At 73.4% G+C, this 56,579-nt stretch carries 50 protein-coding genes (1 of these 50 running past the window's edge); 15 read left to right on the top strand and 35 right to left on the bottom strand.

Translation table 11 applies throughout. From position 1 onward, the window contains the following. Positions 1-854 carry the 5' portion of a glycoside hydrolase family protein gene (locus IE182_RS07240; RefSeq protein ID WP_229844653.1) on the bottom strand. 535 nt of this gene lie to the left of the window's left edge, so 854 of the gene's 1,389 nt are visible here — the first part of the coding sequence; the start codon lies at positions 852-854; its stop codon lies beyond the left edge, outside the window. Positions 855-967: 113 nt separating this feature from the next. Between IE182_RS07240 and IE182_RS07235 the strand changes: the two genes are divergently transcribed. Continuing rightward, positions 968-2,074: a DUF5925 domain-containing protein gene (locus IE182_RS07235; RefSeq protein ID WP_308432085.1), complete on the top strand. Its 1,107-nt coding sequence runs from the start codon at positions 968-970 to the stop codon at positions 2,072-2,074. A gap of 22 nt (positions 2,075-2,096) precedes the next feature. Here the strand turns inward: IE182_RS07235 and IE182_RS07230 are convergent, their stop codons facing one another. The 5 genes from IE182_RS07230 to IE182_RS07210 are packed head-to-tail and all read right to left on the bottom strand — an operon-like array spanning position 2,097 to position 5,496. Next, on the bottom strand, positions 2,097-2,471 hold the full coding sequence (locus IE182_RS07230; RefSeq protein ID WP_190108831.1) for a GntR family transcriptional regulator: 375 nt from the start codon (positions 2,469-2,471) through the stop codon (positions 2,097-2,099). A gap of 43 nt (positions 2,472-2,514) precedes the next feature. Beyond that, positions 2,515-4,029: a carboxyl transferase domain-containing protein gene (locus tag IE182_RS07225; protein ID WP_190108830.1), complete on the bottom strand. Its 1,515-nt coding sequence runs from the start codon at positions 4,027-4,029 to the stop codon at positions 2,515-2,517. A gap of 12 nt (positions 4,030-4,041) precedes the next feature. Continuing rightward, positions 4,042-4,551, bottom strand: a complete 510-nt coding sequence (locus IE182_RS07220) for a ribonuclease FAU-1 family protein (protein WP_190108829.1) — start codon at positions 4,549-4,551, stop codon at positions 4,042-4,044. A 40-nt stretch (positions 4,552-4,591) separates the two neighbouring features. Continuing rightward, positions 4,592-4,783: a DUF397 domain-containing protein gene (locus tag IE182_RS07215; RefSeq protein ID WP_190108828.1), complete on the bottom strand. Its 192-nt coding sequence runs from the start codon at positions 4,781-4,783 to the stop codon at positions 4,592-4,594. Further along, a complete protein-coding gene (locus IE182_RS07210; protein WP_308432083.1) occupies positions 4,780-5,496 on the bottom strand; it encodes a DUF5753 domain-containing protein in 717 nt (238 codons plus the stop codon). The genes IE182_RS07215 and IE182_RS07210 overlap by 4 nt, the downstream gene beginning before the upstream one ends. Positions 5,497-5,717: 221 nt before the next feature. Between IE182_RS07210 and IE182_RS07205 the strand changes: the two genes are divergently transcribed. Continuing rightward, positions 5,718-5,885: a hypothetical protein gene (locus IE182_RS07205; RefSeq protein WP_190108827.1), complete on the top strand. Its 168-nt coding sequence runs from the start codon at positions 5,718-5,720 to the stop codon at positions 5,883-5,885. Then, positions 5,882-6,076, top strand: a complete 195-nt coding sequence (locus IE182_RS32720) for a DUF6255 family natural product biosynthesis protein (RefSeq protein WP_373303514.1) — start codon at positions 5,882-5,884, stop codon at positions 6,074-6,076. Before IE182_RS07205 ends, IE182_RS32720 begins: the two co-directional genes overlap by 4 nt. Positions 6,077-6,088: 12 nt before the next feature. On the opposite strand, the gene IE182_RS07200 is transcribed toward IE182_RS32720, so the two are convergent. Then, on the bottom strand, positions 6,089-7,072 hold the full coding sequence (locus IE182_RS07200; RefSeq protein ID WP_190108826.1) for an AraC-like ligand-binding domain-containing protein: 984 nt from the start codon (positions 7,070-7,072) through the stop codon (positions 6,089-6,091). A 376-nt stretch (positions 7,073-7,448) separates the two neighbouring features. On the opposite strand from IE182_RS07200, the gene IE182_RS07195 reads away from it, so the two are divergent. Beyond that, positions 7,449-7,898 (top strand): hypothetical protein, encoded by a 450-nt coding sequence (locus IE182_RS07195; protein WP_190108825.1) that lies wholly within the window; start codon positions 7,449-7,451, stop codon positions 7,896-7,898. A gap of 104 nt (positions 7,899-8,002) precedes the next feature. On the opposite strand, the gene IE182_RS07190 is transcribed toward IE182_RS07195, so the two are convergent. The 3 genes from IE182_RS07190 to IE182_RS07180 all read right to left on the bottom strand — a co-directional run bounded on the left by IE182_RS07190 (position 8,003) and on the right by IE182_RS07180 (position 13,617). Continuing rightward, complete coding sequence (locus tag IE182_RS07190; RefSeq protein ID WP_190108824.1) at positions 8,003-8,914, bottom strand: esterase/lipase family protein; 912 nt, start codon at positions 8,912-8,914, stop codon at positions 8,003-8,005. 123 nt (positions 8,915-9,037) lie between these two features. Next, a complete protein-coding gene (locus IE182_RS07185; RefSeq protein WP_190108823.1) occupies positions 9,038-10,150 on the bottom strand; it encodes a DNA polymerase Y family protein in 1,113 nt (370 codons plus the stop codon). Then, positions 10,147-13,617 (bottom strand): DNA polymerase III subunit alpha, encoded by a 3,471-nt coding sequence (locus IE182_RS07180; protein ID WP_190108822.1) that lies wholly within the window; start codon positions 13,615-13,617, stop codon positions 10,147-10,149. The genes IE182_RS07185 and IE182_RS07180 overlap by 4 nt, the downstream gene beginning before the upstream one ends. A gap of 156 nt (positions 13,618-13,773) precedes the next feature. Here IE182_RS07180 and IE182_RS07175 point away from each other — a divergent pair, with 156 nt between their 5' ends. Then, positions 13,774-14,814: a DUF3533 domain-containing protein gene (locus IE182_RS07175; RefSeq protein WP_190108821.1), complete on the top strand. Its 1,041-nt coding sequence runs from the start codon at positions 13,774-13,776 to the stop codon at positions 14,812-14,814. Between the two features lie 437 nt (positions 14,815-15,251). Further along, entirely contained in the window at positions 15,252-15,701 is a 450-nt protein-coding gene (locus tag IE182_RS07170) for a subtilase-type protease inhibitor (RefSeq protein ID WP_190108820.1), read from the top strand. Positions 15,702-15,783: 82 nt separating this feature from the next. Here the strand turns inward: IE182_RS07170 and IE182_RS07165 are convergent, their stop codons facing one another. From IE182_RS07165 to IE182_RS07140, 6 genes are all read right to left on the bottom strand, one after another. Beyond that, on the bottom strand, positions 15,784-16,680 hold the full coding sequence (locus IE182_RS07165; RefSeq protein WP_229844651.1) for a S1 family peptidase: 897 nt from the start codon (positions 16,678-16,680) through the stop codon (positions 15,784-15,786). Positions 16,681-16,918: 238 nt separating this feature from the next. Next, the gene (locus IE182_RS07160; RefSeq protein WP_229844650.1) at positions 16,919-17,944 is read right to left on the bottom strand and encodes a slipin family protein; all 1,026 of its coding nucleotides are present in this window, start codon (positions 17,942-17,944) and stop codon (positions 16,919-16,921) included. 170 nt (positions 17,945-18,114) lie between these two features. Continuing rightward, on the bottom strand, positions 18,115-19,026 hold the full coding sequence (locus IE182_RS07155; RefSeq protein WP_190108819.1) for a S1 family peptidase: 912 nt from the start codon (positions 19,024-19,026) through the stop codon (positions 18,115-18,117). A 252-nt stretch (positions 19,027-19,278) separates the two neighbouring features. Next, a complete protein-coding gene (locus IE182_RS07150; protein ID WP_190108818.1) occupies positions 19,279-20,076 on the bottom strand; it encodes a DUF1684 domain-containing protein in 798 nt (265 codons plus the stop codon). Between the two features lie 128 nt (positions 20,077-20,204). Then, positions 20,205-21,239 carry an LLM class flavin-dependent oxidoreductase gene (locus IE182_RS07145; RefSeq protein ID WP_190108817.1) on the bottom strand — a complete coding sequence of 345 codons (1,035 nt, stop codon included), beginning with the start codon at positions 21,237-21,239 and terminating at the stop codon, positions 20,205-20,207. Between the two features lie 378 nt (positions 21,240-21,617). Beyond that, positions 21,618-22,829: a DUF5685 family protein gene (locus IE182_RS07140; RefSeq protein ID WP_229844649.1), complete on the bottom strand. Its 1,212-nt coding sequence runs from the start codon at positions 22,827-22,829 to the stop codon at positions 21,618-21,620. Positions 22,830-23,149: 320 nt separating this feature from the next. Here IE182_RS07140 and IE182_RS07135 point away from each other — a divergent pair, with 320 nt between their 5' ends. Continuing rightward, a complete protein-coding gene (locus IE182_RS07135; protein ID WP_190108815.1) occupies positions 23,150-23,593 on the top strand; it encodes a cell division protein SepF in 444 nt (147 codons plus the stop codon). A gap of 40 nt (positions 23,594-23,633) precedes the next feature. Here the strand turns inward: IE182_RS07135 and IE182_RS07130 are convergent, their stop codons facing one another. Then, entirely contained in the window at positions 23,634-24,800 is a 1,167-nt protein-coding gene (locus tag IE182_RS07130) for an acyl-CoA dehydrogenase family protein (protein ID WP_229844648.1), read from the bottom strand. 104 nt (positions 24,801-24,904) lie between these two features. Continuing rightward, the gene (locus IE182_RS07125; RefSeq protein WP_190108814.1) at positions 24,905-26,494 is read right to left on the bottom strand and encodes an MFS transporter; all 1,590 of its coding nucleotides are present in this window, start codon (positions 26,492-26,494) and stop codon (positions 24,905-24,907) included. Positions 26,495-26,648: 154 nt separating this feature from the next. On the opposite strand from IE182_RS07125, the gene IE182_RS07120 reads away from it, so the two are divergent. Continuing rightward, entirely contained in the window at positions 26,649-27,842 is a 1,194-nt protein-coding gene (locus IE182_RS07120; protein ID WP_190108813.1) for a glycosyltransferase family 39 protein, read from the top strand. A 262-nt stretch (positions 27,843-28,104) separates the two neighbouring features. After that, positions 28,105-29,130 (top strand): phosphatase PAP2 family protein, encoded by a 1,026-nt coding sequence (locus IE182_RS07115; RefSeq protein WP_190108812.1) that lies wholly within the window; start codon positions 28,105-28,107, stop codon positions 29,128-29,130. A gap of 105 nt (positions 29,131-29,235) precedes the next feature. Here IE182_RS07115 and IE182_RS07110 read toward each other — a convergent pair whose 3' ends face one another. Continuing rightward, a complete protein-coding gene (locus IE182_RS07110) occupies positions 29,236-29,451 on the bottom strand; it encodes an I78 family peptidase inhibitor (RefSeq protein WP_190108811.1) in 216 nt (71 codons plus the stop codon). A gap of 503 nt (positions 29,452-29,954) precedes the next feature. On the opposite strand from IE182_RS07110, the gene ctaD reads away from it, so the two are divergent. Next, positions 29,955-31,637, top strand: coding sequence for an aa3-type cytochrome oxidase subunit I (ctaD, locus tag IE182_RS07105; protein ID WP_190108810.1), 1,683 nt, complete (start codon positions 29,955-29,957; stop codon positions 31,635-31,637). A 21-nt stretch (positions 31,638-31,658) separates the two neighbouring features. On the opposite strand, the gene IE182_RS07100 is transcribed toward ctaD, so the two are convergent. Together IE182_RS07100 and IE182_RS07095 are read right to left on the bottom strand one after the other, a co-directional pair. Then, positions 31,659-32,543, bottom strand: coding sequence for a hypothetical protein (locus tag IE182_RS07100; RefSeq protein ID WP_229844647.1), 885 nt, complete (start codon positions 32,541-32,543; stop codon positions 31,659-31,661). Positions 32,544-32,605: 62 nt separating this feature from the next. Continuing rightward, positions 32,606-33,856: a glycosyltransferase family 4 protein gene (locus IE182_RS07095; RefSeq protein ID WP_190108809.1), complete on the bottom strand. Its 1,251-nt coding sequence runs from the start codon at positions 33,854-33,856 to the stop codon at positions 32,606-32,608. 253 nt (positions 33,857-34,109) lie between these two features. Here IE182_RS07095 and IE182_RS07090 point away from each other — a divergent pair, with 253 nt between their 5' ends. After that, positions 34,110-34,877, top strand: a complete 768-nt coding sequence (locus tag IE182_RS07090) for a DUF8842 C-terminal domain-containing protein (protein ID WP_190108808.1) — start codon at positions 34,110-34,112, stop codon at positions 34,875-34,877. A 155-nt stretch (positions 34,878-35,032) separates the two neighbouring features. Next, positions 35,033-35,350 carry a hypothetical protein gene (locus tag IE182_RS07085; protein WP_190108807.1) on the top strand — a complete coding sequence of 106 codons (318 nt, stop codon included), beginning with the start codon at positions 35,033-35,035 and terminating at the stop codon, positions 35,348-35,350. 145 nt (positions 35,351-35,495) lie between these two features. Here the strand turns inward: IE182_RS07085 and der are convergent, their stop codons facing one another. From der to IE182_RS07065, 4 genes are all read right to left on the bottom strand, one after another. Beyond that, positions 35,496-36,956 (bottom strand): ribosome biogenesis GTPase Der, encoded by a 1,461-nt coding sequence (gene der, locus IE182_RS07080; protein ID WP_190108806.1) that lies wholly within the window; start codon positions 36,954-36,956, stop codon positions 35,496-35,498. 64 nt (positions 36,957-37,020) lie between these two features. Beyond that, positions 37,021-37,692, bottom strand: a complete 672-nt coding sequence (locus tag IE182_RS07075; RefSeq protein ID WP_373303513.1) for a lysophospholipid acyltransferase family protein — start codon at positions 37,690-37,692, stop codon at positions 37,021-37,023. Beyond that, on the bottom strand, positions 37,653-38,354 hold the full coding sequence (cmk, locus tag IE182_RS07070; RefSeq protein ID WP_190108805.1) for a (d)CMP kinase: 702 nt from the start codon (positions 38,352-38,354) through the stop codon (positions 37,653-37,655). Before cmk ends, IE182_RS07075 begins: the two co-directional genes overlap by 40 nt. A 109-nt stretch (positions 38,355-38,463) precedes the next feature. Beyond that, positions 38,464-39,549: a prephenate dehydrogenase gene (locus IE182_RS07065; RefSeq protein ID WP_190108804.1), complete on the bottom strand. Its 1,086-nt coding sequence runs from the start codon at positions 39,547-39,549 to the stop codon at positions 38,464-38,466. 64 nt (positions 39,550-39,613) lie between these two features. Here IE182_RS07065 and IE182_RS07060 point away from each other — a divergent pair, with 64 nt between their 5' ends. Next, the gene (locus IE182_RS07060; RefSeq protein ID WP_190108803.1) at positions 39,614-39,976 is read left to right on the top strand and encodes a DUF952 domain-containing protein; all 363 of its coding nucleotides are present in this window, start codon (positions 39,614-39,616) and stop codon (positions 39,974-39,976) included. Positions 39,977-40,019: 43 nt separating this feature from the next. On the opposite strand, the gene IE182_RS07055 is transcribed toward IE182_RS07060, so the two are convergent. The 9 genes from IE182_RS07055 to pyrG form a co-directional block, all read right to left on the bottom strand. Beyond that, positions 40,020-41,336, bottom strand: coding sequence for a pseudouridine synthase (locus tag IE182_RS07055; RefSeq protein WP_190108802.1), 1,317 nt, complete (start codon positions 41,334-41,336; stop codon positions 40,020-40,022). Next, entirely contained in the window at positions 41,336-42,028 is a 693-nt protein-coding gene (gene scpB, locus IE182_RS07050; protein WP_190108801.1) for an SMC-Scp complex subunit ScpB, read from the bottom strand. The genes IE182_RS07055 and scpB overlap by 1 nt, the downstream gene beginning before the upstream one ends. Further along, positions 42,025-42,984 (bottom strand): segregation and condensation protein A, encoded by a 960-nt coding sequence (locus IE182_RS07045; protein WP_190108800.1) that lies wholly within the window; start codon positions 42,982-42,984, stop codon positions 42,025-42,027. The genes scpB and IE182_RS07045 overlap by 4 nt, the downstream gene beginning before the upstream one ends. 78 nt (positions 42,985-43,062) lie before the next feature. Then, positions 43,063-43,602 (bottom strand): hypothetical protein, encoded by a 540-nt coding sequence (locus tag IE182_RS07040; RefSeq protein ID WP_190108799.1) that lies wholly within the window; start codon positions 43,600-43,602, stop codon positions 43,063-43,065. Further along, positions 43,587-44,714 (bottom strand): ParA family protein, encoded by a 1,128-nt coding sequence (locus IE182_RS07035; protein ID WP_190108798.1) that lies wholly within the window; start codon positions 44,712-44,714, stop codon positions 43,587-43,589. Before IE182_RS07035 ends, IE182_RS07040 begins: the two co-directional genes overlap by 16 nt. Positions 44,715-45,035: 321 nt before the next feature. Then, positions 45,036-46,151: an alanine dehydrogenase gene (ald, locus tag IE182_RS07030; RefSeq protein WP_190109141.1), complete on the bottom strand. Its 1,116-nt coding sequence runs from the start codon at positions 46,149-46,151 to the stop codon at positions 45,036-45,038. 204 nt (positions 46,152-46,355) lie between these two features. Then, positions 46,356-48,515, bottom strand: a complete 2,160-nt coding sequence (locus IE182_RS07025; protein WP_229844646.1) for a tetratricopeptide repeat protein — start codon at positions 48,513-48,515, stop codon at positions 46,356-46,358. Positions 48,516-48,738: 223 nt separating this feature from the next. Beyond that, positions 48,739-49,374, bottom strand: coding sequence for an NUDIX domain-containing protein (locus IE182_RS07020; protein WP_190108797.1), 636 nt, complete (start codon positions 49,372-49,374; stop codon positions 48,739-48,741). An 88-nt stretch (positions 49,375-49,462) separates the two neighbouring features. Next, positions 49,463-51,115: a CTP synthase gene (gene pyrG, locus IE182_RS07015; protein WP_373303512.1), complete on the bottom strand. Its 1,653-nt coding sequence runs from the start codon at positions 51,113-51,115 to the stop codon at positions 49,463-49,465. A 508-nt stretch (positions 51,116-51,623) separates the two neighbouring features. Between pyrG and IE182_RS07010 the strand changes: the two genes are divergently transcribed. Continuing rightward, positions 51,624-53,387 (top strand): glycoside hydrolase family 15 protein, encoded by a 1,764-nt coding sequence (locus IE182_RS07010; RefSeq protein ID WP_373303523.1) that lies wholly within the window; start codon positions 51,624-51,626, stop codon positions 53,385-53,387. Between the two features lie 22 nt (positions 53,388-53,409). Here IE182_RS07010 and IE182_RS07005 read toward each other — a convergent pair whose 3' ends face one another. Further along, positions 53,410-54,720, bottom strand: coding sequence for an MFS transporter (locus tag IE182_RS07005; RefSeq protein WP_190108795.1), 1,311 nt, complete (start codon positions 54,718-54,720; stop codon positions 53,410-53,412). Positions 54,721-54,762: 42 nt separating this feature from the next. Between IE182_RS07005 and IE182_RS07000 the strand changes: the two genes are divergently transcribed. Further along, positions 54,763-56,394: a PucR family transcriptional regulator gene (locus IE182_RS07000; RefSeq protein ID WP_190108794.1), complete on the top strand. Its 1,632-nt coding sequence runs from the start codon at positions 54,763-54,765 to the stop codon at positions 56,392-56,394. Positions 56,395-56,579: the final 185 nt, after the last annotated feature.

Here is a 56,579-nt window from a genome sequence, read left to right as displayed (position 1 = left end):
GCGCCGTCGACGACGACGAAGTCGGCCCCTTCCTTGTGCTCGTCCCAGTACTCCAGGGCGTCGACGGCCCGTTGGTCCACGGCCCCCCAGGGTCCGTTCACCCGGGAGGCGTTGGCGTCGTCGCCGGGGGCCTCGCTGTCCATGACGACGTACGGCCCGCCGACGAGGGCGTGCCTGTTCCGCTTCTTCAGCTCCTTGTAGACGAGGTTGTAGAGCTCGGTGTACCCCTCGTAGTCCCAGCGCTTCCTCGAATCGTCGTAGAAGCCCTTGAACTCGTTCCAGACGATGAAGTGGCGCACGTCCGGATAGCGCTGGGCGATGACGCCCGCGAGCCGGGCGAAGTCCTTGTAGTGGGCGCGGTCGGGGGCGGTCTCCAGTGACTTCTGCGACCAGTCGGTGTGCTCGCCGCCGCCCTTCATCCAGTCGGGGGCGCAGCACAGCGTGAGGACGGGCGCGGTGCCGGTGCTGCGCATGAGCGCGACGCGCCGGTCCAGGTCGGTGAAGTTGTAACGGCCGCGCCGCGGCTCGGGGTTGTCGGCGCCCCAGCCCATGATGTGCTGGTTCTGCGGCAGGGGTTCGCCGGAGAGGGTCTTGGCGGCGGTGCGGCGGGCGGCGTCCTGGCCGAGGTCCGCGCTGTACTGGGTGTGGGTGAAGCCCCAGCCTATGCGGGCGGCGGCTCCGCCCGGGCGGCCCGGGTCGCCGCCCTGCTGCCGGGCCAGCAGGGACGCGGTGACCAGCGCGGCGAGGGCGAGGGCCGTGGCCGTCAGCAGCGCCACGAGCCGCCACCGCGGCGGCCGCGACCGCCGCCACCACGTCGCCCGCAGCAACGCCCGACCTCCACCATGACGTCCCATCACGGAAAGGGTATCCGTGGCGGAAAGCGTGTGCGGTGGCTTCTCGGCCAACGGGGGCGGAAACGGGGAAAACCCGGGTGCGCCGGGGCGATCCGTGCCGGATCATGGGCGGCATGTGTGCCGACAGGAGTGACGACCGCCCGCCGTCCCCGCTCATCCGGCTGAACGTGGACGCCGACGCCCCGGCCGATGTCATCGACGCCCTCTTCCTCGGACCCTTCTCCCGCGGCGAACAGCCCTACGCCCGGGGCCACTCGATGGAGCGCGTCCGCTCCGGCGCCTCGCTGCTGCCGCCCGAGGCCCGGGTGGTGCGCTCGGCCCGGGACGACGACCGCAGGGCGATCCTCGCCGAGGGCGAGGGCTGGTCGCTGCTGGCGGCCCGCTGGAACCGCAGCGCGGACGTGACGGTGACGGCCGTCAGCGACGAGCTGGCCCGCACGGTGCTGGAGCAGGCGGTGGACGGCGCGGAGGACGACCCCGAGCCGCGGCCCGAGCACGTCACCATGGGCTTCTGGTACCTCTCGCCGCGCCGCGGTCCGCACCGCACGACGCGGCAGATCTCCGCCGGCACCTGGGAGGAGGTCCGGGCCCACTACACGGCGCCGGTGGCCGATGCGATGGACCGGCTGATGAAGGTCACCCCGGACGACATCGCCGGCCGGCTGCTGCTCCTGCACGGCCCGCCGGGCACCGGCAAGACGTCCGCGCTGCGGACGCTGGCACGGTCGTGGCGGGACTGGTGCCAGGTGGACTGCGTGCTGGACCCGGAGCGGCTGCTGAACGACGTCGGTTATCTGATGGACATCGCGATCGGTGAGGACGACGGCTCGGCGAAGGGCGGCCGTTGGCGGCTGCTGCTCCTGGAGGACTGCGACGAGCTGATCCGCGGCGAGGCCCGGCACGCGGCGGGCCAGGCCCTGTCGCGCCTGCTGAATCTGACGGACGGTCTGCTGGGCCAGGGCCGCAACGTCCTGGTGGGCGTCACCACCAACGAGGACCTGGAGCGCCTGCACCCGGCGGTGGTGCGGCCGGGCCGCTGCCTGGCCCGCATCGAGGTGGGCCCGCTGACCCGGCCCGAGGCGGTGGCGTGGCTGGGCCGCGAGGAGGGGGTGGGCCGGCACGGAGCGACGCTGGCGGAGCTCTTCGCCCTGCGGCGGGGGGCCGGCCCGACGTCGGTGCCGGGCCAGCAGGGCGGGGCGGACGCCGGGTTGTACCTGTAGGCGCCGGGCGGTACGGGGGCCTTCAGTCCCCGTACGCCACCCGCAGCGCGTCCTGGGCCGCCGCCAGTGCCGCCTGCCGGTCCAGGCCCAGGCGGTGGGCCCGCTGGGCGTACGCCGCCGCCGCGGCCGCCGCCTCGCGGGCGGCCGTGTCGCCCGGGGCCGCGATGAACGTTCCGTTGCGGCCGCGGGTCTCGATGACCCCGTCCGTCTCCAGCGCACGGTATGCCTTGGCCACCGTGTTCGCCGCCACCCCCAGGTCCTCCGCGAAGCCGCGCACGGTCGGCAGTTTGTAGCCGACGGGGAGCTCGCCGGAGCGGGCCCGGTCGGCGATGCGGGCGCGGATCTGCTCGTAGGGGGGTTCGGTGGCGTCCGGGTCGACGGTCATCTGCAAGGCCATGCCGACCATTGTGCGTCAGGACGCGCGTCGGGACCCTCCTCGCCTATGACGGGATGTCACCCGTGCCGCCGAGGCGCCGGTAGCGCGCACGTCGGTCCGCACGCCGCTCGTTGCGGTCACGCGCCCTGAGAGCGGCCATCTCCGCTCCGGTCACACGGCCGAGGGCCGAGAGGAAGTCGTCGTCGCCTTCCTCCACGATGCGGTCCACGATCCCGTTCGCCACGAGGTCGGCGGAGCGCACCCCCTGGCGCGCGGCCACCTCGTAGGCGCGGTCCGTCGTCCGGTGCAGGATCGCCGACGCCCCTTCGGGCGGCAGCGGCGACAGCCACGCGTGCCGCGCCGCCACGACCCGGTCCGCCGGCAGCAGTGCGAGGGCGGCACCACCGGCCCCCTGCCCCAGCAGCAGGCACAGGGTCGGTGCGGAGAGGTTCACCAGGTCGGCCAGGCAGCGGGCGATCTCCCCGGCGAGCCCGCCCTCCTCGGCCTCGCGCGAGAGCGCGGCGCCGGCGGTGTCCACCACGGTGAGCAGCGGCAGGTCCAGCTCGGCCGCGATGCGCATGCCGCGGCGGGCCGCCCGCAGCCCGGCGGGCCCGAGCGCCTGGCCGGCGGCCGGGTCGGGGTGGCTGCCGCGGTCGTGGCCGAGCACCACGCACGGCGTCCCGCCGACGCGCGCGAGCGCGAGCAGGAGCCCCGGGTCGCGCTCCCCCGCGCCCGTGCCGCTGAGCAGCGTGAGATGGGTGGCGGTGGCGCGCAGGAATTCCCGTACCCCGGGCCGGTCGGGCCGGCGCGAGCGGCGAATGGACTCCTCGGCGGAGGGCACGTCGGGGCGCACCCCGGGCGCGTCCGCCGGTACGGGCCCCGGTGGCCGTACGTCGTCGGCGCACAGCACCGACAGGGCCCGCCCCGCCACCTCCGCCAGCCGCCCGGCCGGCAGCACCGCGTCCACCAGCCCGTTGGCCAGCAGGTTCTCGGCGACCTGGACACCCGGGGGGAATTCCTCGCCGTAGAGCGCCTCGTGGACGCGCGGGCCCAGAAAACCGATGAGGGCGCCCGGTTCGGCGGCGGTGAGGTGACCCAGGGACCCCCACGAGGCGAGCACGCCACCGGTCGTGGGGTGCCGCAGATAGACGAGGTAGGGCAGCCCGGCCGCCTTGTGATCGGTGATGGCGCCCGTGACCTTCACCATCTGCAGGAAGGCGATCGTGCCCTCCTGCATCCGGGTACCGCCCGAGGCGGGGGCCGCCAGCAGCGGCAGCCGCTCGGCGGTGGCCCGCTCCACGGCCCGCACCAGCCGCTCCCCCGCGTCGACGCCGATGGACCCGGCGAGGAAGCGGAACTCGCAGGCCACCAGGGCCACGCGCCGTCCGCGCACCCGCCCCTCACCGGTGATCACCGATTCGTCCAGGCCGGTCAGCTCCCGGGCGGCGAGCAGATCGGCGCGGTACTCCGGGTCGTCCGTGGTCAGCGCGACGGGCTCGTCCCAGCACCGCCAGGTGCCGGGGTCCACGACGGCCAGGAGGAGGTCGAGGGCGGAGGTGCGCTTGCCGGGTCCGGTCATGGGATCACCCTGTCATGTCCGGGCGAGGAGGTCGCCGAAGCCGTCCGACCGGGCCAGTGCCTCCAGCTCGTCGAGCGCCCGCCACGCCGCGTCCGCCGTCTCCGGCTCCCGCCCGGCCAGCCCGCTCTCGGCGAACTCGTCCTCGTCCAGCCGCAGCACGGTGCGCTGGTCGCCGGACAGCCACAGGTCGAGGTCGAGGTCCTCGGCCTCGATGCCGCCCACTGTGACGCGGGCGGGCCGCGCGACGTCGCAGTACCAGCCCTTGAGCCTCCCGTCGGCGCCCCGCACCTCCTTGACGGCGTACCAGCGGTCGCGCCAGTAGTGCTCGGTGAAGACGTCGCCTTCCTCGAACCGCACGAACCCGAAGTCCTTGTCGGCGGCCCCGGCCCAGGGGGCCCTGACGACGACGTGCGTGCCGTCGTCGGCCAGGACCTCCGCCGGATAGCGGACCTTGGTGCGGCCTGCCTTGAGGAGGGAGACGGTCGTGGTGGTGCCGGGAGTGAGGGCGGGCGCGTCGTTCATGATCGCAGCGTCTCCCGGGCCGCGGCCGGACGCCAGCGATTTACCGGAGGGCCGCGGTGAAGGCCACCCAGGCGGCGGGGGTGAAGGCGAGGGCGGGTCCGGTGGGGTTCTTGCTGTCCCGGACCGGGACGATGCCGGGTATGTTGTCGGCGACTTCGAGGCATTGGCCTTCGTTGCCGCCGCTGTAGCTGGACTTGCGCCACTTCGCGCTGGCTCTATCGGGCCTGTTCATGCTTTCCATTCCTCCATCACCTTACGAATCAGAACGAGCGATGCTTTGGGCGAAAGCGCGTCGGCGCGCAGCCGATCGTAAGTTGCGTTCGCGTCGGCCACGGTCCCCGGTGAGTCGATGACCTGGCCGGAGACCGGGTCCTCCACATAGAGGACGTCGGGTTCCTCGCCGCCGAAGCTCATCACGTTGAAGTCCAGATGAGAGGCCGGCGCCCTCGAACCGAACGGAAGCACCTGCAGGGTGACGTGAGGCGACTGACCCGCATCCAGCAGATGCGCCAGTTGCTCGCACATCACCTCTTCGCTGCCGACCATGCGCCGCAGGCACGACTCGTCGAGAACGACCCACAGGAGCGGGGGACTCTCGCGCTCCATGACGTGCCGACGCTTGAGGCGCCGCTCGACCCTTTCAGCGGTCACTTCCAGATCGTCGCGGGGATGTGCCGCCCGGAATACGGCGTGAGCGTAGTCAGCCGTCTGCAGCATGCCCATGATGAGATTCGTGCTGTAGTCAAGAACGACTGTGGCTCGCTCCTCCAGCCTGACGTACGGCACGAACCACTCGGGATAGCCCCGCTGCGCGACGCGCTGCCGCAACCGCGCGAACGTACCCGGCGTGCCGAAAACCCCGTCGCACGCCTTCGCGAACTCGGGGCTGGCCAGCCGCTCCCCCGCCTCCACCTTGGCCACGTACTGCTGCCCGTACTGCGCCACCTCGCCCAGCTCGCTGACTCAGCCCCTTCTCGGTGCGCCAGACGCGCACCTCCGCGCCGAAGTACGCGGCCCACTCGCCGGCTCGCCCATCTCCCGTTCACCCCAGTCGCGTTGGCGTGGCTCCAGACCTGTTGAGCGTAGGTGCGGAGCGCAACCCTGGAAGCGCAAGCAGTGAACATCGCTCGCGTGAGTGAGCGACCGTCCAACAGAGGTTTGCCTCCATGCCCCATACCCCCGAACAGGTCAGCGAAGCACGCACGCGCAAGCGGTGCGAGGAGTGCCAGCGCATCAAGGGCGAGTACTACGCCGCCTCCCGCACGGGCGACCGCGAACGTGCCGCGTACTGGACGACCGCGATGGGCCTCCACCAACGGGAGGCCCACGCGTGAAGCCGCGCCTCTGCGCCCGCCCCCCGGCGGGCCGGCACCAACGGCACGGCGTCGCGACGTGCGGGGCCTGCGGGGTGCGCCGCTTCCGCGACTACGCGGCCCTGCGGTGGCCCGGCAGGGGCCAGCTGGACGTACCGCCCAGGGCCGGCCCCACGGCAAGGGCCACGGGGCCCCTGCTCCTGAGACCCTGAGCCGGCGACGCATCAGTCACCGTTCAGCGTCTGGTGGCGGTAGTCCTTGGGCGGCATGCCGTACGCGGCGCGGAAGGCCCGGCTGAAGTCGGCGGCGCGCGGAAAGCCCCAGCGGTTGGCTATGGCATGGAGAGGGCTGCTGCGCAGACTCGGGTTCGCGAGGTCGCGGCGGATGTGTTCCAGACGCTCATGCCGGATGCGGGCGCCGACCGTGGTGCCCTCCTCCTGGAAGAGCCGGTGCAGATAACTGGTGGAGATGTGGTGGGCCGCGGCGATCACGGGCGGGCTCAGCTGCGGGTCGTGCAGGTGCTGCTGGATGAACTGCTGGATCCGCAGAACGAGGGTCCGCCGACGCGCCTCGGGCGACAGGGAGTCCTCCGCCTCCAGGGCGCTCGCGAGTACGGCACACAGCATGTCCACCACGACCGTGCCCAGCCGGGGGCCGTCGTCCGGCCGGAAGGATCCGGGGTCCAGTGCGAGCCGGGTGATGAGCTGCGAGAAGAGAGCCCCCATTCCCTCCTGGCCCGGTATGCGCCGACGGCTCAGCCGGTTGATTCCCTCCTCGGGCAGCGGCAGCAGCTTCTTCGGTACCAGCAGGCCCGTCCCGAGGACCTGACCGTGGGGGCGATCACTGGCGATCTCCATGCGGTAGGGGCGTGAGGTGTCCCTGAGTGCGATGTCGTACGCCCCGAAGAAAGCCTCGTGGCCGGGCCGGACGACCCGCATGGTCCCCCGCAGGGGCAGCGACAGGTGGTACAGCTCCGGGTCGGACCGGCGGATGAGTTTCGGGGTCCGGTGCAGGGTCATGGACGGGTGCTCCGTCGTCCACAGACGGACGGGGCCGAGGGCCAGCATGCGCTGGACGGCGGGGAAGTCGGCCCTGTGGTCACTGATGATGTCGGCGGGCGCATAGCTCCGGGAGAGGTGCTCGCGCCAGCAGTCGAACCGCTCCTCCGGGGACAGCCCATCGGTCCGGAACTCTGTGTCCAACAGCATGGTCTGTCCGCCTCCGTGGTCTCTTCCGGCCCGGAGGTATCTAACTCCACAATGCGCTGCCGGTGGACGCATTACCAAGCAGGTGTGGAGTCACAGCTAACGACAGCCCGGTCCGCGCACGTGACACTCAGTTGGATTGACCGGCTGATGCGAGGAGCTGAGTGTGTCCAAGTGGCTGCGGGGGGCTGCCGTAGGAACAACGTTGGCGGCGACATTGACCGCTTGCGGAGGCGGGGGCGACGACGGCGGCGGTGACGGACTCGGCGGCCCGGGGAGTGCGTTCCCCGGCGGAAAGCAGTCCGGGCCCGTCCTGAGCAGTGGGCAGCAAGTGGGGCAGGCGCTGCCCTCGCGGGCCGGCACCTCCGGCGGGTGGCTCATGATGGCACCCGACGTGCTCAGCAGCGCCAAGTCCGCCACCACGTGCCGGGAAGCCGCTGGTACGGCCTGCGCCGGTGTGCTGGCCGTAGGCAAGGCCAAGGGCAGCCGATACCAGGGCGCGAAGACTCTCCAGGTCAAGTTCGGCATCTACGCGTTCGACACCGCGGAGAACGCAAAGGTGGCGATGAAGGCCATCGTGAACTCCATCCACCGGGAGGACGGAAAGGACGCGAAGGTACTGAAGGTGGATGCGGGGGCGGACGAGTCCGATGCCGTCGCCGACAGAATGTCCTCGACCGACTTCTCCGATGTGACCATGCGGGTGGGTGGCGTCGTCGTCCGGGTGCACACCCTCGACGTCACCGACACCGCCGAACTGGAGAGTCTCGCCAAGATGCAGGTCGAGCGGATCAAGAGGGTGGCGGCAGGCAAGAACCCCGACGCCTGACACTGCCCGAAGGCGGACGGACACGCCCCGCCCCATGCCCATGTCCACGAGCCGAGGCAGAGCAGTCACGTGATCGGCGGGACAGGTCCTGGCCAGGACAGGTCCTAGCTCACCATCGACGCGCAGTTCGCCGGAGTGGCGTTGGCCGGGTCGAGGGCGTTGGCGGCCTCGTGGAAGGCGACGCGGTCGATCGTGCCGAGGGTCAGGTGCATCGAGATGTCGACCGGGCAGAGGTCCTGGACCACGACGTTGCGGACGTTCGGGCCGGAGAGGAACTGCGTGCGCCAGGGCGTGACGACCTCGTCGTAGCGGGTCGCGATGACGGTGTAGCGGACGCCGGGGACGGTGTCGCCGCCCTCGTTGAGGCGCTTCATGAAGTCCGAGCCGACGACCTGGTCGGTCAGGCCGGGGGCGGTGCCGTCGATCACGCCCCGGGCGCCGGGGACGACGTCCAGCAGCTTGGCGATCCCGGACAGGGTCGTGCCGTGGTTGTTGGGGGCGATGCCCACCAGGGCGCCCACCTTCGTCGCCCCGCCGTTGAACTTCATGTACTGACGGGGGATCATCCCGCCCTGCGAGTGGCCGACGATGTCGACCTTGTCGGCGCCGGTGGCGGCCAGCACCTTGTCGACGTCGACGGCGAGCTGCTCGGCCGACTTCGCGACCGGCCCGAGGCCGTAGAAGGCGGGGATGCCGGGCAGCTTGCCGTAGTCGAAGGAGAAGACGCAGTAGCCCCGGTCGACCAAGTAGGGGGCGAAGGACCACCAGTTGCTGGTCGCGTTCTCCAGCGTGCCGTGCACGAGGACGACGGGCCGCGGATGGGCGGCGGAGGGCTTGCAGGAGAAGTCGTTCCAGCCACTGCGGACGACGTCCGCGCCGCCGGGGGCCGCTGTCGCGGTCCCCGGAACCGCCACCAGCGCAACGGTCAGGGCCAGGGCGGCCCCGAGGGACTTGATCGGTCTCCGGACCAGACGGCGCAGCACCACAGGACTCCTCGCAGGTGGGGGGGTGGGCATGCCCCGGTAGCACCGGGAACGTGTGTTTCCGGCGCATTAACGGGGCGTTACTTACTTGCGAGTAGATTGATCGGTAACTTTTGCTTTCGTCAAGCAAATTGCGAGAAATCGTAAAGAAATGTTCTAGGCCACGTGCAGCGTCGAGGCCGGCCCCACGGCCGCCATGCCGAAGCGCGCCCGCGCCCGGTCGACGGCGGCCTCCACGCGCCGCGCCTTCTCGTCGGCGGAGTCGAAGGTGAGCTGGTGCGCGGCCCGTTGGGCGTCGCACAGCCCCTCCGCGCGCAGCGCCACGGCCCGGACCCTGGCCCGCTGCAGGGCGAGGGCGGCGTGCAGCGCATAGGCCGCGGCGGTCAGGTCGGGGGTGTGGGCGGTCGGTTCGGCGAAGGTCCTGCTACGGGTGGTGCTGGAGCCGTCGGCGTAGCGGACGGTGAGCTTCAGGCCGCAGGCGGCCTGTCCGCTGCCCCGCAGCCGGGCGCCCAGCCCGTCGGCGAGCGCGAGCAGCGCGCGGCGCCGGTGGTCCGGGTCCAGTTCGTCGCCGCCGAAGCGGTGTTCGGCACCCAGGGAGCGGGCCCGGGTGTCCGGGGTGACGGGCGTGGGGTCGAGGCCGCGCGCCCTCTCGTGGACCCGCAGCCCGGTGGCCGGGCCGAGGATGCGCTGCAGCGCGGGGAGCGGCGCTGCGGCGATCCGGCCGATGCTGTCGAGGCCGTACGAGCACAGGGTGCGGGCCGTGGCGGGCCCCACGCCGTACAGCGCGGCGGCGGGCTTGCGGGCCAGGAACGCGGCGACGTCGTCCGGGCCCGCGCCGAGGGTGCGGACCGCTCCGGGGGCGCCGTCCTGTGCGGCCATCCTGGCGAGCATGGGGTTGGCGGCGATGCCGACCGTACAGTCCACGCCGTACCGGGCGAGCGTGCGGACGCGGAGCAACTCCGCGAGTTCGGCCGGGTCGTGACCGAAGTAGCGCACGGCGCCGCGGACGTCCATGAGCGCGGCGTCGGGGGGCAGCGCCTGGACGACGGGCGTCACCTCGGCGAGCAGCGCGAGCAGGCCGTCGTAGGTCTCCTCGTCGAGGGGGCCCGCGCCGACGGCGGGGTGGAAGTGCACGTACAGGACGGGGGATCCGCCCCCGGACCCCCCGTCCTCAATCGCCGGACGGGCTTGATTGCCGCCCGGAACCGCACGGGAGCCGGTCCCGCCGACGGCCGGCGGAGGGACGGGGGAAAGACGGCGCCCGCTCATCGTCCCGCACTCCCCTGGCTCGCGTGCCACAGCTTGCGCCCCGTGGCCGTGCCCCCGCCCGCGGGCTGCAGGTCCGCCCACGGGTGCATGGCGTAGCCGGTGGGCAGGTGGATGCGCCGGTCCGGGGCGGCGCCGGCAGGAGCCGTGCCTGCCGCCAGGACCTCCGCCACCGCCCCCAGTCCGCCCTCCTCCCGGAGCCTGGCGAGCCGTGCCAGGTCCCACGCCGCCGCGCCCACCACGCTCAGGCTGCGCGGGCCGCGGCGCTGGACCACGCCGCGGACGAGCAGCAGCCAGGAGTGGAAGACCGTGTGCGCGCACGCGGGGTGGCTGTCGTCGAAGAAGGCGCAGTCGACCAGGCCCGTGCCGTCGTCGAGGGTGGTGAAGATGACCCGGCGGCCCGAGCGGACCGGCGGGGTCTGGGTGGCGGCCTTGGCACCGGCGACCAGGACGGTCTCGCCGTGCCGGGCGTCGCGCAGCCGCCGGGCCGGGATCGCGCCCAGCTCCGTCAGGAACGCCCGGTGGTCGGACATCAGATGGCGGGAGGTGTCCATGCCGAGGACCTCCAGCTCGGCGCCGAGCCGCTCGTGTGCGTCCAGGTCGGGCAGGCCGACCGGTTCGGCCGCGGCGCTGTCGATCAGCGTGGGCTGGACGACGCCGTCGGGGTCCCGGCGGCCGTGCAGTTCGGCGATGTGCAGCAGGAGGTCCCGGCGGTTGGCGCCGAAGGCGTCCAGCGCACCGACCCGCGCCAGCCGTTCGGCCACCGGCCTGCCGGGCCGGGCGCGCCGCCACAGGTCCTGGAGCGAGGTGTACGGGCCCTGGAGGCGGCCGGTCACGATGCGCTGCGCCTCGGCCCGGGAGATGCCGTGCACCTCGGAGAGGGCGAGGCGGATGCCCCACACACCACCGGACACCAGTTCGATCGAATAGGCCGTGCCCGACCGGTTCACGTCCAGCGGCAGGATCGGCACCCCGCGCCGCCGGGCGTCCGCGAGCAGCAGCCGCTTGGGGTACATCCCGGGGTCGTGGGTGAGCAGCCCGGTGTAGAAGGCCGCCGGGTGGTGGGCCTTGAGCCAGGCCGACTGGTACGTCGGCACGGCGAAGGCCACGGCGTGCGCCTTGCAGAAGCCGTAGCTGCCGAACGCCTCGACGATCTCCCAGGTGCGGCGGACGACCTCCGGCGCATAGCCGTGCTCCTCCGCCTTCTCCGCGAACCAGGCCCGGACCCGGCCCACCTTGGCCGGGTCGGACAGGGCGCGGCGGGTCTCGTCCGCGAAGCCCCGGTCGCAGCCGGTCATGATCCGCAGGATCTCGATGATCTGCTCGTGGAAGACGACCACGCCGTAGGTCTCCCCCAGCGCCCCGGCGAGGTCGGGGTGCGGGTACCGCACGGGGGCGCGTCCGTGCCGGGCCTCGATGAAGGGCCGGACCATGTCGGCCGCGACCGGGCCCGGCCGGAACAGCGAGATGTCGACGACGAGGTCGTGGAAGGTGGCGGGCTGCAGCCTGCCGATCAGGTCCCGCTGCCCGGGCGACTCGATCTGGAAGCAGCCCAGCGTCTCGGCGGAGCGGATCAGCTCGTACGTCGCCCGGTCGCCCGGCGGCACCTGTGCGGGGTCGTCGAGGTCGAGGCGGCGCCCGGTGGCCCGTTCGATCTCCCCCACCGCGTGCGCCATGGCGGACTGCATCCGCACGCCCAGCACGTCGAGCTTGAGCAGTCCGAGCTCCTCCACGTCGTCCTTGTCGAACTGCGACATGGCGAAGCCCTCGCCGCTGGTGGGCACGACGGGGGTGCGGGCGCGCAGCGAGGCGTCCGAGAGCAGCACCCCGCACGGGTGCATGGCGATGCCGCGCGGCAGGGCGTCCAGCGCCTCGACCAGCCCCCACAGCCGGACGTCGGCGAGGCCGTGGGGCCCGGCGGCGACGCCGCGCAGCTCGGGCAGTTCGGCCAGGGCCGCGCGGGCGTCGCGGGCGCGGATGTGCGGGAACGCCTTGGCGAGCCGGTCCACTTCGGCGGGCTCCATGCCGAGGGCGGCGCCCACGTCCCGCACGGCGTGCCGGACGCGGTAGGTCTCGGGCATGGAGACGGTCGCGACCCGCTCCTCGCCGAAGCGGTCGAAGATCGCGCGGTAGACGTCCAGGCGGCGTGCGGACTCCACGTCGATGTCGATGTCGGGCAGCACCTGCCGCTGCACCGACAGGAAGCGCTCCATCAGCAGGCCGTGCGCGACGGGGTCGGCGTGGGCGATGCCGAGCAGGTGGTTGACCAGCGAGCCGGCGCCGGAGCCCCGGGCGGTGACGCGGATGCCGAGGGCCCGGGCGTCGTCGACGACCTGGGCGACGGTGAGGAAGTACGAGGGGAAGCCGCGCCGTTCGATGGTGTCCAGTTCCTCGTCCAGCCGGTCCCAGTAGCGGCGGTCGCGGTCGTGGCCGCGCAGCACCATCGCCCCGGCGCAACGGGAGCGCAGCACGCGGGCGGCGGTGCGGTGGCCGGCGCCGACCAGACGGGGCTCGGGGAAGTGGACGGAGCCCAGGCCCAGGTGGTCCGCGGGGTCGACGAGGCACTCGGCGGCGGTCTCCTCGGTCGTGGCGAGCAGCCGGCGCGCGGCCCCGCGGCGCAGGCCGGCGGCCTCCGCGACCTCTTCGGCGACGGCGGCCATGGCGGCCGGGTCCTTGAGCCAGCGTTCGCCGTCGTCGAGGGCCTCGGGCCGGCGGGGGTCGATGGGCACCAGCCGGCGGGCGGCGTCGAGGACGTCGGCGACGGGCCCCTGGCCGGGGTCGGCGTAGCGGACGGCGTTGGTCAGGAGGGCCCGTACGCGCTGTTCGGCGGCGAAGCCGGCGGTGCGGGCGGCGAGCCGCAGGGAGCCGGGGCCGGTGCCGGTACGGCCGTGCCGGACGACCTCCAGGCGCAGGCCGTCGCCGAACATCTCGCGCCAGGGCTCCAGCAGCCGCGCGGCCCGGTCGGGGCGTCCGGCGGCGAGCGCGCGGCCGACCTCGGAGTCCGGGCCGAGCAGGACGGTCAGCGGGGCGCGGAGGCCGGCGGCGGCCCGGGCCAGGTCGGAGCGGGTCAGCTCGGGGCGCTCGGCGCCGGCCGCATGGGCGGCGGAGACCAGCCCGCACAGCGCGGCCCAGCCGGCCGCGCCGTCGCGGGCGAGGAAGACGGTGCGGGGTGCCGACTCGTCGACGAAGGCCCCGCCGCGCACCGGGGCGCGACGGCGCGTCGTGGGCCCGGGGGCCGGCAGCGGCTCCCGGACGGCCAGGTCCACGCCGAACAGCGGCCGCACCCCGGCCCCGGCGGCGGCCCGGGCGAAGCGGACGGCGCCGGCGAGGCCGTCGCGGTCGGTGAGGGCGAGGGCGTCCATGCCGCGCTCGGCGGCCCGCTCGGCCAGGCGCTCGGGGTGCGTGGCCCCGTAGCGCATCGAGAAGCCCGAGGCGGTGTGCAGGTGTGTGAAGGCCGGACGTCCCGCCATTGCACCTCCTGCCGCTCGCTCCCCCCTGGCCGAAATCCGCCCCTCCTTCTCCACCATAAACCACTTCTCGAACGTCCGTACGAATAGATGTGCGACGACCACCCGGACGGCCCCCACCACCTGCGCCGCCCCACCGGACCCCGCAGGCTGGCGCACATGGCCCACTCCCCCCGCGACGGCACCGGCTTCCTCCAGGAGGTGCGGGACGGGGTGACGGGCCGGGCCGCCCTGCTGGTGACCGGCGTACTCGTGCTGCAGCTCGCGTTCATCGCCTCCTACATCGGCGCCTTCCACAGCCCGAAGCCCCGGGACGTCCCGCTCGGCGTGGTGGCCCCGCGGGAGATCGCGGGCCAGCTGGTGGACCAGCTGGCCGCCCTGCCCGGCGATCCCCTGGACCCGCGCGCGGTCGGCGACGAGGCGGCGGCGCTGCGGCGGATCCACGAGCGCGACCTCGACGCGGCCCTGATCGTCGACGCGCGCGGCACCACCGACACCCTGCTGGTCGCCGGCGGCTCCGGCGCCTCGCTCGCCCAGGCCACCGAGGCGGTCGTCGCCCGCGCCGAACGGGCACAGCAGCGCACCCTGAAGACCATCGACGTGGTCCCGGCGGCCGCCGGCGACTCCCGTGGACTCAGCTCGTTCTACCTGGTCGTGGGCTGGTGCGTGGGCGGCTACCTGTGCGCCGCGATCCTCGCCATCAGCGCGGGCGCCCGCCCCGCGAACACGCACCGGGCCCTGATCCGGCTCGCCGCACTCGCCCTGTACGCCGTCGGCTCGGGACTGCTCGGCGCGGTCGTCGCAGGCCCCGTCCTGGGCGCACTGCCGGGCAGCATCGCCGGCCTGTGGGGCCTGGGCGCACTGGTGGTGTTCGCCGTCGGCGCCCTGACCCTGGCCCTCCAGGGACTCGCGGGCGTCGTCGGCATCGGGCTCGCGATCGCGATCGTGGTGGTGCTGGGCAACCCCAGCGCGGGCGGCGCCTACCCCTACCCCCTGCTGCCGCCCTTCTGGGGCACCATCGGCCCGTTCCTGCCGCCGGGCGCGGGCACCTGGTCCGCCCGGTCCCTCGCCTACTTCCGCGGCAACGCCCTCACCTGCCCCCTGCTGGTGCTGTCCGCCTGGGCCACGGCGGGCACGGCGGCGACGCTCGCGAGCGCCGCGCTCAGGGGCCGGAAGGGGCAGACCGAACGGTCGGTCTGAGCACTCTTCGGCCATTGCTGCGACGACCCGCCCTGGAGGCGGACGCGGTCCGGCCCCGGACCGGACCGCTTTTCGGCCGGGACGGAGGGATACTCCACATCACCCCAGGATCCCTTGGATTCAATGATCAACGCGCCATCGGATCAAGCTTCTTCGGCCACACCTGATGTTTCATCAATGATTTCAAGGCATCATCGCTGGTCAACACTCCTGAAACATTAATTCCCCCCTTTCCCCCACAAGTCGGGCAGCGTCGCGGGCCCTCTGTTTCCCCGGAGTTCCCCGGAGGATCTCCCGCCCATCGAATCCGGCCAGAACCAAGCGCTACTGAGGGTTTTCATGCGACGACTGAAAGTGTTCGATCGGGGTGCGTTCATGCCCGAGTTGGGCCAGACTGCCGTCCGTTATCAGCACCGACGAACAAGGGAGTGTTCGGAATGCGGTACATCACTGGGGGGTTCGCGCTGGGTGCCACGCTGGCACTGGGCGGCCTGGTAGCGGCCGGGACGTCGGCGACCGCCGCGCCCACACCCGCACCCGCGGCACAGACGCAGAGTCTGTACGCGCCCTCGGCCCTCGTGCTGACGATCGGTCAGGGCGACTCGGCGGCGGCCGCGGGCATCCAGCGCGCGGTAACGCTCACCTGCATGCCCAAGGCCGACGGCACCCACCCGAACACGCGGGGCGCCTGCGCCCAGCTGCGCCTGGCCGGCGGCGACTTCGAGAAGGTCACCAAGATCAAGGAGGGTACGGCCTGCACGCGCGAGTGGAACCCCTCCGTCGTCACCGCCGAGGGCGTGTGGGAAGGCCGCCGGGTGAGCTTCGAGCGCACCTTCGCCAACCCGTGTGAGCTCAAGGCGGGCAAGGGCACGGTCTTCGAGTTCTGACCGGCCCGCCCGGCAACGGGCACGAGGCGGCCCCCGGACACCGTGGAGGTGTGTCCGGGGGCCGCCGGTTCATGAGGGGGCGTCAGCCGAGCGCCGCCCCGTACGCCGTGAGGGCCTCGCCCACCGGCTGATAGTAGGTTTCCCCGCCCAGCACACAATTACCACTGCCACCCGAGGTGATTCCCAGCGCCTTGTCACCGGCGAAGAGGGGACCGCCGCTGTCCCCGGGCTCGGCGCAGACGTCGGTCTTGATCAGCCCGGTCACCTGGCCCTCCTGGTAGTTGACCGTGGCGTTCAGACCGGTGACACGGCCGCTGCGGACCCCGGTGGTGGAGCCGCTGCGCTGGACGCCCTCGCCCAGGACCGCGTTCCGGAACCCGGTGATGGCCTGCGCACCGCCGTTGCGCAGGGTCACCGCGCCGGGGTGTGCGACCGACGGGTCGGTGTACTCCGCGATGGCGTAGTCGTGGCCGGGGAAGCCGGCCGCGGCCGTGCGGGCGACCACCCGTCCGCCCTTGGTCTCGGACCAGTCGGTGACGGCGTTGCCGCAGTGTCCGGCCGTCAGGAAGGCGGGCCGTCCGGCCCTGACGACGTTGAACCCGAGCGAACAGCGCGCGGTCGGGCCCCAGACGGCGTCGCCGCCGGCGATGAGCCGGGTGAGCCGGGCGGAGATCCTGTGCACCTCCACCGCCTCGCCGAGAGCGGAGGTGACCGCGGTGAGGCGCGCGAGCTTCGCGCCGGTGACCGTGCTGTCGGCGGTGACGACGACCCGTCCGGCTCTGGGGTCCTCCACCCATGCGGTGCCGGGAATGGCGGCGTGCTCGTTCAGCACCCGCTGGACCACGTCGAGGCGGACGTACGAGGGGCGCAGCCGCCCGGGCAGCGCCTGGGCCTGCTGCGGGGCCAGGGTCACCGCGGTGAGCGCAGCGAGCGCCGCCCCGGCCAGGACGGCGCGAACGGACCTCCAACGGATCTTCAACTCGGCACCTCCAGTGGGGGGTTGGGCCCGGCCACGTACCCGGGCCCGGAGGACGAACGACACAGCCGCACCCCCCGATGGAGGTCGCGTCCATGCCAAGTTGGTCCGTCGAGTGTGCCGATCCGCGGAGGGAGTGCACAAGGGCGACTTCCAGTCGCGCGCATGCCCATGCATGCGCCCCCTCGCGCGCGAAGCGCCGGCTTCTGCGCGAGGGGGCGGTCAGAGGGGCGGAACGGGCCTACGTGCGGCCGGTGTCAGCGGCGCCCGGTTCCTCGTCCGGAGGCGCTTCCTCCTTCGGCGGCACCATCCCGTCCAGGGGCAGCTCCCCGAGCGGGGGCAGCGCCCTGTCCAGGGGCAGTTCCTCGACCGGGGGCGGCGTCATGCCCAGGGGAAGCTCCTCGACCGGGGACGACGCCCCGTCCAAGGGGACCTCCTCGACCGGGGGCGGCGCGCCCGCGCGGTCCGCGGCCGGGCCCGGGGTCTGCGGGGGCTGCGGGCCTTCCGGATGCCCGGCCCGTTCCAGGAACCGCAGCAGCTCCACGGGGAAGGGCAGCACCAGCGTGGAGTTCTTCTCGGCGGCGACGGCGACGATCGTCTGCAGCAGCCTCAGCTGCAGCGCCGACGGCTGGTGCGACATCGTCTGCGCGGCCTCCGCCAGCTTCTTCGACGCCAGCAGCTCCGCGTCCGCGTTGATGACGCGTGCCCGCCGCTCCCGCTCGGCCTCCGCCTGCCGCGACATGGACCGCTTCATGGTCTCCGGCAGCGAGACGTCCTTGATCTCCACCCGGTCGATGTGCACGCCCCAGCCCACGGCCGGGCTGTCGAGCATCAGCTCCAGTCCCTGGTTGAGCTTCTCCCGGTTGGAGAGCAGATCGTCGAGGTCGCTCTTGCCGATGATCGAGCGCAGCGAGGTCTGGGCCATCTGCGAGACCGCGAAGCGGTAGTCCTCGACCTGGATGACGGCCTCGGCCGGGTCGACGACCTTGAAGTAGACGACCGCGTCCACCCGCACGGTCACGTTGTCCCGGGTGATGCCCTCCTGGGCGGGCACGGGCATGGTGACGATCTGCATGTTCACCTTGCGCAGCCGGTCGACGCCCGGGACGATCAGCGTGAAGCCCGGCTGGCGGATCTCGGAGCGCAGCCGGCCCAGCCGCAGCACCACTCCGCGTTCGTACTGCTTGACCACCCGGGCCGCCGCCGCCACGTACACCACGGCTGCCGATCCGGCCGCCACCGCCGCCACCACGAGATCCTCGACCATCACGGCCCCCTGCCGTCGCACGTCGGGCGATATGTCCACGGTATGCCCGGGCCGGAGCGTGGTCGAGCCCCCGGCCCGCAAGGGGCCGGGGGCCTTGTGCTGCTGGCCGCAGGCGTGGGGAAGGGCGGAGCGCGCTCGCGGTCAGACGCCGGGTCCGGTCACGCAGGGGGTCAGAAGATGCTCACCCCGTAAGCGCTGAGCGCCGCGGTGACCGGCTGGAAGAAGGTCGTGCCGCCGGAGCGGCAGTTGCCGCTGCCGCCGGAGGTGAGGCCGAGGGCGGTGGAGCCGGCGAAGAGGGCGCCGCCGCTGTCGCCGGGCTCGGCGCACACGTTGGTCTTGATCAGGCCGCGCACGATCTGGCCGTTGCCGTAGTTGACGGTGGCGTTCAGGCCGGTGACCTTGCCGCCGTGCACCTTGGTCGTGGAGCCGCTGCGCTGGACGTTCTGCCCGACGCTCGCGTTGCCGGCGCCGGTGATGCGCTGGGAGCGGCCGTTGTAGAGGTCGACCTCGCTGGGGTGGGCGATCGAGCCGTTGGTGTACTGCACGATGCCGTAGTCGTTGCCGGGGAAGCTGGTCCCGGTGGTGGGGCCGATGCTCGTGGTGTGCGCGGAGTTGGCGTAGTAGGCCGGCTTGCCCTCGGTGCAGTGCCCGGCGGTCAGGAAGTAATAGGTGTTGCCCTTGCGTACGTTGAACCCCAGCGAGCAGCGCCAGCTCGGCGCGTAGACGGCGTCGCCGCCGGCCAGGAGCGGACGGAAGGTGCCGGGGGTGCGCTCGACGCGTATGGCGTCGGCGGCGGGTCCGGCCTCGCGTCTGATCCTCGCCAGGGCGTCGTCGGAGACGGTCGAGTCGGCGGTCACCACCACGGTGCGGGTGGCCTTGTCCAGGGACCAGGCCGTGCCGGCGACGTCGGCCGACTCCACGGCCGCGCTCGCGGCGGACAGCTGCGCGGCCGAGGGGGCGGCCGCCGGGTCGGCGTGGGCGGTGGTGGCGGCCAGGGCGGAGACGGTGACGAGGCCGGAGACCACGGCGGCCACCGTGGCTCGCCGGGTGCCGGTGCGGGGGGTGGTGCGCTTGATCCTCACGTGGTTCCTCCCGAGTGGGGTCGGGGGCCCGCCGGGTGCGCGGACCCGTGAGGCGCAGCGAAAGGGGCACACCGGATTCCGTTTTCGCCGTGCCCCTGACAAGCGCTGTTCGGGAGTATTCGGGCCCGGCACCACACGGCGCAAGAGCACCTTTCGGACGCGCCCCCGGCGCACGCCGAACGGCCCCGGCGGCTCGTCGGCCGCCGGGGCTCTTCGCCGGGGGGACGCTCCCCGGTCCGCCGCTTCGACGCCTCAGCGCTGCAGGAGGTTCCGCTCCCCCGCCGGCACCTCGACCGGCAGCCTGTTGCCGGGCGGCGGGAAGGGACAGATGAAGTGGTCGGCGAAGGCGCACGGCGGCAGCACCGCGCGGTTGAAGTCCACGGTCACCGTGCCGTCGGGCGCGGGCGGCGGGGGCTTGAGGAAGCGGAAGCGGTAACTGGAGCGGCCGCTGGTGCCGTCGGCGAAGACGGCCCACATCGAGCCGTCGGCCTCCGCCGAGACCTGCAGCGTGTACTCGTCGCCGCCGACGCCGAAAGCCAGTTCGCCGGCGAGGTCCAGGCCCCGCTCACGACCGTCGGCGTTCTCCACCGCGATCGTGCGCTCGCGCTCGTAGGGGCGGAACAGCCCCTCCAGCACCCAGCGGTCGTCGTGGTCGAAGACGTCGATCCCGGCGAACGCCCGGCGCCCGGCGGAGTCCGGGTCGAAGACGCGCACCGCCCACTGTCCCTCGCGGCGCATGACCAGCAGCTTCCGCCCGCCGTGGGCGACCCGGGCGGCGGCCGGCCCGCTGTCGGGGCCGAGCAGCACCTCGCCCTCGCACGGGCGCCCGTCCACCGTCAGTCCGTCTCCCGGGCCGGCGCTCAGCCGTACGCCCCCGGGCTCCTGCGTCCAGCGGCCGGGCACGGCGGGATTGGCCGGAAGTGTTCCGCCCGGGCCATCGGCGAGCCAGTACGTACCCGTCAGCGCGAGCGGCCCGTAGGGCGCCGAGACCGCCTCGTGACGCTGCTCGCGCCACGCCTTCCACCGCTGTTGCGCCTCACTTGTGCTCATGCCGGTCAACCCTTCCACACCGGCAGCGGCAGCCCCCGGTGTTCGCGGAGCGTCGCCCCGTGTACTCCGTGCGGAACGCGCCACGCTCCTGCGGCCCGCAGGGGTACGGGGCCGGCGGGCCCGCGCGGTCATGCGGTCCCCTCGGCGGGCGTGCGGCGACCGGCCGGGCGGGGCAGGCACAGGTGCTCGCGCAGGGTGGCGCCCGGGTAGAAGTTGCGCAGCAGCCCGCGGTGCTGCAGGACGGGCACGGTGCCGTCGACGAGCAGGGCCAGGTCGCGGTCGGGGTCGGCGGGCCGGAAGTGGACGCCGTCGGCCACGCCGTCCGCGTACCAGCCGGCAACGAGGTCGGCGAGGGCGACGGCATCGGCGGCCGTGTACAGCGCGACGGGCAGGGAGGCGAGGAGGACGAGCCGGCCGGCGGGGGCACCGACGTCGCGGCCGTGGGCGAGGGCGCGGCGCCGCAGGTCCGCGCGGGCGGCACGTAACGCCCGGACGGCGCGGGGGTCGTGGGCCCCGGTGCGTACGTAGGCGACGTCGGCGTGACGGGCGGCGGTCTCCCGGGGCCACCGGGCGGTGGCGTCGACGGCGACCACGGGACGGCCCTGCGGGGACCGGGGCACGACGGCGGGGCCGCGCACACCGCAGCCGGTCCCCTCGACGTCGACGCGGTGCGGCGCGTCGCGGTCGACGAAGCGGTGGGAGGCCGCGCCGCGGATCCCTGCGCCGTCCTCCCGGCCGTCCCACAGCCGGGCGACGCCCTCGGCGACCGCCCCCGCCTCCCGCCATGCGGCGGCTGCCTTCGCCTCCCGCTGTGCGGCGTCGGCGGCCGGCACCGCGGCGGTCCAGCCGGCGCGGCCCCGGCTCACCCGGTCGAGGGCGGCCAGGGCGGAGGAGACGTGGAAGGGGCCGGTGTGGGTGGTGGTGACGGTGGGCACCAGGCCGATCCGCTCGGTGGCGGGCGCGACGCGGGCGAGGACCGCGAGCGCGTCGGGTCGCCCCCGTCCGCCGCCGGGCGGACCGAAGGAACCGCCGAGCGTGACGAAGTCGAGGCACCCGCGCTCGGCGAGCCGGGCGGCCTCGGCATACGGCTCGGCCGCGTACGTGCCGGGCCGGTCGAGGGCGACGGCCAGGTGCAGGGGCCGGGTGGGTTCGTGCGCGGGCATGCGAAGGCTCCGTGGATGCAGGGATCGGACACGGGACGTACCGCCTTCGCCCGGCCGCGCCCCTCAGCACAGCCGGAGCCCGAGGCTATGCCGGGGCCACGGCCCACTGTCAACCCTGCTCCTTGGGATGTCCGCATGACGGGCGTTGCGTCTCATGGGAGTTGACGGGGGAAACGGATGGCTGCTCCACTTGTTCCATGCATTCCGGGCAGCGGCTGGTCACCCGCGACCACATCGACTTCGGCCGGGTGTGGTCCGCCTCCTGTACGGGCTGACCCCGCCCCGTCGCCGGCCGCGCACGAGCGCGCGCCCGGCCCCGCTGCCTTCACTCCCGCGGCACTTCAGCCGCACTCCCCTCTCCTCGCGCCTCGTCTTCCCTCAGCAACCGCAGTCACAGCCGCAGTCGCATCCGTCACAGCAACCACCACCGTCTTCTCCACAACACTGGCAGCAGTCACAACAGTTACCGCAGTCACCACAATCACCGCAGTTGTCGCAGCACTTCGCGCACCAGCCCTCGCGCGGCTGTCCGTTCCACGGATCCTGATAGGGGTCCTTGCAGCACACCTGACCGGTGCAGAACAGCCCGGTCCACACGGCACAGCCGGCGATCAGACCGCGCCGCCGCCGCGGCGGCTCCGGCGGCGCGGGCGGCGGCATGTGCGGCGGCGCCCCGAACGCGCCCCGGTGCTCGGCCTGTCCGTGACCGGCCTGTCCGTGCTCGGCCTGTCCGTGACCGGCCTGTCCGTGACCGGTGGCGCAGCCACCTCCGGCGAACGCCCGTTCCACGGACCGCTCCAGCTCGTGCGCCAGCAGGAGGTGCGCGAGCCTGCCCTGCGCCTTGCTCGCGAACTCGACCTCCCGCAGCGCCAGCCGCACGCCGTGCACCGCGTCGTCGCACAGCCGCCGCACCTCGGCGAGGTCGGTGCCGGTGGCCGCCACCGGGTTCCACGCCCCGGTGCGGGCGTCCTCGGCCAGGTCCTCGACGGCGTCCAGCAGGTGGGCGAGCCGCCCGAAGAGCCGGCCGGCCTCCTCCAGCGACGGGCGGTTGTCCGGCTTTCCGGCCAGGACGGCGGTGTAGCCGAAGGCCGCCGCCGTGGCCGTCTCCGTGGGTTCGGTCACGTCCAGCAGCGGTGTGCCGGTGCGCACCAGCGCCTCGACGCCGGCCTGCCGTTCCACCGCGTCGACCAGAACGGCCGTGTCGAATCCGAGTTCCGAGCCCGTACGGGCGCCCGCGCGGTCCCAGGTGGCGGCGACCCGGCGGGCGACGGCCGCCACGGGGCGCCGCGCCAACACGCCGTCGCCGTCGGCGACATGGTCCCGCATCTTGGCGGACGCGAGGACGAGCGAGACGGAGGCGGCCAGCCGCGCGCCCTCGCCCTGCGCGACCGGCGCCGAGCGCATCCCGCGCAACGGGCAGGGTCCCGCGGTGCGCCGCCAGGCGCCGGCCTCCTCGCGCGAGGACTGCGCCTCCACGAGCACCGATATGACCAGGCCGTCATAGTTGGTTGCTATTCGAGCAAACTGCCCGTGATCGCCTTTCAGTGCCAGGCAGAGGCCGCAGAGATGGGCCATCCACTCGGTTCGCATGCCTTCGGACAGCCGGTGACGGCATGGCCTGATGATCCCGAACAAAACGTGCCCCCGTGTGTGGTGTCGATGTGCCCGGGCATCCTATTCACCGGGGACAATCGAGCTGGGCCGGAGCCCGCCCTCCTCGACCCATGCCGCATATGCCCAGGTCCAGCGCCTGCGGCCAGACATCAGGGGTTTCTGACGCACCGCCACCCGCTTTGCACCAGATGCGTCACGAAATCCCCGCATGGCCGCCATCCACTTGGCACATCATCCGCATCATGGACGACCATAGAGGAGCGGGCGGAACACACCGCGTGTGAGAGGAGGCGTCCATGGGATCGGTGCGCAAGGCGAGTGCCTGGCTTGGCCTCGTCGACGACAGCGATGACGAGCGCTACTACGGCGGCTACGAAGAGGACTCGGACGAAGGGCCCGAGACCGGCGACTCCTGGGTGACCAACCCCAAGGTCCGGGTGGCCGACGAGGTCGCGCAGGAACAGGGCACCCGCATCGCCACGGTCACCCCGGACGGCTTCCGGGACGCCCGTGGCATCGGCGAGCTCTTCCGGGCCGGCGTCCCGGTGATCGTCAACCTCACGAGCATGGAGCCCAGCGACGCCAAGCGGGTCGTGGACTTCGCCGCTGGTCTGACCTTCGGCCTGCGCGGCTCCATCGAGCGCGTGGCCAACCGCGTGTTCCTGCTGACCCCCGCCGACTACAAGGTCGTCAGCGGGGAGGGGAACCGCGCGCACGGCGGTTTCTTCAACCAGAGCTAGGTTTTGGGGGCACCTCCCGGCGGTAGCTGGGGGAGGGTGCTCACCGGAAGGCGTCGAGGCCGGTGAGCGCCTTGCCCAGGACCAGCTGATGCATCTCCACGGTGCCCTCGTACGTCAGCACCGATTCCAGGTTGGTGGCGTGCCGCATGACGGGGTACTCCAGCGAGATCCCGTTGGCCCCCAGGATCGTGCGGGCCGTGCGGCAGATCTCGATCGCCTCCCGCACGTTGTTCAGCTTCCCGAAGCTCACCTGCTCCGGCCGCAGCGTCCCCGCGTCCATCCGCCGCCCCAGGTGGTGGGCCAGCAGCACGCCCTTGTGCAGCTCGACCGCCATGTCCGCCAGCTTGGCCTGCGTCAGCTGGAAGCCGCCGAGGGGCCTGCCGAACTGCTCGCGCGTGCGGGCGTAGTCGAGGGCCGTCTCGAAGCAGGTGCGGGCGGCACCCATGGCGCCCCAGACGATGCCGTAGCGCGCGTGGTTCAGACAGCCCAGCGGACCGCGCAGCCCGGTGGCCTCCGGCAGCACGGCGTCCGCGGGCAGCCGCACCTCGTCCATCACCAGCTCGCTGGTGACCGAGGCGCGCAGCGACCACTTGTGGTGGATGTCGGGGGCCGAGAAGCCGGGGCTGTCCGTGGGGACGACGAATCCCCTGATCCCCTCGTCGGTGCGGGCCCAGACGACGGCCACCCCGGCCACCGAGCCGTTGGTGATCCACATCTTGCGGCCGGTCAGCACCCAGTCACCGCCCGCCCCGCGCTTGGCGTAGGTCCGCATGCCGCCGGGGTCCGAGCCGTGGTCGGGCTCCGTCAGCCCGAAGCAGCCGATGGTCTCGCCGGCCGCCATGCCGGGCAGCCAGCGCTGCTTCTGCTCCTCGGAGCCGAAGCGGTGGATGGCGTACATCGCCAGGGAGCCCTGCACGGAGACCAGGGAGCGGATGCCGGAGTCGGCCGCCTCCACCTCCAGGCAGGCCAGTCCGTACTGGACGGCGGTCGCGCCCGCGCAGCCGTAGCCGGTGAGCTGCATGCCGAGGGCGCCCATGGCGCCCAGTTCGCGGGCGAGTTCGCGGACGGGGGCCTCGCCGCGCTCGTACCACTCGGCGACGTGGGGCAGCACGCGGTCGGCGGCCCACCGCCGCATGGTGTCCCGCACCGCCCGGTCCTCGTCGGTGAGGAGGTCGTCGAGGCCCAGCGGATCAAGCGGGTCGAACACGGTGGCCTCCGGCGCGGCATGGGGGGTGATCGTCGGTCACCCCCGACGCTACGACCGGGTAACCCCCGGCGTCCAGACCCGGTTTCCCCTGCCGCCGGGACGGCTCAGGCCGCGGGCTCCCCGGAGTCCATCGTCCGCGGCAGGCGCAGCGCGGCCAGTGCGCCCAGCAGCAGCAGTCCGGCGCTGACCGCCAGCGTGACGTGCAGCCCGTGGACGAAGGAGTCGCGGGCCGCGCTCCGCAGGGCGGCGCCCGCCGGGCCGCCCAGGCGGTCCGCGATGTCGTACGCCTCGCCCAGGGAGTGCCGGGCGTCGCGGCCCGCGGCACTGGGAACGCCGGGCACCGCAGCCACCCGGGGCGCGTACGCGGCGTTCATGACGCTGCCGAGCAGCGCGATGCCGATGCCCGCGCCGAGCTGGTAGGAGGTCTCGCCGATCGCCGCGGCGCCGCCGGCGGAGCGGGCCGGGGCCTCGCTCAGCATGGACTCGTACGCCCCGAACAGGGTGGTCTCCAGGCCGAAGCCGAGCAGGACGAAGCCGGCGACGAGGGCGACGGGCCGGTCCTCCCGGCCCATCACGGTCAGCGAGAGCACGGCCATGGCGGTCAGGACGAATCCGGTGGCGACCATGGCGCGCGGCCCGAAGCGGTGGAGCACCCGGGAGCCCGCCAGCCCCGCCGCCATCGCGGCGAGCGTGAGCGGTAGCAGCCGCAGGCCCGTCTCCAGCGGGGTGAGCCCCAGCACGAGCTGCAGGTACTGGGCGGCGACGAGCTCCAGGCCGACCAGCGCCAGCATGGCCAGCACGATGCAGCCGACGGAGGTGCCGAAGGCGGGCCGGGCGAACAGTGTCAGGTCGACCAGCGGATGGGTGCGCCGGCGCTGGCGGCGTACGAAGAGGACGAGGAGGGCGGTGCCGAGCCCCGCCGGGACGACCGTGCCGAGCGAGAGCGCCGCGTCGCCGACGTGCTTCACGCCGTAGACGACGCCGAACAGGCCGAACGCCGCCATCAGCGCGCCGAGCACGTCCCAGGGGCCGTCGCGCTCACCGGTCGACTCCGGGAGCAGCCAGCGCCCGACCGGGAGGCTGACCGCCATGAGCGGGAGGTTGATGAGGAAGACCGAGCCCCACCAGAAGTGCTCCAGCAGGAAGCCGCCGAGCAGCGGGCCGACGGCCGCGCCCACGGCGGCGACCGCGCTCCAGACGCCGATGGCCACGGCGCGCTCCCGCCGGTCGGGGAAGACCTGCCGGAGGATGGAGAGCGTCGCCGGCATGATCATCGCACCGCCGACGCCGAGCAGCGCCCGGGCGCCGATGAGGATCTCGGGGGTCGTGGCGAGGGCGGCCGTCGCGGAGGCCACGCCGAAGAGGGCGTAGCCCAGCAGCAGCACGCGGCGGCGGCCGACGCGGTCGCCGAGGGTGCCGAAGAGGATGAGGAGCGAGGCGCAGACGAGCGGGTAGACGTCGACGATCCACAGCAGCTGTATCGCACCGGGGCGCAGGTCCTCGGTGACGGCGGGGACGGCGACGTGCAGCACGGTGGCGTCGACGGCGACCAGGAGCAGGCTGACGCAGAGGACGACGAGCACGGTCCAGCGGTTCGCGCTCGCGCCACCGTGGCGGTTCGCGCGGCGCGGCCGGGGCCGCTGCCGGGGAACGCCGACCGGCCGTCGGGGGCCGGCGGTGGTCGTCCCGGACATCCACACCTCCGTATCGTGCGCTCGCGGCCGCCGCGGGCCTTGGGTTCGTGAGAGGCCCCGGCGGAGTCGAGGGGCGAGTGAGTCGACAGCGTACGCGAGTCCCACCGGATGCCACGTGGCCCGCCTCACGTCGCGGTGCTGGGACAATCGACCGGTGACCTCTCTTGCTCCCTCTCCCGGCACGGCCCGCGACGCCGACGCCCCGCCGCGCGCCGCCGCGGCCGGGGCCGCGCTGCGCCGGGCCGCCCCCGCCCTGCTGCTGTACGCGGCGGTGCGGGCGCTGGGCGTCGTGGCGCTGGCACTGTGGGGGCTCGCGGACGGCAAGGGGGCCCGGCACCTGCTCTCGGCGCGCTGGGACTCCCTCTGGTACGCCCGCATCGCCGAGCAGGGCTACGGCTACACGCTGCACCTTCCCGGCGGCAAGGTCCACTCCGACATGGCCTTCTTCCCCCTGCTCCCGTGGCTGGAGCGGGGCCTGTCGGCCCTCTTCCCGCTCTCGGCGGGCGACGCCGGGCTGGTGGTCGCGGCCGTCGCGTCGCTGGCCGCGGCGTGGGGGATCTTCGCGGTCGGCGACCACCTGTACGGGCGGCGGACGGGCGTGGCGCTCGTGGTGCTGTGGGCGGCGCTGCCGGTCGGCGTGGTGCAGTCGATGGCGTACTCGGAGTCCCTCTTCACGGCGCTGGCGGCGTGGAGCGTCTACGCCGTGCTGACCGGCCGGTGGGCGGCGGCGGGCGCGCTGGCGGCGCTGGCGGGACTGACGCGGCCGGTGGGCGCGGCGGTGGTCGCGGCCGTGTGGATCACGGCGGCGGTGGCGGTGCTGCGGGCCCGCCGCCGGCCGGGCGGGCCACCGCTCCCCCTCGGCCGCATGCTGCCGGGCGTGGCGCTCGCCCCCCTGGGGTGGCTCGCGTACGTCGCCTGGGTGGGCGCGCGCACCGGGAGCGTCACCGGCTACCTCGACGTGCAGGGCGGCTGGGGCAACGGCTTCGACGGCGGGCTGGCCTTCGGCTCCTTCATCGGGGAGCGGCTGGCGGGCCCCGCCTTCCCGGCCGGTCTCGGGCTGCTGGCCGGGGTGGTCCTGGTGGGCCTGCTGTACCGGGCGGGGGTGCGGCAGGGCCAGCCGCTGCCGCTCCTCGTCCTCTCGGGCACGGTCCTGCTGCTGGCGCTGACCGCCAAGGGCTACTTCGGCTCCAAGCCGCGCCTGATGATGCCCGCCTTCCCGCTGCTGCTCCCCCTGGCCGCGGCGCTGGTCCGGCTACGGACGGTGCACGCGGTGACGGTGGTCACCTTCGTTGCGCTTGCGTCGGCCGTATACGGCGCGTTCTGGCTGCACGGCTCCGGACCGCCATGATCGTATTTACGACGCCTCCGGCGGGACGGCGGCGAACGCGGCGAAACCGCTCGGACAATCGCCGATAAACGGCTTCGTACGGAATGGAATTCAAGCGCCCCGGACCTTTGGCCCGGGGCGCTGACGATTGTTTAGCTGATTCTTATTCCGCCGCTTCAAACCTGGGCCCGCGCCACGATTGAGACGCATTCCACATCACATCGTCATCACAAAGGGCCCCGATCGGCCTAAGCCTCCCGTCACGCAATGTAACGTCGATTGAGTGCATACCCATGACGAGCTCGCCCCGGCGGACGAGCACCCGACCAGCCCCGTGCGGCCGCGGATGACCCGGACCCGCCTGGGCATCTTCGCCGCGACGTGCGTGGTCTACGCGGCGATCGTGGTCGGCGTGGTCACCACGTCCTGGCCGGTGCGGTTCGACTGGCAGGTGATGCTCTTCCGGCCTTACAAGCAGTGGCCGGAGATCCACACCTTCCTCGACTACTTCATAGTCCTGGGCCAGCGCGGTCCGACCGCGGTGGCCGTGGCCGCCTGGCTGGGGTGGTGCACCTACAAGTACAAGACCCTGCGCCCGCTGCTGGTGCTGGGCACGTCGCTGCTGCTGCTCAACGTGACCGTGGGCGCCGCCAAGCTCGGCATGGGCCGGCTCGGGCCGCACTACGCGACGGCGGTCGGCTCGAACGAGATGTTCGCCGGCGGCGACATATTCCCCTCCGGCCACACCGCGAACGCCGTGGTGACCTGGGGCGTCCTGGCCTACCTGGCCACCACGCCGCGCGCCCGCCGGATCGCCTCGGTGGCCGCCGCGATGCTGGCGCTGGGCGTGGGGATGACCACCGTCTACCTGGGCACGCACTGGATGAGCGATGTGACCCTGGGCTGGACCGCGGGCCTGCTGGTCCTGCTCGTCCTGCCCTGGTTCGAGCCGCTCATGGCCCGCGCCGAGGTCTGGCTGCTGGCCCTGGGCCGGCGCCTGTCCGAGCGCCGTGCGCCCGCCGCGGCCCCGGCCGCGCCGCACGCACCGGTCCCGCTGGGCGCCCCGCGCGGCCCGGCCGACGACGAACTGCCCGTCCGGGAGCCGGTGGGCGCCAGCAGCCGCCCGGGCGGAACCGCGCTGCGCGTCCCCGACGGCAGACCGCACCTGCCGCCGCGGCCGCACACCGCCCGCTCGGAGCGGACGCCGGTCACCCCCACCGGCAGCCGCCGCCCGCCGCACGCCGACCGGGCACCGCGCACCTCGCCGCTGGGCCCGAACGCGGGCCGCGGCCGGCCCACCGGGAACTGACGGCCCGGCACCGGCCGCACGGCTCGTGGGTGTGGGAGAGGGCGGCCCCGGAGTTCTCCGGGGCCGCCCTCTCCCACACCCACGAGCGGCGTCCGCCCGCCGGGGTCAGCCCTTCCAGCAGCGCAGCACCGAGCCGTGCCCGACCTCGAAGTTCAGCCGGCCGGCCCGGTACTCCAGGGTGACGATCGCGCCGGGCGGCAGCGCCCGCACGTCCGTCCAGCCGCGGGCCCGGGCGCGGGCGGCGGCGGCTTCGGCGGGGAGGCCGACGTAGCCCTCCGGGTCGTCGTCGGGGTCTGCGGGCAGGTGCGGAAGAGGTGCCATGACAGCCACCGTAGGCGGCCGCGCGCGGCCGCGGAAGCCACCGGCGGCGAGGCCCGCTGCATGCCGGGGTCCGCGTCCGGTCCGCCACTGGTCACACTTCTGTCACAGAAGTCCCGCCCGGGGTTTGCCCGGGAACGCATCACCCGTACGGGCCTTCCGCATTCTCCCCACTCCGCCCGCAAAACCGGTGAACAGAATTCACCATTCCCTTCCGGAACAGCCTCGATAACCCTCCCGAGTTCGCCTTGCATTCGACGGCACGGCCCTTTCGGATGGCGATCCGGCACGGCCCGGCAGAATGGCGCGGCCCCGCGCCCGGGCACCCCGGGACTTACCCGGAATATAAAGTTCCGGCATCTCACGCCGGCCCGGTGACGACCTGTTTGACGGGGCGTCGGTGGAGGCACTCTCGCGCGGCCCCGCCCCGGCGGAGCATCATGGCGATGCCCGAGGAACCCGTGTGCACACGGAACCCCGTGTGAGCCGACAGCGAGGGGACACGGATGGGGACCGAGACCGCGGCGGCCGCCGCAGCGGGTCCGGCCGGGGCCCGGCGGCCCGGCCGGATCATCGTGGACTGGCTGACGACCACCGACCACAAGAAGATCGGGCACCTCTACCTGATCACCTCGTTCGGCTTCTTCCTCGCCGCCGGCCTGCTCGCCATGCTGATGCGCGCCGAGCTGGCCCGCCCGGGCCTGCAACTGATGACCAACGAGCAGTTCAACGAGGCGTTCACCGCCCACGGCACGATCATGCTGCTGCTGTTCGCCACCCCCGCCTTCGCGGGCTTCGCCAACGCGATCATGCCGCTGCAGATCGGCTCGCCGGACGTGGCGTTTCCCCGCCTGAACATGTTCTCGTACTGGCTGTACCTCTTCGGCGGCCTCATCGTGGTGGCCAGCCTGCTGATGCCGCAGGGCGGCGCGACGTTCGGCTGGACCGGCTACGCGCCGCTCAGCGGCCTGTCCCGGTCACCGGGGATCGGCGCCGACATGTGGATCATGGGGCTGGCGCTGTCCGGCTTCGGCACGATCCTGGGTGCGGTCAACTTCCTGACCACCGTCATCGGCATGCGCGCCCCCGGGATGACGATGTTCCGGATGCCGGTGTTCACCTGGAACGTGCTGTTCACCTCGATCCTGATCCTGCTGGCCTTCCCCGTGCTGGCGGCCGCGCTGCTCTGCCTGGAGGCGGACCGGCGGTTCGGGGCCCTGGTCTTCGAGCCCGAGTGGGGCGGCGCGCTGCTGTGGCAGCACCTGTTCTGGTTCTTCGGCCACCCCGAGGTCTACATCATCGCCCTGCCGTTCTTCGGCATCATCACCGAGATCATCCCGGTGTTCTCCCGGAAGCCGATCTTCGGCTACCTGACGCTGATCGGGGCGACCATGTCCATCACCGCCCTGTCGGTGGTGGTCTGGGCGCACCACATGTTCGCGACGGGCGCGGTGCTGCTGCCCTTCTTCTCCTTCATGTCGTTCCTGATCGCCGTGCCCACCGGGGTGAAGTTCTTCAACTGGATCGGCACGATGTGGAAGGGCTCGCTGTCCTTCGAGACGCCCATGCTGTGGGCGGTCGGCTTCCTGGTGAGCTTCCTGTTCGGCGGCCTGACCGGAGTGATCCTGGCGTCGCCGCCGCTGGACTTCCACGTCACGGACACCTACTTCGTCGTCGCCCACTTCCACTACGTGGTCTTCGGCACGGTGGTGTTCGCGACGTTCGCCGGCTTCTACTTCTGGTGGCCGAAGTTCACGGGGAAGATGCTCGACGAGCGCCTGGGCAAGGTGCACTTCTGGACGCTGTTCGCCGGCTTCCACACCACGTTCCTGGTCCAGCACTGGCTGGGCGCCGAGGGCATGCCGCGCCGCTACGCCGACTACCTGGCGGCCGACGGCTTCACGGCGCTCAACACGCTCTCCACCATCGGCGCCTTCCTGCTGGGCCTGTCGAACCTGCCGTTCTTCTACAACATCTGGAAGACCGCGCGGTACGGCCGGCAGGTCTCGTCGGACGACCCGTGGGGGTACGGGCGTTCCCTGGAGTGGGCGACCTCCTGCCCGCCGCCCCGCCACAACTTCGTCGCCCTGCCCCGGATCCGCTCGGAGTCCCCCGCCTTCGACCTGCACCACCCGGAGGTGGAGCGGCGGGAACGGCCGCATCCCACGGCCGAACCCGCCGCGCAGTGACGATCGCGGGGCCGCCCGGTCCTAGCGGGCGGCCACCGGCGGCCGCTCGTCGACCCGGATGGAGAGGTCGTTGTCGACGGTGTAGTACGGGCTCACCCGGGCAGGCGCGTACGCGGCGGAGAAGGACTTCGCCGGGTAGGTGAAGATCTGCTTCTTGTCGGCGACGTCGTCGAGGATGCGGGCGATGCGGACCGGCTCCGTCCCCTCGCCGCCCGGACCGCGCAGCCACAGGTCCCACACGTCCAGCCCGCCCCGCCACTCCTCGCACAGCTCGGCGTAGGAGAAGGCGAAGGTGAAGTCCTGGCCGTCCACGGTGACCTCCGCGGTGCGCACCAGGTTGGCATCGCGGCGGCAACGGGCCTCGACGACGGCCCCCGCCAGCCACGCGGCGGGGTCCTCGACGCGGTAGAGGCTGCCGTGGCCGGTTATGCCGCTCTCCCCGACGAGCACGTCCCCCGCCTCGGCGTGCGGGGCGCGCAGCCAGCTGCGCAGCGAGAGGTTGCCGTGCTTGGTCGCGTACGGGATGCGGACGGCGAGCGGCGAGGTGCTGGGACCGGGCTTGCGGTCGACCAGGGAGCGCAGGTCGGCGAGGCCGGGCAGCAGCCGCTGCGGGGTGGCCTCGCCGCAGGCCACGTGGACGTCCCAGCGGCCCTCGGGGAGGGCGACCGTGCTGGGCAGGACGGCCCGCACCCGGCCGGCGCCGCTGGGCGCGAGCGGCAGACGGACCTCGTCCTCGCTCCCGCCCGCCGCGCCGCCGCGGCGGCGCAGCACGAGCGCGGCGGACCAGTGGGCGGCCGCTTCGGCGCTGCCGGGGGCGTCGAGGTCGAAGGTCAGCCCGCCCGCGGAGTCCGCGATGCAGTCGGCGCTGGGGTTCTCCGCGCCGAAGGCCAGGGGAGGGGCAGACACGTCGGTGCACTCCTCGGAGGTGGTGGTCGAAGGGGTCGGCACGGTGGGCCGGGTCGGTCGCGTCACGCCGCACGCACCCTTCGCAGGGCGGAGCGACTGCGGTCCTTGGCCTGGAAGGCGCTGCTGAGCAGGGCACCGCGGGTGCGGTGCAGCGAGCCGCGCAGCGTGCCGCGGGAGAGCAGGTCGGTGAAGAGCGTCTCGTAGTGGCCGGCCACCCGGTCCGGGTCGAACCGCGCGGAGCTCTCCAGGGCCTGCCGGCCCATGCGGGCGCGCAGTTCGTCGTCGTTGATGAGCCGCAGCAGGCCGGCGGCGACGGCGTCGGGCTTGCCCACGGGCACGAGCAGCCCGTCGACGCCGTCGTCGATGATCTCGGAGGGGCCGTGCGGGCAGTCGGTGGAGACCACCGGCAGCCCGCAGCGCATGGCCTCGACGATGGTCATGCCGAAGGACTCCAGGCTGGAGGTGACCGCGCCGATGGAGCCCTTGGCCCACTCCGGCTCCAGCGGATGGGCGGGGCCCATGAGGTAGACGTGGTTGTAGAGGCCGAGCTTGTCGATGAGGGCCCGCAGCTTGGCGCGCTCGGCCCCGGCGCCGTAGATCCGCAGCCGCCAGTCGGGGCGCTGGGCGGCGACCGTCGCGAAGGCCCGGATCAGCACGTCGTAGCGCTTGACGGGGGCGAGCCGCCCGGCGGCGATCACCCATTTGCCCGTGCCGTCGGCGGGGGCGAGGCCCGGGGCGGGGACGCTGTTGGGCACGGCCTCGACGCGCACGCCGGGCAGCCTCATCAGCTTGCGGTACGTCGCCGCGTCGGCCTCGGTCACGGTGGTGACCGCGTCGAGGCGCGGATAGTGCGTGCGCAGCGTCAGCTTCAGCCGCGGGGAGTGGGTGCCCAGCGTCAGGTGCTCCTGGCCGACGCGTACCGGGCCGCGCCGGGCCTGCTGGGCGATGTGCACGTTGAGGCCCGGGCGGGTGCCCACGACCACGTCGCAGTCCAGGCTCCGCAGGTGCTCGGCGATCCGCCGGTCGGTCAGCGCGCTGTACTGCTTGTAGCGGCCCTCGGCGGCGGGGAAGACCGTCGCCGGGCGCTCGTAGTCGGGGTCGTCGCCCTCGTAGCCGGGGCTGTTCTTGCGCAGGTCGACCAGGTGGCGCAGCCGCACCGTGGGGCTGGGCGTGAAGACCGGCTCCTCGCGGTGGCGGAAGACGGAGACGATCTCCACGTCGTGCTGCTCGGCGAGGGTGCTCGCGAGGTTGTACGTGGTGCGGATCGTGCCGCCGATTCCGTACGCGTTGTGAATCAGGAATGAGATGTGCATTCGTCCCCATGCAGCCGGTATGCCGCGGACAGTCCTGGTAGCCCGCCTCCACTGAGAGGTTAGACCGTGGGGCGGTCCCCGGGGTTGGCCTTGATCACCAAGTCGTTCTTCAACAGATGGCGAATCGGTAGCGGATCCGGGAACTTTTCCCGGGCGTGACCCAGGCCATGGATCATCCGTTGTCTCCTTACGAGCCGGGATACGCCCCGGCTCACCACGCACCAGGTTCGACACCACGTTCGAGGGAGACCCCGTGCCGCGCATGCTCGACGTCAGCGACGAGGTACGCGCCGAGATCGGCGCCGAAGAGGCGGAGCGACTGCTGGGCGGCGACAGCGCCCCGGGGCTCTACGACTGCACCTCCTGCCGCACCCCCGGCCACACGGAGAAGGAGCGCACCAGCACGGTGCTGTTCGTCGGCGACGAGACGGCGGTGCTGGCCTTCGCGCACGCCGCCTGCATCCCCTCCCAGGTGGTGCCGGTCTCCGAGGAGCAGCTGCAGGGGGCCGTGCGCTCCATCACCGGCGGGGGCGAGGGCGAGGTGCCGCTGCAGGCCGAGCTCGGGGTGACGAGCGGACTCGTCCTGGTCGGCGGGGACGTGCACCCGGCGCTGGTCGTCGAGCCGCTGCAGGCGATCGCCCGGCCGGGCACGACCGGGCCCGTGGACGTGTTCCTCGACCTGCTCACCGAGCAGGGCTTCGCGCCCGTCACCGACCTCGACCAGGCGCCGCCGTCGCTCCCGGGCTGGTCGGTGCTGGTGGCCGTGGGCAAGCTGCACGCCGTGCTGCAGCCGCCGGTCGGCGGGGCCGCGCCCCAGGCGTGGTGGCAGGCGCACCAGGCGATGCAGGTGGCCGACGAATGGCGGGCCGCCGTCAACAAGACCCGGCAGGTGCTGGTCTACTGCGCCCCGGTCGGCACGATCGGCGCGCAGCCGCGGGAGGACCTGATGCGCGAGGCGCTGGACCGGGCGGCCGCCGGCGGCCGGCTCGTCGGTGCGGCCATGCCGTTGGCGGGCACATGAGCGGCGAGTTGCGCCCCGTCGCGCACCCCACGGGCATGGTCCCGGCGAGCCATTCGTACCCGGGACCGCATCCGACGGGGCGCGAGGTCGTTGGCAGGGATGTGTACTCATACGAACCCGCCGCACGGACCTCGTACCCGAACCACATCCCCGGCATGCGGCCACCCCGCGATGCCTCCGCGGAGGGCCACCCCGACTCGGTCACCCCGATCTACGACGCCCTCTGCTCCGAGTACCGCCGTTCCTTCCGGGCCCTTCCCGGGGACCGGTCGGGCGAGGAGGACCTGAGGTTCAAGGGCTTCGGCCCGCAGCACAGCGGGTACGGTCCCGCCGGGCAGCTCACGGGGCAGCCGGGATACCCGGGGCCGTCGGGGTACAACGCGGTCTGGGAGTCGTACTACGGCAGCCGGCGGGGCGGTCAGCTGCCCGCGCTGCCGCCCGCCCCGCGCGACGGCCGCGGACGCGGCTTCTGACGTTCCCACCGGCCGGACCTCCTCCGGCCCGCTTCCACGACGAAGCCCCGGACCCCGGCGGGATCCGGGGCTGCCCGGCGTTCGCGTCGGACCGTACCTGCCCGGGGGCACCCCCCGGACCCCCGGCCGACCCCGGGGAACCGCCCTACTTCTTGCGCCCGCGCTTCTCGCGCACCCGCACCGACAGGTGGATCGGCGTGCCCTCGAAACCGAACTCCTCGCGCAGCCGGCGCTCGACGAAGCGGCGGTAGCCCGCCTCCAGGAAGCCGGAGGCGAAGAGCACGAAGCGCGGCGGACGGGTGCCCGCCTGGGTGCCGAAGAGGATGCGGGGCTGCTTGCCGCCGCGGATCGGGTGCGGGTGGGCGGCCACCAGCTCGCCGAGGAACGCGTTCAGGCGGCCGGTGGGGACGCGCGTCTCCCAGCCCGCCAGCGCCGTCTCGATCGCCGGGACGAGCTTCTCCATGTGCCGGCCCGTCATCGCCGAGACGTTGACCCGCGGGGCCCAGGCGACCTGCTGGAGCTCGGTCTCGATCTCCCGCTCCAGGTAGTAGCGGCGCTCCTCGTCGAGGGTGTCCCACTTGTTGTAGGCGATGACCATCGCACGGCCGGCCTCGACGGCCATCGTGATGATCCGCTGGTCCTGGACGGAGATGGTCTCGCTCGCGTCGATCAGGATGACCGCGAGCTCGGCCTTCTCGACCGCCGCGGCGGTACGGAGAGAGGCGTAGTAGTCCGCGCCCTCCTGGAGGTGGACGCGCTTGCGGATGCCGGCGGTGTCCACGAACTTCCAGGTGGTGCCGCCCAGCTCGATGAGCTCGTCGACCGGGTCACGGGTGGTGCCGGCCAGCTCGTTGACGACGACCCGCTCCTCGCCCGCGACCTTGTTCAGCAGGGAGGACTTGCCGACGTTCGGCCGGCCGATCAGCGCGATGCGGCGGGGGCCGCCGACGACGTTGCCGAAGGTCTGGGCGGGGGCCTCGGGCAGCGCCTTGAGCACCTCGTCGAGCATGTCACCGGTGCCGCGGCCGTGCAGCGCGGAGACCGGCATCGGCTCGCCCAGGCCCAGCGACCACAGCATGGCGGCGTCGGCCTCGGAGGAGGGGCCGTCGACCTTGTTGGCGCACAGCACGACGGGCTTGCCCGCACGGCGCAGCAGCTTGACGACGGCCTCGTCGGTGTCGGTGGCGCCGACGGTGGCGTCCACGACGAAGACCACCGCGTCGGCGGCCTCGATCGCGTACTCGGCCTGGGCGGCGACGGACGCGTCGATGCCGAGCACGTCCTGCTCCCAGCCGCCGGTGTCGACGACCTTGAAGCGACGCCCGGCCCATTCGGCCTCGTAGGTGACGCGGTCGCGGGTCACGCCCGGCCGGTCCTCGACGACGGCCTCGCGGCGGCCGATGATGCGGTTCACCAGCGTCGACTTGCCGACGTTGGGGCGGCCGACGACGGCGAGGACGGGGAGCGGGCCGTGCCCGGCCTCGCCGATCGCACCCTCGACCTCCTCGGCGTCGAAGCCCTCCTGCGCCGCGAGCTCCATGAACTCCGCGTACTCGGCGTCGCCAAGCTCACCGTGCTCGTCGCCGGAGTGGATCTGGTCGTTCATGAAGTCAATTCCTCGTTCTTCGTCATCGGCGGACCGCCTCTGCGGGCCACTACTCAAGTCTCGGTCAGCGGCCGGTCAGCCGCTTGGCGTCCGTCAGGTGCGCGCCCAGGTGCTCCTGGATGCGCACGGTCGCCTCGTCCAGCGCCTTGCGGGTCCTCCTGCCGCTGCCGTCGCCGGCCTCGAAGGGGTCCCCGAAGACCACGTCCACTCCGCTGCGCAGGGGCGGCAGCCCCTTGACGACGCGTCCGCGCCGGTCGCCGCTGCCCAGGACCGCCACCGGCACGACCGGGGCCCCGGACCGCAGGGCGAAGTAGGCCAGGCCCGCGCGGAGCGAGGCGAAGTCGCCCTCGCCCCGGGTGCCCTCGGGGAAGATCCCGAGCACGTCGCCCCGCTGCAGGACCTCCAGCGCGCCCGTGACGGCGTTGCGGTCGGCGCCCGTGCGGTCCACCTCCAGCTGGCCGATGAAGCGCAGGAAGGGCCCGAGCGGGCCCACGAACGCCTCCTTCTTGACCAGGAAGTGCACGGGCCGGGGCGCGGTGCCCATCAGCATCGGGCCGTCGATGTTGTGGGTGTGGTTGACGGCCAGGATGCAGGGCCCCGCGGCGGGCACCCGCCAGGCGCCCAGCACACGCGGCTTCCACAGCCCGTACATCAGGCCGATGCCGATCCGCCGCCCGACGGCGGCACCGGAGGAGGTCACGCGGACCGCTTCTCCTCTACGAGCGTGACCACGCACTCGATGACCTGGTCCAGCGTGAGCTCGGTGGTGTCCACCTCGATCGCGTCGGCGGCCTTGGCCAGCGGGGAGGTCTTGCGGCCGGAGTCGGCGGCGTCCCGCTTGACGAGCGCGGCCCGGGTGGCGGCCAGGTCGGTGGCCTCCTTGCCCTTGAGCTCGCCGCTGCGGCGGGCGGCGCGCGCCTCGGGCGAAGCGGTCAGATAGATCTTGAGGTCCGCGTCCGGGAGGACGGTGGTGCCGATGTCCCGGCCCTCGACGACGATGCCGTGCGGCGCCTCGGCGGCGATGGCCCGCTGCAGCTCGGTCAGCCGGGTGCGCACCTCCGGCACCGCGCTGACGGCGCTGACCGCGGCGGTGACCTCCTGGGTGCGGATGGGCGCCGCGGCGTCGGCACCGTCGACCGCGATGGTCGGCGCGGACGGGTCGGTGCCGGAGACGATCTCCGGCTTGGCGGCGGCGTCGGCCACGGCCGCGGCGTCGTTGACGTCGATGCCGTTGCTCAGCATCCACCAGGTGATCGCCCGGTACTGGGCGCCGGTGTCCAGGTAACGCAGGCCGAGCTTGGCGGCCACGGCCTTGGACGTGCTGGACTTGCCCGTGCCGGAAGGGCCGTCGATGCCGACGATGACAGCTGCCGGGGCGGTCCGGGCGGCGGTTTCCACGGTGTCTGAGACCTTCCTTGTGCACGGGGCAGGGCGTACGAGCCCTATCAGGCCCACCCAAGGTTACTGGCTCACCGGACCGCCCCGCGCAGCCGTGCGGTTCCGGCGGCTACTGGCGGACCGCCCAGCCCTGGTCGCGCAGGGTCGCGATCAGCCCGGCGGCGGCCGAGGGCTCGACCATCAGCTGGATCAGACCGGCCTGCTGGCCGGTGGCGTGCTCGATGCGGACGTCCTCGACGTTGACGCCCGCCCGGCCGGCGTCGGCGAAGATCCGGGCCAGCTCGCCGGGCTGGTCGCCGATGAGGACGGTCACGCTCTCGTACGCCGTCGGGGCCGCGCCGTGCTTGCCGGGGACCCGGGAGCGGCCCGCGTTGCCGCGGCGCAGCACGTCCTCGATGTCCGCCGCGCCGCCGATGCGCTGGTCCTCGTCCGCGGAGTCCAGGGCGCGCAGGGCGCGCACGGTCTCGTCGAGGTCGGCCGCGACGGCCGCCAGGACGTCGGCGACGGGGCCGGGGTTGGCGGAGAGGATGTCGATCCACATGCGCGGGTCGGAGGCCGCGATGCGGGTGACGTCGCGGATGCCCTGGCCGCACAGGCGCACGGCCGTCTCGTCGGCCTCCTTCAGACGGGCGGCGACCATGCTGGAGAGCAGCTGGGGGGTGTGCGAGACGAGCGCGACAGCCCGGTCGTGGGCGTCGGCGTCCATGACGACGGGGACCGCGCGGCACAGGGCGACGAGTTCGAGGGCGATGTTGAGCACCTCGGTGTCGGTGGCCGGGGTGGGGGTGAGCACCCAGGGCCGGCCCTCGAAGAGGTCGGCGGTGGCCGCCAGGGGGCCGGAGCGCTCCCGGCCGGCCATCGGGTGGGTGCCGAGGTACCCGCTCAGGTCGCAGCCGAGCTCCTCCAGCTCGCGGCGCGGGCCGCCCTTGACGCTGGCGACGTCCAGATAGGCGCGGGCGAGGCCGCCCCCGATCGCCTTCGCCAGGGTGCCGGCGACGTGCGCGGGCGGCACGGCGACGACGACCAGGTCCACGGGCCCCTCGGGCAGCTGGTCCGTGCCGGCGCCGCGGGCGGCGGCCGTACGGGCCTGGGCGGGGTCGTGGTCCGTCAGGTGCACCTGGATGCCGCGGCCGGCCAGGGCGAGGGCGACGGACGTGCCGATCAGTCCGGTTCCGATGACAAGGGCGGTTTTCACGGCCCCAGCCTAGTCAGCCCGCCCCCCGGGACGGGCGGGGCCCTCGTCGGGTAGAACCATGCCCATGATCTTTCACGTGGTGCCCCTGGACGACTGGCTGACCGTGCCGGACCGCCCCTACTCCCCCGCGTCCCTCGCCGAGGAGGGCTTCATCCACTGCTCCCCCGACGAGGCGACCACGCTCGCGGTGGCGACGGCGTACTACCGCGACGTGCCGGGCCCGCTGATGGCCCTGCTGATCGACGAGCACAAGCTGGACGTGATGGTCCGCTGGGAGGCCGCCGAGCCGGCGCCGCCGCCCGGGGTGAGCCCGGACGTCCTCTTCCCGCACGTGTTCGGGCGGATCACCCGTGACGCGGTGGAGGGGATGATGGAGATCCAGCGCGACGAGGAGGGCCGGGCGACGGGCCTGGCCCTCTGGTCGTAGGCCGTCGGACGGGCTGCGGCGCGCAGCCCGTCCGGCGGAGGTCCTACAGCTCGACCTCGCGCATGAGCATGCCGACCTCGGTGTTGGTCAGGCGGCGCAGCCAGCCGGACTTCTGGTCGCCCAGGGCGATCGGGCCGAAGGCCGTGCGGACGAGCTTCTCGACCGGGAAGCCGGCCTCGGCCAGCATGCGGCGGACGATGTGCTTGCGGCCCTCGTGGAGGGTGACCTCGACCAGGTAGTTCTTGCCGGTCTGCTGGATGACGCGGAAGTTGTCCGCGCGGGCCCAGCCGTCCTCCAGCTCGATGCCGCTCTTGAGCTGCTTGCCGATGTCGCGCGGCAGCGGCCCGGTGATGGCGGCCAGGTACGTCTTCTGCACGCCGTACCGCGGGTGGGTCAGGCGGTGGGCCAGCTCACCGTGGTTGGTGAGCAGGATGATGCCCTCGGTCTCCGTGTCGAGGCGGCCGACGTGGAAGAGCCGGGTCTCGCGGTTGGTGACGTAGTCGCCGAGGCACTGGCGGCCGTCGGGGTCCTCCATGGTGGAGACGACGCCGGCCGGCTTGTTGAGCGCGAAGAAGAGGTAGGACTGGGTGGCGACGGTCAGGCCGTCGACCTTGATCTCGTCCTTCTCGGGGTCGACGCGCAGGCCCTGCTCGGTGACGATCCGGCCGTTGACCTCGACGCGGGCCATCTCGATCAGCTCTTCGCACGCGCGGCGCGAGCCCATGCCGGCCCGGGCCAGCACCTTCTGCAGGCGCTCGCCCTCCTGCTCGGCGCCGGGGAAGGTCTTGGGGGTCTTCACCTGCGGCTTGTTGTGCCGCTCCCGGTTGCGCTCCTCGATCTTGGCGTCGAGCTCGCGCGAGCGGGAGGGGGCGTAGCCGTGGCCGCGGGCGGGCCCGCTGCTGCGGCCGCCGGAGCCGGCCGTGGAGCTCCGCTTGGGGCCGCCCTTGGCACCGCCGCGGGCCGCCGCGCCGCGGCCGCTCGTGGGGCCGCTCTGACGGCCGCTGGTGGCGCCGCCGCGGGTGCGCTCGGCGTCGGGGCCCACGTCGTAGCGGCGCTCCTCGGGGCGCGGACGGCGCGGACGCTCCTGCTGCCGGTCGTCGCGGCGGTCGTCGCGCCGGTCCCCGCCGCGGCGGTCCTCGTAACGACCGCCCTCGGAGCGACCGCCGCCGTAGCCGCCACCGCCGGAGCGGCCGCCGCCGCCGTAGCTCCCGCCACCGGAGCGGCCGCCGCTCTCGGGGCGTCCGCCGCCGGAACGGCCGCCGCCCGCGCGCCCGCCCCCGGACGCCGGACGGGAAGACCCTGCCCGACCGCCCCGGTCGTCCCGGTTGCCGCTTCCGCTGTTCCTGCCGCTGCTTCGCATCAAAGTTCCGTCTTGTCGTCTGCGTCGGTGTCCGGTGCGTCCGGATCGAACGACGGCACACCTTCCTGAGTGTCGCCCTCGATCGCTTCCGCCTCGGGGAGGAAGGGGGCGAGCTCCGGGAGCTCGTCCAGGCCGCGCAGGCCCATGCGCTCCAGAAAGTAATTCGTCGTCCTGTACAGGATCGCACCTGTTTCGGGTTCCGTCCCCGCCTCCTCCACCAGACCGCGCTGGAGGAGGGTGCGCATGACGCCGTCGCAGTTCACGCCGCGGACGGCCGAGACCCGCGAACGGCTGACCGGCTGACGGTACGCGACGACGGCCAGGGTCTCCAGCGCGGCCTGGGTCAGGCGGGTCTGCTGCCCGTCGAGGACGAACGCCTCGACGGCGTCCGCGTACGCGGCGCGGGTGAAGAAGCGCCAGCCCCCCGCCACCTGCCGCAGGTCGAATCCGCGGCCCTGGACGGTGTACTCGTCGGACAGCTCCAGCAGGGCCCGGTCGATGTCGCGGCGCGGCCGGCCGAGGACCTGGGCGAGGTGCTCGGCGGTGGCGGGCTCGTCGACGACCATGAGGACGGCCTCCAGGGCCGGCTTGAGGTCGTGCTCCGCGACGGCCGGGGTCCCGGCGAGGACCTCCCGGCCCGGGTGCGTCTCTTCGCCGGCCCCGCTCGTGGGCCCGGTCGTGGTCTCGCTCACGGTGCGTTCTCCTCCGGCTCCGTCTCAGGCTCGGTCTCCGGCTCGCGGTCGAACTCGTCGGTCACCACCGGCGTCGCGTCCTCCGCGCCCGTCCAGCGGACCGTCAGGGCCCCCAGGGCCTCTTCCTGGTCCAGGACGACCACCCGCTCGCGGTAGAGCTCCAGAAGGGCCAGGAAACGCGCCACGACGGTCAGCGTGTCCGGGGCGTCCTCGGCGAGCTGCCCGAACGTCACCTCGCCCGAGGACCGCAGCCGGGCCACCACGACCTCGGCCTGCTCGCGGACGCTGACCAGCGGTGCGTGGATGTGGTCGACGTAGACCTGGGGTGCCGGCTTGGGCCGCATCGCCTTGACCGCCAGCTCCGCGAGCCGCTCGGGGCCGATACCCAGGACGACCTCGGGCAGCAGCTCGGCGTGGTGCGGCTCCAGGCCGACCGTCCGCGGGTGGCGGCGGCCCTCGGCGGCCAGCCGGTCGCTGAAGATCTCCGCGATCCGCTTGTACGCACGGTATTGCAGCAGCCGTGCGAACAGCAGGTCACGGGCCTCCAGCAGGGCGAGGTCCGCCTCGTCCTCCACCTCGGCGGCGGGCAGCAGCCGGACCGCCTTGAGGTCCAGGAGGGTGGCGGCGACGACCAGGAACTCGGTCGTCTGGTCCAGGTCGAAGTCCGGCCCCATGGCCCGGATGTGGGCCATGAACTCGTCGGTGACCTTGGACAGGGCCACCTCGGTGACGTCCAGCTTGTGCTTGGCGATCAGCTGCAGGAGCAGGTCGAACGGGCCTTCGAAGTTGTCCAGCCGGACGGTGAACCGGCCGTCGCCCTCCTCGCCGGACGCCTTCCCCGGCTGCTCCGGCTGCTGCTCCCGCTCCCCCGCGGCGTCCTCGGCGGGCGGCGTCGGCTGCCCGCCCGGGCCGCGGCCCAGGGGACGGCGGGCCGGCGGGGAGGCGGCTGGGGGCATGGGGGTTTCCAGGGTGCGGGGCGGAACGGGCCGTACGGCCCGGGGGCTCGGTACGGCAGGAGGCTAGCGGGGAGGCGCTCAGCGGCCGCGCAGGCGCCGCACGAGGATGCTCGCGTCGCCGCGCTGCTCCAGGTCGGCCAGGACGACGGCGACGGCCTCCCGGACGATGCGGCCGCGGTCGACCGCGAGGCCGTGCTCGCCGCGCAGCACCAGCCGGGCGTGCTCCAGGTCCATGAGCTCCTCGGCGGAGACATAGACGGTGATCTTCTCGTCGTGGCGCTCACGGCCGCTGGGCCGGCGGTTGGCGGTGCGCCCGCGCCGCTTGACGGGGGCGGTGGGCTCGGCCGTACGGGCGGCAGCGGCGCGGTCACGCCCGTCCGCGGCGCGGCGCTCGGCCTCCGGCTCCTGGGCGGCGGCCGCCGGGGCGGCCGTGCCGCGCCCGTCCCGCTCCGCGGTCTTGCCCGACCGCTCGCCGTCGGGCGCGTCACCCGGCCCGGGCACCCTGGGCTGCTGCGCCTCGGCGCCTGCCTTCCGGCGCGGGGACGAGGACTGCAGCCCCATGCCGCCGGTGGTCCGGAACAGTTCGTCGGCACCGGGCAGACTCACTCGGCGTGACACCGGGCGAGCACCTCCCTGGCCAGCTGACGGTAGGCGGCGGCGCCCACGGAGTTGGACGCGTACGTGGTGATCGGCTCGCCCGCGACGGTGGTCTCGGGGAAGCGCACCGTACGGCCGATGACGGTGTGGTAGACGTGGTCGTCGAACGCCTCGACCACGCGCGCGAGGACCTCGCGGCTGTGCACCGTGCGCGAGTCGTACATCGTGGCGAGGATGCCGTCGAGCTCCAGCTCCGGGTTGAGCCGCTCCTGGACCTTCTCGATGGTCTCGGTGAGCAGCGCCACGCCGCGCAGCGCGAAGAACTCGCATTCCAGCGGCACGATCACCTTGTGAGCCGCCGTCAGGGCGTTGACGGTGAGCAGGCCGAGCGAGGGCTGACAGTCGATCACGATGTAGTCGTAGTCCGACATCAGCGGCTTCAGGGCCCGCTGGAGGGTGGACTCGCGCGCGACCTCGCTGACGAGCTGGACCTCGGCCGCCGACAAGTCGATATTGCTGGGCAGCAGGTCCATGTTGGGGACGGCCGTCTTCAGCAGCACCTCGTCGGCCGACATGCCCCGCTCCATGAGCAGGTTGTAGACCGTCAGGTCCAGCTCCATCGGGTTGACCCCGAGGCCGACGGAGAGCGCGCCCTGGGGGTCGAAGTCGACCAGCAGGACCCGGCGGCCGTACTCCGCGAGCGCGGCACCCAGGTTGATGGTCGAGGTGGTCTTGCCGACCCCGCCCTTCTGGTTGCACATCGCAATGATCTTGGCCGGGCCGTGGTCGGTCAGCGGTCCGGGGATGGGGAAGTACGGCAGGGGACGCCCGGTGGGGCCGATGCGCTCGCGGCGCTGGCGGGCGGCGTCGGGTGCGAGGGTCGCCGCGTACTCGGGGTCGGGCTCGTACTCCGCGTCGGGGTCGTAGAAGTGCCCGTCCGGCACTTGCTCGTAGTCGGCGAGACGGGTGGACTCCGCCCCGCCCCGGTCGCCGGCCATGGCGTTCACGTGTTGACCGTCCATGCTCTGGTGGGCTGTCGTCATGTTCTGGATGTCCTGCTGGGCTGCGAAGGTGTGGACAGCGACGGAGCCGACAGCTTGGAGTCCCACGGGACTCTGGCCCAGCGCAGGCATTCCTGGGTGACCACCCCCGGGAGCAAATGTCGACTCATTCACAAGTCGTCCTACCTCCTTGGTGACCAGGAAACATCTAGATACGTCAGCGTGGCACCATGCCGACGGTTGGCGACTCTATGGCGTGTCGGCGGTCCGCAGCAACACAATCCGCCGGAGACGGCACGATGTGTCGGCAATCGAACACCCTTCTGTCAAGGGTGTACGGCGGATAACCCGGAAGAATCACGGGCGGGTCAAAGGGCGGCAAAACACCCGGCCGGGCCTTGCTCGGCAAGGCCCGGCCGGGTGCGTGCTCTTCTGGGTCCGTCGGTCGTCGGCTCAGCCGAGCAGGGTGCTCAGTTCGACGTGCGGCAGGCTGTGCGCCTCGGCGACGGGGCCGTAAACGACCTGACCCTCATGCGTGTTGAGGCCCTTGGCGAGCGCGGCGTCGCGACGCAGCGCCTCCTGCCAGCCGCGGTTGGCCAGCTCCACGATGTAGGGCAGCGTGGCGTTGGTCAGCGCGTAGGTGGAGGTGTTCGGCACCGCGCCCGGCATGTTGGCGACGCAGTAGAAGACGGAGTCGTGGACCTGGAAGGTCGGCTCCGCGTGGGTGGTGGGACGGGAGTCCTCGAAGCAGCCGCCCTGGTCGATCGCAATGTCGACAAGGACACTTCCGGGCTTCATCTTGGCGACGAGCTCGTTGGTCACCAGCTTGGGGGCCTTGGCGCCCGGGATCAGGACGGCGCCGATGACCAGGTCGGCCTCGACGACGGCCTTCTCCAGCTCGTAGGCGTTGGAGACGATCGTCTGCACCTTGGTGCCGAAGACCTTGTCGGCCTCGCGGAGCTTGTTGATGTCACGGTCGAGCAGGGTCACGTGGAAGCCCATGCCGACGGCGATCTGCGCGGCGTTCCAGCCGGAGACGCCGCCGCCGATGACGACGGCCTTGCCCGCGTGGGTGCCCGGGACGCCGCCCGGCAGCACGCCGCGGCCGCCGGCCGAGCGCATCAGGTGGTAGGCGCCGACCTGCGGGGCCAGCCGGCCCGCGACCTCGGACATCGGGGCGAGCAGCGGGAGCGCGCGGTTGGCGAGCTCGACGGTCTCGTACGCGATGGCGGTGGTGCCGGACTCCAGCAGGGCGTCCGTGCACTCGCGGGAGGCGGCGAGGTGCAGGTAGGTGAAGAGGGTCTGGCCCTTGCGGAGGCGGTGGTACTCCTCCGCGATCGGCTCCTTGACCTTCAGGAGCAGGTCAGCGGTGGCCCAGACGTCGTCGGCGGTGTCCAGGATGGCGGCACCGGCCTCGACGTACTCGGCGTCGGTGATGGAGGAGCCGAGACCGGCTCCCTTCTCGACGAAGACCTGGTGGCCGTTGCGCGCCAGCTCATGCACGCCGGCGGGCGTGATGGCCACGCGGAACTCGTTGTTCTTGACCTCGCGGGGGATACCGACCTTCACGTCGATCACGGTCCTTGTATCAGAGAATGACAGGCTAATCCTGATATGCCGGGCACACCAGAGCAGACCGCGTCGATCGCGGCGTTGCCAGTCTAATGAAGGATTGCGCGCTGTCTAGCCTTGCAATGCACCAATCTTTGCGCGAACCGCCACTGATTTCTTAGGTCGAAGATCCGGTACCCTGCCGGGCCCCCTCCACCGCACCTATCGCACCTGCACCGGCGGCCCCTCTCCGGCGGACGCCTCCCGCCGCTGCACGGACGGCTCCGGCACCGGCTGCGCCTCCCCCAGCAGCCGCTCCGCCGACTGCCGGTGCTCCACCGCCGAGGCGGGGTCGCCGAGGCGCTCCAGGGTGTCCGCCAGCCGCAGCCGCACGCCCGCCTCCAGCCGCGGGTCGCCCGCGGCCTTGGCACACTCCACCGCCTCCAGGCACGTGCGCAGCGCCTCGCGCGGCCGCCCCGCGTGCTCCAGCACCCGGGCCGCCTCGCTCAGCGCCCGGGCGTGCCCGGGCTGGTCGCGCAGCCGGCGGCAGGCCGCGGCCGCCGCCCGCCAGTCGCGCAACGCCTCCGCCCACTGGCCGGCATAGCCGTGCACCGCGCCCAGCCGCCCGTACAGCCGCGCCTCGTCGGCGAGTTCACCCCGCGTCAGACGCAACTCCAGCCCCCGCCGGTACCAGTCGGCCGCCCGCTGCCAGTCGCCCAGCCCCTGGTGCGCGGCCGCGATGGATTCCAGCGCCCGGCTGATGGCGTACGGGTCGCCCGCCTCCCGCGCCGACTGCAGTGCCTGGCGGTAGCGGTCGAGCGCCTCCCCGGTCCGTCCGGCCCGGGCGTCCAGGTCGCCGAGGTTCAGCAGGGCCGCGGCCTTCTCCAGCGGCATCTCGCAGCGCCGCGCCACGTCGAGGACGAGCTGGTGCAGCCCGTACAGCTCCGGTGCCGCCGCCTCCGCGCCCAGGTGCGCCGTCAGGGCCCGGGTCAGCGCGGAGACCAGCCGCCGGGCGAGGGTGTCGAGCCTGCCGTCCTCCACGGCCAGCCGGGCGGCGGCCAGCAGGGCCGGCAGCCGGGCCAGCAGCCACTCCTCGGCGGCGGCCGGGGAGGGGAAGCGCAGCGGGCGGGGCAGCTGCTCGATCCGCCGGCGCACCGCCGGGTCGTCCCGTTCGGTGGCGGCCCGGCAGGAGTGCAGCTGGCGCACGGTGCGCTCCAGCATCCGGGCGCGCGCCAGCTCGATCTCCGCGGGCCGCTCCTGCGCCTGCAGCAGCGCGCCCAGCAGCGGCGCCAGGCAGCCGGGCACCCGGTACTGCGGCGGCAGCGCGCCCGAGGCGCCCTCGGGGGCCTCCGCGCGCAGCAGCCCCCGGGTCGTGAGGTCCTCCAGCAGCGACTGGGCCGTCGACAGCGAGGAGCCGGCCAGCGCGGAAGCGGTGTGGGCGTCGAGCAGCCCGGCCGGGGCCAGCGCGAGGAGGTGCAGGGTGCGGGCGGCGGGCGGCGGCAGCGCCTCGTAGGCGAGGTGGAAGGCCCGGGCCAGTGGCCGGCCGGTGCCGCCCTGGTCCGGGGCGGCGGCCGGCAGCTCGCGCAGCCGCTTGGCCACGTCCACGACCGTCATCTTGGAGCGGGCGGCCAGCCAGCCGCCGACCAGGACCAGGGCGGCGGGCTGGCCGCCGCACTCCTCGACCACCGTGCTCGCCGCCACCGGGTCGCAGGTGATGCGGGTGGGGCCCGCGTACCACTCCAGCAGGTCGACGGCGGCGACCGCGTCCAGGCCGCCGAGGGTGCACGGCCGCACGTCGGGCACACCGGTCAGCGGCCCGCGCGAGACGGCGACGACGAGGCAGTCGGGCTCGTCCGGCAGCAGCGGGTCCACCTGCTCGGCGCCGGCCGCGTCGTCCAGGATCAGCAGCACGCGCCGGCCGTCCAGGGCGGAGCGCAGCGCCTGGGTGAGCTCGTCCTCCTCGGCGCCCGCCGGCACGGGGGCGCCGAGCTCGGCGAGCAGCGCCCTGGCGGTCCGTTCGGTGGGGACGGGCGCCCCGTCGGCGCCGGTGAGGCGGGCGCGGAGTACTCCGTCCGGGTACTCCCCGGCGAGCCGGCGGGCCAGCGCCTCGGCGAGGGTGGTGCGGCCGGAGCCCGGGCGGCCGGCGATGAGCAGCACCCGGCTGCGCGGTGTCTTGCGGCCCGAGAGGGTGTCCAGGCCGGCCCGGACGATGTCCTCGCGCAGTTCCTTGAGCTCGCGCAGCCGCCCGACGAACGGCTGCGGGCCGAAGGCCGTCGCGGGTGCGGCCGGTTGACGGGGGCTCATCCCCCCGCTCGGGGCGGGCAGCCGCCGCTCGGGCGGGGCCGCCGCCGGTCCGCCGGTCTCCACCGTCCGCTCCGCCACGGGTCCACTCCCGTTCCACCTGCACTGCACGCACGAGCCCGCCGCGGCCGCGGTCGGGAACGTATCGAGCCTAGTTCACCGCCCGCCGCGCTCCGGGGAACGCACACCGGCCATGCTGAAGATCACCTATTCGGGTTGCATGACGGTCGGACCGGCCGGGCCTGCCCGAGGTGGCCCCGGGGCCTGCCCGGGGTGGGGTCCGGGAGGGGTCCCGGAGGGGTCGTCAGACCTCGAAGGGGCGGGCCGGCCAGGGAGCCTCCGCCGGGCGCAGCGCGTCCAGGCCGTCGCCGGCCAGCGCCGCCATGACCGAAAGCACGCCGACGACCAGGCAGTTGTTGTGGAGCTCGCCCTTGAGGACGCCGCGCCCCAGCAGCGCCAGGGGGACCCGGGTGACCTCCATGTCGAGCTCCTCGTGCTCGACATCGAAGCGCTCCCCCTCGACGTCGGAGATGCCCCGGGCCAGGAAGATCCGGACGGCCTCGTCGCAGCCGCCCGGCGTGGTGTAGACGTCGGTCAGCACCCGCCAGTCCTCGGCCTTGACGTGCGCCTCCTCGTAGAGCTCGCGCTGGGCGGCGTGCAGCGGGTTCTCGCCGGGGACGTCGAGCAGCCCGGCCGGGATCTCCCACAGCCGCTGCCGCACCGGGTGGCGGTACTGGCTCACCACGATCACCCGGTCCTGGTCGTCGAGGGCGACGACGGCGACCGAGCCCGGGTGCACCTGGTAGTCGCGGGTGACGGCGGAGCCGTCCGGCATCACCACGGTGTCCGTGCGGACACTCGTCTTGTTGCCGGTGAACGGCGTACTGGTGGCATTGACCTGCCACTCCTCGGCGGTGTCCTGGATGGGTGCATGCGCCATGGGTGTCCTCCCGCGAAACTCCAGCAAAACGGCAACCGGGGTGAGCCCCTCCCTCACGGGAGGCGCTCACCCCGGTCCACCGTATAGGTCAGCCCTGCTGGCGCTGCACGGCCGCCTTCACCAGGCCCGCGAAGAGCGGGTGCGGGCGGGTCGGGCGGGAGCGCAGCTCCGGGTGGGCCTGGGTGGCCACCAGGTAGGGGTGGACCTCGCGCGGGTACTCGACGTACTCCACCAGCTTGTTGTCCGGCGAGGTGCCGGAGAAGACGATGCCGGCCTTCTTCTCCAGCTCACCGCGGTAGGCGTTGTTCACCTCGTAGCGGTGGCGGTGGCGCTCCTCCACATAGGGCTCGTTGTCGTAGACCTCGCGGACGATGGAGCCCTCGGCCAGCTTGGCCGGGTACATGCCCAGGCGCATCGTTCCGCCCATGTCGCCCTCACCGGCGACGATGTCCATCTGCTCGGCCATCGTGGAGATGACCGGGTGGGCGGTGGCCGGGTCGAACTCGGTGGAGTTGGCGCCCTCGATGCCGGCCAGGTTGCGGGCGGCCTCGATGACCACGCACTGCAGGCCCAGGCAGAGGCCCAGCAGCGGGACCTTGTTCTCACGGGCGTAGGTGATGGCGCCGACCTTGCCGTTGACGCCGCGGTCGCCGAAGCCGCCGGGGATGCAGATCGCGTCGACGTCGGAGAGCTGCTGCTTGGCGCCCGCCGGGGTCTTGCAGTCGTCGGAGGCGACCCACTTGACCTTCACCTTGGCGCGGTTGGCGAAGCCGCCCGCGCGGATGGCCTCGGTCACCGACAGGTAGGCGTCCGGCAGGTCGATGTACTTGCCGACCAGCGCGACCGTGACCTCGTGCGAGGGGTTGTGGACGCGGTCCAGCAGGTCCTCCCACTGGGTCCAGTTCACGTCGCGGAAGGGCAGGTCCAGCTTGCGCACGACGTAGGCGTCCAGGCCCTCGGTGTGCAGCACCTTGGGGATGTCGTAGATCGACGGGGCGTCGATCGCGGCGACCACCGCGTCCTCGTCGACGTCGCACATCAGCGAGATCTTGCGCTTGATGGCGGTGGGCACCTCGCGGTCGGCGCGCAGCACGATCGCGTCGGGCTGGATGCCGATGTTGCGCAGCGCGGCCACCGAGTGCTGGGTGGGCTTGGTCTTCAGCTCGCCGGAGGGGCCGATGTAGGGCAGCAGCGAGATGTGCACGACGAAGACGTTGTCGCGGCCGACCTCGTGGCGGACCTGGCGGACGGTCTCCAGGAAGGGCAGCGACTCGATGTCGCCGACGGTGCCGCCGACCTCGGTGATGACGACGTCGACGTCCTCGGTCGCCATGCGCCGGATGCGGTGCTTGATCTCGTTGGTGATGTGCGGGATGACCTGCACGGTGTCGCCCAGGTACTCACCGCGGCGCTCCTTGGCGATCACCGTGGAGTACACCTGGCCGGTGGTGACGTTCGCGGAACCGTCGAGGTCGACGTCGAGGAAGCGCTCGTAGTGGCCGATGTCCAGGTCGGTCTCGGCGCCGTCGTTGGTGACGAACACCTCGCCGTGCTGGAAGGGGTTCATCGTGCCCGGGTCGACGTTCAGGTAGGGGTCGAGCTTCTGCATCGTCACCCGCAGACCCCGGGCCTTGAGCAGCGCGCCCAGGCTGGAGGCGGTCAGGCCCTTGCCGAGCGAAGAGGCGACACCCCCGGTGACGAAGAGGTGCTTGGTCGTCGTGGGCTTAGCTGCAATGGCCAAAGGGGGGCTCCCGTGGTCGCGAGTGAGGGTGCGTGCCGGCGGTCACCCGGTGATTTCCGGGGGTGCCGTCGCTGCGGTTGGGGGGTCTTGCGCCCACCGGTCCACGGGGTACCAGGGTATCAGCGCCCACGGCCGGGCGCGTCCGGTGACGCGGTGCGACGGCCCCGCCGACCGTGCGTCACGGACGTGTCACCGGGCGCGTCCCGGGTACGCATCAGGCCACCCATTCGGCACAGATTCCCCCACCAACCGTCGCGCGTGTCCCAACTCGTCGTCGTATCCTGCTCGGACACACGCAGCGAGCCGGCCGGCACGGCACCATCCCGCCCTCCCCCAGCCACCCCCTGGGAGGGGCTCTCCCCGGAACAGAGCTCGTCGAAGATCGCATTGACCGTCAAAGGGCCCCGCAGGGTCCTGGATGCCGTTCGACCCCTGAAGGGGTCCTGGATGCCGTTCGACTGGAGATGACGTGGCCGGGCGTATCGAGGATTACGCACTCATCGGCGACATGCAGACCGCCGCCCTGGTCTGCCGGGACGGTACGGCCGACTGGCTGTGCCTGCCCCGATTCGATTCGCACGCCGCGTTCGCCGGACTGCTCGGCACGGAGGAACACGGCTACTGGCGCATCGGCCCCGCGCACCCCTCGGGGGCGGCACCGCCGCAGGCCGACCGCCGCCGCTACCGCGGCGACTCCCTCGTCCTGGAGTCCGAGTGGGACACCCCGCGCGGCACGGTCCGCATCATCGACTTCATGCCGCCGCGCGACGGTGCCCCGCAGCTGATCCGGATCGTGGAGGGCGTCAGCGGCCGGGTGCCCATGCGCTCCGCGCTGCGCATGCGCTTCTCCTACGGGCGGGTCGTGCCCTGGGTGCACAAGGTGGGCGACCGCACGGTGGCCGTCGCGGGCCCCGACTCCGTGTGGCTGGACACCACCGCCGACACCTTCGGCAAGGACCTCACCACCTACTCCGACTTCACCGTCTCCCCCGGCGATCGCGTCGCCTTCACCATCAGCTGGCAGCCCTCGCACGGCGAGCCGCCCGCCCTGCCCGACCCCGAGGGCTCGCTGGAGGCCACGGAGGAGTTCTGGCGCGAGTGGGTCGGCCACTGTACGTACCACGGCCCCTACCGGGACGCCGTGGTCCGCTCGCTGATCACCCTCAAGGCGCTGACGTACGCGCCCACCGGCGGCATCGTCGCCGCCCCCACCACGTCCCTGCCGGAGGAGATCGGCGGCGTCCGCAACTGGGACTACCGCTACACCTGGCTGCGGGACGCCGCGATCACCCTCTCCTCGCTGCTGCGCACCGGCTACCGCGAGGAGGCCCGCGCCTGGCGCGAGTGGCTGCTGCGCGCCGTCGCCGGCGACCCCGAGAACCTGCAGATCATGTACGGCATCGCCGGCGAGCGCGAGCTCGGCGAGGCCGAGCTGCCCTGGCTGCCCGGCTACGAGAACTCCGGCCCGGTCCGGGTCGGCAACGGTGCCGCCGGCCAGCTCCAGCTCGACGTCTACGGCGAGGTCACCGAGGCCCTGCACCTGGCGCACATGACGGGCCTGGCCCGCAACGACTACGCCTCCCTGCTCCAGCTGCGGCTCATCGGCTACCTGGAGGACCACTGGACCGAGCCCGACGAGGGCATCTGGGAGGTGCGCGGCCCCCGCCGCCACTTCGTCCACTCCAAGGTCATGGCCTGGGTCGCCGTCGACCGCACCATCAAGCTCATCGAGTCCGGCGACGTGGACGGCCCGCTGGAGCGCTGGCGCGAGCTGCGCGACGACATCCACCGGGACGTGTGCGAGAAGGGCTACGACAAGGAGCGCAACACCTTCACCCAGTCCTACGGCTCCCAGGAGCTGGACGCCTCCCTGCTGCTCATCCCGCAGATGGGCTTCCTGCCGCCCGACGACAAGCGCGTCATCGGCACCATCGAGGCCATCCAGCGGGAGCTGTCGACCCCCGACGGCTTCGTGCTGCGCTACCCGACCGCCGGCGAGGACGCGGGCGTGGACGGGCTCGCCGGCGACGAAGGCGCCTTCCTGGCCTGCTCGTTCTGGCTCGCCGACGACCTGGCCATGATCGGCCGCGTCGAGGAGGCCCGCGAGCTGTTCGAGAAGCTGCTGAACCTGCGCAACGACCTGGGCCTGCTCGCGGAGGAGTGGGACTCCCGCCTGCAGCGGCAGGTGGGCAACTTCCCGCAGGCGTTCAGCCACGTGCCGCTCATCGACACCGCCCTGCGCCTGACCGCGTCGAGCGCCTTCGGCGGCTAGCCCGGCCGTCTCCCGCCCTCCGTCAGCGCCTGCGGAGGACGAAGTACAGCGCCAGGGCGCCCGAGGGGGCCACGAGCACGGCTGCGGCGGCATTGAGACCGCCGTAGCCGTAGTCGCCGAGCACCGTGCCGGAGAACGCGCCGCCGGCCGCTCCCACCAGGTTCATCGCGGTGTCGGACAGCCCTTCCACCTCCGGGCGGTGCGCGGCGCCGACCGACTCGCCCAGCAGCGTCGACCCGGCGACGGTCACGCACGACCAGCCCACGCCCAGCAGGAAGAGGCCCGCCGTCACCGGCCACTGCCGGCTCCCCGCCGTGCCGGCGAGCAGCGTGGCGGTGACGAGGACCGCCTGGCCCAGCAGGATCACCGGCACCCGGCCCAGCCGGTCGGCCGCCTTGCCCACCAGCGGCGACAGCGCGTACATCCCGGCGATGTGCACGCTGATGGTGAAGCCGATGATGCTCAGCGAGGCCCCGTGGTGCGCGAGGTGGACGGGCGTCATCGACATCACCGCCACCATCACGCCGTGCCCGAGGACCAGCGCCGTCAGGCCCGTCAGGGCGGCGGGCGACGCGCCGACGTGCCGCATCGCCGCGCGCATGCGGGCCGCGAAGCCCTCCCCGTCCGGGCCGGCCGCGTGCGCGGCGTGCCCGGTCCCGGCCGACAGCAGCGGATCGGGGCGCAGCAGGGTGTGGACGACCGCCCATCCCAGGACGAACGCCACCACGGAGAAGACGAACGTGCCGGCCGGCCCGGGCAGGCCGAGCGGGCGGGCCACCGCCTCGCCCGGGCCGCTGAGGTTGGGGCCGAGGACGCTGCCCACGGTCGTCGACCAGACCACGAGCGAGAGCGCGCCCGCCCGGGCCCCGGGCTCGGCCAGGTCGGTGGCCGCGTAGCGCGACTGCAGGTTGGCCGCCGTGGCCGCGCCGATCAGCAGCATGCCGAGCAGCACCGGCGGGTACGCGCCGAGCCGGGCGGCGATCAGCACGACGACCGCGCCCGCGGCGGCCACCAGCCAGCCGGTGCCGAGCCCCGCCCTGCGGCCCCGGGCGCGGGACAGCGCGGCGAGCGGCACCGCCAGCAGTGCGGCGCCCAGCGTGATGAGGGTGGTGGACAGGCCCGCGAGCGACTGCGAGCCCGTCAGCCGCTCGACGAGCAGCCCGCCCGAGGAGAGCATCGAGCCCATGCCGAGGCCGGCCACGATCTGGGCCGCGATCAGGACCCGCAGCGTGCGCCGCTGCACGGCGGCGCGGTCGGGGCCCGCGAGGACGCCCGGGGAGGTGTCCGTGCGTATGCCGGAGGGCGGGGACGGGGGCGAGGCGGCTGACGTCATGCGGGACAGGGTAGGGGCGGGGCGGCCTGTAGGTTCGCGCCCATGGAACCGCCGCTGCCGCCCGCCCCTCCGCAGGGCGCCATCACCGTCGCCCGGGCCCTCGAACTGCCCGCCCTGCGCCGGGGCCTGCCCGAGGTGATGACCGGCGCCGACCGGCTGCACCGGCCGGTGCGCTGGGTGCACGCGGGCGAAGCGCCGAACATCGCCGCCCTCCTCAAGGGCGGCGAGCTGCTGCTGACCACCGGGCTGGGGGTCGGCGACCGCCCCGCCGAGCAGCGGGCGTTCGTGCGGGGGCTCGCCGAGCGGGGCATCGCGGCGCTCGTCGTCGAGCTGGGCGCGCGCTTCACCACGCTGCCGGCGGCGGTGGTGGACACGGCCCGTTCGTGCGGCCTGCCCCTGGTGCAGCTGCACCGGGAGGTGCCGTTCGTCGCGGTCACCGAGGAGATCCACACCGAGCTGGTCAACGAGCACTACGCACTGCTGCGCCGGGCCGAGGAGGTGCACCGGCGCTGCACGGAGGTCCTGCTGGGCGGGGGCGGCGTGCCCGAGGTGCTGCGGCTGTTCGCCGGCTTCACGGGCAATCCCGTCTTCCTGGAAGCCTCCGACGGGAGGCTGCTGTACGCGGCCGGCCCCGAGCCCGCCCCGCCGGGTGCGGCCGATCCCCTGCAGGTGTGGGACGGGCTGCGGGCGGCGGGTCTGCCGGGCCGCGTCGTCACGGACGTCCCCGGCACCGGGCCCGGGCCGGGCGCGGTCCGGGCCCGGCTGTCCGTCCTGCCCGTCAACGCGCCGCTCGCGCCCGTGCACCGGATCGCCGCGGACCGGGCGGCGGGGCTGCTGGCGGTGGTGCTGCTGCAGGCCCGGCAGGAGGAGGAGCTGGCCGCGCGCGGCCGCGGCGACTTCCTCACCGACCTCGCCGAGGACCGGCTGGACGCGGCCGACGCCGCCGCGCAGGCCCGGGTGCTGGGCTTCCGGCCGGGGCCCGGCCCGCTGCTGCCGGTGGTGATGCGGCCGGCCGGCGACCTGGTGCCGGCCCCCGACAGCTGGACGGCGCTGGCCGGGGCCGTCCACCGGGAGCTGGCCGGGGTGGGGGCGCCGGTACTGCTGGGGGTACGACTGCCGGAGGGGCGGGTTCCGCTGCTGGTGGGGCTGCGGGAGGACGAGGAACGGGCCGCGGTGGCCGACCGGGTGGCGGCCGCGCTGCGGGCGGGGGCGGAGCGTGCGTCGTGCCGGCCGCCGGTGGTGGTCGTCGGCGCGCCGGCGACGTGGCGGACGGCCGGAGCCGGCCTGCGGCACGCGGCCGAGGCGGCGGGGGCCGTGGCGGCCGCGGGCCAGGGCCTTCCCGACCGCCCCTGGCACGACGTGCGGCGGCTGGACGTGGACGTCCTGCTGTGGCGGCTGCGCTCGCACGGGGACCTGGCGGCGTTCGTGGAACGCGCCCTCGGGCCGTTGCTGGCCCACGACGCGACGTCCCGGCCGCCGCTGCTGCCGACGCTGGAGACGTACCTGGCCCACGCGGGCCGCAAGGCGGAGACGGCGCGGGAACTGCACCTGAACCGGCAGACGCTGTACGACAGGCTGGGACGGATCGGGAAGCTGCTCGGCACGGACCTGGAGGACCCGGAGGCGGTGCTGTCCCTGGGGCTGGCGCTGCGGGCCCGGCGGCACGTGGGGTGAGGCGGGTGGGGTGGGGGTGCGGTTCGTTGTCCGGGCGGGGCCGGGGCGGGAGGGGACGGACCCTTCTGGGGGCTGCATTATTTACGGCAACGGCACCTGGTTCGGGTGCTCCGTACGCCGCCGCAAATAACGCGTCACGCCCCCTGCCAGGGTCCATCCCCTCCCGCCCCGGCCCCTCCCGCCGG

It is taken from the genome of Streptomyces cinnamoneus (assembly GCF_014650495.1).
Classification (GTDB): Bacteria; Actinomycetota; Actinomycetes; order Streptomycetales; family Streptomycetaceae; genus Streptomyces; species Streptomyces cinnamoneus.
The sequence above is the reverse complement of the archived record's forward strand: the minus strand, read 5'-3'. Positions and strand labels throughout refer to the sequence as shown.

What these genes read in the sequence shown, in the direction of transcription:
- IE182_RS07230 (WP_190108831.1), bottom strand. Translation starts at nt 2,471, where the DNA reads ATGGCCTTGCAGATGACCGTCGACCCGGACGCCACCGAACCCCCCTAC.
- IE182_RS07180 (WP_190108822.1), bottom strand. Translation starts at nt 13,617, where the DNA reads ATGGCGGGACGTCCGGCCTTCACACACCTGCACACCGCCTCGGGCTTC.
- IE182_RS07000 (WP_190108794.1), top strand. Translation starts at nt 54,763, where the DNA reads ATGGAACCGCCGCTGCCGCCCGCCCCTCCGCAGGGCGCCATCACCGTC.
- IE182_RS07110 (WP_190108811.1), bottom strand. Translation starts at nt 29,451, where the DNA reads ATGGCACCTCTTCCGCACCTGCCCGCAGACCCCGACGACGACCCGGAG.
- IE182_RS07145 (WP_190108817.1), bottom strand. Translation starts at nt 21,239, where the DNA reads ATGCCCGCGCACGAACCCACCCGGCCCCTGCACCTGGCCGTCGCCCTC.
- IE182_RS07170 (WP_190108820.1), top strand. Translation starts at nt 15,252, where the DNA reads ATGCGGTACATCACTGGGGGGTTCGCGCTGGGTGCCACGCTGGCACTG.
- IE182_RS07140 (WP_229844649.1), bottom strand. Translation starts at nt 22,829, where the DNA reads ATGCGAACCGAGTGGATGGCCCATCTCTGCGGCCTCTGCCTGGCACTG.
- IE182_RS07045 (WP_190108800.1), bottom strand. Translation starts at nt 42,984, where the DNA reads ATGCCCCCAGCCGCCTCCCCGCCGGCCCGCCGTCCCCTGGGCCGCGGC.
- IE182_RS07200 (WP_190108826.1), bottom strand. Translation starts at nt 7,072, where the DNA reads ATGCTGTTGGACACAGAGTTCCGGACCGATGGGCTGTCCCCGGAGGAG.
- IE182_RS07095 (WP_190108809.1), bottom strand. Translation starts at nt 33,856, where the DNA reads ATGCACATCTCATTCCTGATTCACAACGCGTACGGAATCGGCGGCACG.
- IE182_RS07125 (WP_190108814.1), bottom strand. Translation starts at nt 26,494, where the DNA reads ATGTCCGGGACGACCACCGCCGGCCCCCGACGGCCGGTCGGCGTTCCC.
- IE182_RS07005 (WP_190108795.1), bottom strand. Translation starts at nt 54,720, where the DNA reads ATGACGTCAGCCGCCTCGCCCCCGTCCCCGCCCTCCGGCATACGCACG.
- IE182_RS07215 (WP_190108828.1), bottom strand. Translation starts at nt 4,783, where the DNA reads ATGAACAGGCCCGATAGAGCCAGCGCGAAGTGGCGCAAGTCCAGCTAC.
- IE182_RS07225 (WP_190108830.1), bottom strand. Translation starts at nt 4,029, where the DNA reads ATGACCGGACCCGGCAAGCGCACCTCCGCCCTCGACCTCCTCCTGGCC.
- der (WP_190108806.1), bottom strand. Translation starts at nt 36,956, where the DNA reads ATGAACGACCAGATCCACTCCGGCGACGAGCACGGTGAGCTTGGCGAC.
- IE182_RS07135 (WP_190108815.1), top strand. Translation starts at nt 23,150, where the DNA reads ATGGGATCGGTGCGCAAGGCGAGTGCCTGGCTTGGCCTCGTCGACGAC.
- IE182_RS07220 (WP_190108829.1), bottom strand. Translation starts at nt 4,551, where the DNA reads ATGAACGACGCGCCCGCCCTCACTCCCGGCACCACCACGACCGTCTCC.
- IE182_RS07175 (WP_190108821.1), top strand. Translation starts at nt 13,774, where the DNA reads ATGGCCCACTCCCCCCGCGACGGCACCGGCTTCCTCCAGGAGGTGCGG.
- IE182_RS07020 (WP_190108797.1), bottom strand. Translation starts at nt 49,374, where the DNA reads ATGGCGCATGCACCCATCCAGGACACCGCCGAGGAGTGGCAGGTCAAT.
- IE182_RS07055 (WP_190108802.1), bottom strand. Translation starts at nt 41,336, where the DNA reads ATGCGAAGCAGCGGCAGGAACAGCGGAAGCGGCAACCGGGACGACCGG.
- ctaD (WP_190108810.1), top strand. Translation starts at nt 29,955, where the DNA reads ATGGGGACCGAGACCGCGGCGGCCGCCGCAGCGGGTCCGGCCGGGGCC.
- IE182_RS07160 (WP_229844650.1), bottom strand. Translation starts at nt 17,944, where the DNA reads ATGGTCGAGGATCTCGTGGTGGCGGCGGTGGCGGCCGGATCGGCAGCC.
- IE182_RS07010 (WP_373303523.1), top strand. Translation starts at nt 51,624, where the DNA reads ATGCAGACCGCCGCCCTGGTCTGCCGGGACGGTACGGCCGACTGGCTG.
- IE182_RS07185 (WP_190108823.1), bottom strand. Translation starts at nt 10,150, where the DNA reads ATGAGCGGGCGCCGTCTTTCCCCCGTCCCTCCGCCGGCCGTCGGCGGG.
- IE182_RS07060 (WP_190108803.1), top strand. Translation starts at nt 39,614, where the DNA reads ATGATCTTTCACGTGGTGCCCCTGGACGACTGGCTGACCGTGCCGGAC.
- IE182_RS07190 (WP_190108824.1), bottom strand. Translation starts at nt 8,914, where the DNA reads ATGCCCACCCCCCCACCTGCGAGGAGTCCTGTGGTGCTGCGCCGTCTG.
- IE182_RS07085 (WP_190108807.1), top strand. Translation starts at nt 35,033, where the DNA reads ATGCGGCCACCCCGCGATGCCTCCGCGGAGGGCCACCCCGACTCGGTC.
- IE182_RS07150 (WP_190108818.1), bottom strand. Translation starts at nt 20,076, where the DNA reads ATGAGCACAAGTGAGGCGCAACAGCGGTGGAAGGCGTGGCGCGAGCAG.
- IE182_RS07205 (WP_190108827.1), top strand. Translation starts at nt 5,718, where the DNA reads ATGCCCCATACCCCCGAACAGGTCAGCGAAGCACGCACGCGCAAGCGG.
- IE182_RS07035 (WP_190108798.1), bottom strand. Translation starts at nt 44,714, where the DNA reads ATGCCTGCGCTGGGCCAGAGTCCCGTGGGACTCCAAGCTGTCGGCTCC.
- IE182_RS07235 (WP_308432085.1), top strand. Translation starts at nt 968, where the DNA reads ATGTGTGCCGACAGGAGTGACGACCGCCCGCCGTCCCCGCTCATCCGG.
- IE182_RS07195 (WP_190108825.1), top strand. Translation starts at nt 7,449, where the DNA reads ATGATGGCACCCGACGTGCTCAGCAGCGCCAAGTCCGCCACCACGTGC.